Annotated in this window: 46 protein-coding genes (1 of these 46 running past the window's edge); 21 read left to right on the top strand and 25 right to left on the bottom strand. The window is 73.5% G+C overall.

Going from position 1 to position 57,671, the window contains the following annotated elements; translation table 11 throughout:
* The 3 genes from ACWGJO_RS16445 to proB form a co-directional block, all read right to left on the bottom strand.
* Positions 1-112, bottom strand: the 5' portion of a protein-coding gene (locus ACWGJO_RS16445) for a glutamate-5-semialdehyde dehydrogenase (RefSeq protein ID WP_452184355.1). Its footprint begins 1,211 nt before the window's first position; 112 of the gene's 1,323 nt are visible here — the first part of the coding sequence; its start codon is at positions 110-112; its stop codon lies beyond the left edge, outside the window.
* Between the two features lie 193 nt (positions 113-305).
* Positions 306-830 carry a hypothetical protein gene (locus ACWGJO_RS16440; protein ID WP_359910956.1) on the bottom strand — a complete coding sequence of 175 codons (525 nt, stop codon included), beginning with the start codon at positions 828-830 and terminating at the stop codon, positions 306-308.
* Positions 831-1,004: 174 nt separating this feature from the next.
* On the bottom strand, positions 1,005-2,141 hold the full coding sequence (gene proB / locus ACWGJO_RS16435; protein ID WP_380543256.1) for a glutamate 5-kinase: 1,137 nt from the start codon (positions 2,139-2,141) through the stop codon (positions 1,005-1,007).
* A 315-nt stretch (positions 2,142-2,456) separates the two neighbouring features.
* Here proB and ACWGJO_RS16430 point away from each other — a divergent pair, with 315 nt between their 5' ends.
* Positions 2,457-3,209, top strand: coding sequence for a hypothetical protein (locus ACWGJO_RS16430; RefSeq protein ID WP_452184353.1), 753 nt, complete (start codon positions 2,457-2,459; stop codon positions 3,207-3,209).
* Positions 3,210-3,311: 102 nt separating this feature from the next.
* Here the strand turns inward: ACWGJO_RS16430 and obgE are convergent, their stop codons facing one another.
* From obgE to ACWGJO_RS16400, 6 genes are all read right to left on the bottom strand, one after another.
* Positions 3,312-4,793, bottom strand: a complete 1,482-nt coding sequence (gene obgE, locus ACWGJO_RS16425; protein WP_452184351.1) for a GTPase ObgE — start codon at positions 4,791-4,793, stop codon at positions 3,312-3,314.
* A gap of 139 nt (positions 4,794-4,932) precedes the next feature.
* A complete protein-coding gene (gene rpmA, locus ACWGJO_RS16420) occupies positions 4,933-5,190 on the bottom strand; it encodes a 50S ribosomal protein L27 (RefSeq protein WP_030309712.1) in 258 nt (85 codons plus the stop codon).
* Positions 5,191-5,204: 14 nt separating this feature from the next.
* Entirely contained in the window at positions 5,205-5,522 is a 318-nt protein-coding gene (rplU, locus tag ACWGJO_RS16415; RefSeq protein ID WP_045696828.1) for a 50S ribosomal protein L21, read from the bottom strand.
* A 227-nt stretch (positions 5,523-5,749) separates the two neighbouring features.
* A complete protein-coding gene (locus ACWGJO_RS16410; protein ID WP_452184349.1) occupies positions 5,750-9,415 on the bottom strand; it encodes an Rne/Rng family ribonuclease in 3,666 nt (1,221 codons plus the stop codon).
* A 398-nt stretch (positions 9,416-9,813) separates the two neighbouring features.
* On the bottom strand, positions 9,814-10,614 hold the full coding sequence (locus tag ACWGJO_RS16405) for a TIGR03936 family radical SAM-associated protein (protein WP_452184347.1): 801 nt from the start codon (positions 10,612-10,614) through the stop codon (positions 9,814-9,816).
* 232 nt (positions 10,615-10,846) lie between these two features.
* Positions 10,847-12,775, bottom strand: coding sequence for a TIGR03960 family B12-binding radical SAM protein (locus tag ACWGJO_RS16400; protein ID WP_452184346.1), 1,929 nt, complete (start codon positions 12,773-12,775; stop codon positions 10,847-10,849).
* A gap of 549 nt (positions 12,776-13,324) precedes the next feature.
* Between ACWGJO_RS16400 and ACWGJO_RS16395 the strand changes: the two genes are divergently transcribed.
* From ACWGJO_RS16395 to ACWGJO_RS16370, 6 genes are all read left to right on the top strand, one after another.
* Complete coding sequence (locus ACWGJO_RS16395) at positions 13,325-14,941, top strand: M14 family zinc carboxypeptidase (protein ID WP_452184344.1); 1,617 nt, start codon at positions 13,325-13,327, stop codon at positions 14,939-14,941.
* A complete protein-coding gene (locus tag ACWGJO_RS16390; RefSeq protein WP_452184342.1) occupies positions 14,841-15,587 on the top strand; it encodes an IclR family transcriptional regulator in 747 nt (248 codons plus the stop codon). Before ACWGJO_RS16395 ends, ACWGJO_RS16390 begins: the two co-directional genes overlap by 101 nt.
* A 456-nt stretch (positions 15,588-16,043) precedes the next feature.
* A complete protein-coding gene (locus ACWGJO_RS16385) occupies positions 16,044-17,729 on the top strand; it encodes an ABC transporter substrate-binding protein (protein ID WP_452184340.1) in 1,686 nt (561 codons plus the stop codon).
* A complete protein-coding gene (locus ACWGJO_RS16380; protein ID WP_359908091.1) occupies positions 17,726-18,685 on the top strand; it encodes an ABC transporter permease in 960 nt (319 codons plus the stop codon). Before ACWGJO_RS16385 ends, ACWGJO_RS16380 begins: the two co-directional genes overlap by 4 nt.
* Complete coding sequence (locus ACWGJO_RS16375) at positions 18,682-19,587, top strand: ABC transporter permease (protein ID WP_452184338.1); 906 nt, start codon at positions 18,682-18,684, stop codon at positions 19,585-19,587. The genes ACWGJO_RS16380 and ACWGJO_RS16375 overlap by 4 nt, the downstream gene beginning before the upstream one ends.
* On the top strand, positions 19,584-21,251 hold the full coding sequence (locus ACWGJO_RS16370; RefSeq protein ID WP_452184336.1) for a dipeptide ABC transporter ATP-binding protein: 1,668 nt from the start codon (positions 19,584-19,586) through the stop codon (positions 21,249-21,251). The genes ACWGJO_RS16375 and ACWGJO_RS16370 overlap by 4 nt, the downstream gene beginning before the upstream one ends.
* Positions 21,252-21,320: 69 nt before the next feature.
* Here the strand turns inward: ACWGJO_RS16370 and ACWGJO_RS16365 are convergent, their stop codons facing one another.
* Entirely contained in the window at positions 21,321-22,358 is a 1,038-nt protein-coding gene (locus tag ACWGJO_RS16365) for an SGNH/GDSL hydrolase family protein (protein ID WP_452184334.1), read from the bottom strand.
* Positions 22,355-23,827, bottom strand: a complete 1,473-nt coding sequence (locus ACWGJO_RS16360; protein ID WP_452184332.1) for an MFS transporter — start codon at positions 23,825-23,827, stop codon at positions 22,355-22,357. The genes ACWGJO_RS16365 and ACWGJO_RS16360 overlap by 4 nt, the downstream gene beginning before the upstream one ends.
* Positions 23,828-24,033: 206 nt before the next feature.
* Between ACWGJO_RS16360 and ACWGJO_RS16355 the strand changes: the two genes are divergently transcribed.
* The 5 genes from ACWGJO_RS16355 (at position 24,034) to asnB (ending at position 31,692) form a co-directional block, all read left to right on the top strand.
* Positions 24,034-25,242 (top strand): acyltransferase family protein, encoded by a 1,209-nt coding sequence (locus tag ACWGJO_RS16355; RefSeq protein ID WP_452184330.1) that lies wholly within the window; start codon positions 24,034-24,036, stop codon positions 25,240-25,242.
* 83 nt (positions 25,243-25,325) lie between these two features.
* On the top strand, positions 25,326-26,528 hold the full coding sequence (locus ACWGJO_RS16350; RefSeq protein WP_359908108.1) for a cytochrome P450: 1,203 nt from the start codon (positions 25,326-25,328) through the stop codon (positions 26,526-26,528).
* A 203-nt stretch (positions 26,529-26,731) separates the two neighbouring features.
* On the top strand, positions 26,732-28,351 hold the full coding sequence (locus ACWGJO_RS16345; protein ID WP_452184328.1) for an aromatic amino acid lyase: 1,620 nt from the start codon (positions 26,732-26,734) through the stop codon (positions 28,349-28,351).
* Between the two features lie 75 nt (positions 28,352-28,426).
* Positions 28,427-29,878 carry a phenylacetate--CoA ligase family protein gene (locus tag ACWGJO_RS16340; RefSeq protein ID WP_452184326.1) on the top strand — a complete coding sequence of 484 codons (1,452 nt, stop codon included), beginning with the start codon at positions 28,427-28,429 and terminating at the stop codon, positions 29,876-29,878.
* Entirely contained in the window at positions 29,875-31,692 is a 1,818-nt protein-coding gene (gene asnB, locus ACWGJO_RS16335) for an asparagine synthase (glutamine-hydrolyzing) (RefSeq protein ID WP_452184324.1), read from the top strand. The genes ACWGJO_RS16340 and asnB overlap by 4 nt, the downstream gene beginning before the upstream one ends.
* Before the next feature lie 184 nt (positions 31,693-31,876).
* Here the strand turns inward: asnB and ACWGJO_RS16330 are convergent, their stop codons facing one another.
* A complete protein-coding gene (locus tag ACWGJO_RS16330) occupies positions 31,877-32,716 on the bottom strand; it encodes a class I SAM-dependent methyltransferase (protein WP_387695386.1) in 840 nt (279 codons plus the stop codon).
* A 76-nt stretch (positions 32,717-32,792) separates the two neighbouring features.
* A complete protein-coding gene (locus tag ACWGJO_RS16325; protein ID WP_452184322.1) occupies positions 32,793-33,605 on the bottom strand; it encodes a cyclase family protein in 813 nt (270 codons plus the stop codon).
* An 86-nt stretch (positions 33,606-33,691) separates the two neighbouring features.
* Here ACWGJO_RS16325 and ACWGJO_RS16320 point away from each other — a divergent pair, with 86 nt between their 5' ends.
* Positions 33,692-34,198 carry a MarR family winged helix-turn-helix transcriptional regulator gene (locus tag ACWGJO_RS16320; protein WP_452184320.1) on the top strand — a complete coding sequence of 169 codons (507 nt, stop codon included), beginning with the start codon at positions 33,692-33,694 and terminating at the stop codon, positions 34,196-34,198.
* 26 nt (positions 34,199-34,224) lie between these two features.
* Here ACWGJO_RS16320 and ACWGJO_RS16315 read toward each other — a convergent pair whose 3' ends face one another.
* Positions 34,225-35,460, bottom strand: a complete 1,236-nt coding sequence (locus ACWGJO_RS16315) for a serine hydrolase domain-containing protein (RefSeq protein WP_452184318.1) — start codon at positions 35,458-35,460, stop codon at positions 34,225-34,227.
* A 212-nt stretch (positions 35,461-35,672) separates the two neighbouring features.
* Here ACWGJO_RS16315 and ACWGJO_RS16310 point away from each other — a divergent pair, with 212 nt between their 5' ends.
* Together ACWGJO_RS16310 and ACWGJO_RS16305 are read left to right on the top strand one after the other, a co-directional pair.
* Positions 35,673-36,326: a nitroreductase family protein gene (locus tag ACWGJO_RS16310; protein ID WP_387695390.1), complete on the top strand. Its 654-nt coding sequence runs from the start codon at positions 35,673-35,675 to the stop codon at positions 36,324-36,326.
* 314 nt (positions 36,327-36,640) lie between these two features.
* The gene (locus ACWGJO_RS16305) at positions 36,641-37,348 is read left to right on the top strand and encodes a LuxR C-terminal-related transcriptional regulator (protein ID WP_452184315.1); all 708 of its coding nucleotides are present in this window, start codon (positions 36,641-36,643) and stop codon (positions 37,346-37,348) included.
* 13 nt (positions 37,349-37,361) lie between these two features.
* On the opposite strand, the gene ACWGJO_RS16300 is transcribed toward ACWGJO_RS16305, so the two are convergent.
* Complete coding sequence (locus ACWGJO_RS16300; RefSeq protein ID WP_452184314.1) at positions 37,362-38,342, bottom strand: LLM class F420-dependent oxidoreductase; 981 nt, start codon at positions 38,340-38,342, stop codon at positions 37,362-37,364.
* A gap of 150 nt (positions 38,343-38,492) precedes the next feature.
* Between ACWGJO_RS16300 and ACWGJO_RS16295 the strand changes: the two genes are divergently transcribed.
* A complete protein-coding gene (locus tag ACWGJO_RS16295; protein WP_380348070.1) occupies positions 38,493-38,816 on the top strand; it encodes an ArsR/SmtB family transcription factor in 324 nt (107 codons plus the stop codon).
* A gap of 154 nt (positions 38,817-38,970) precedes the next feature.
* Entirely contained in the window at positions 38,971-39,417 is a 447-nt protein-coding gene (locus ACWGJO_RS16290) for a hypothetical protein (protein ID WP_452184312.1), read from the top strand.
* An 88-nt stretch (positions 39,418-39,505) separates the two neighbouring features.
* Here ACWGJO_RS16290 and rodA read toward each other — a convergent pair whose 3' ends face one another.
* The 8 genes from rodA to folC all read right to left on the bottom strand — a co-directional run bounded on the left by rodA (position 39,506) and on the right by folC (position 48,424).
* The gene (gene rodA, locus ACWGJO_RS16285) at positions 39,506-40,705 is read right to left on the bottom strand and encodes a rod shape-determining protein RodA (RefSeq protein WP_452184310.1); all 1,200 of its coding nucleotides are present in this window, start codon (positions 40,703-40,705) and stop codon (positions 39,506-39,508) included.
* Positions 40,702-42,987: a penicillin-binding protein 2 gene (mrdA, locus tag ACWGJO_RS16280; protein ID WP_452184308.1), complete on the bottom strand. Its 2,286-nt coding sequence runs from the start codon at positions 42,985-42,987 to the stop codon at positions 40,702-40,704. The genes rodA and mrdA overlap by 4 nt, the downstream gene beginning before the upstream one ends.
* A 51-nt stretch (positions 42,988-43,038) precedes the next feature.
* Positions 43,039-43,677: a rod shape-determining protein MreD gene (gene mreD, locus ACWGJO_RS16275; protein WP_359908147.1), complete on the bottom strand. Its 639-nt coding sequence runs from the start codon at positions 43,675-43,677 to the stop codon at positions 43,039-43,041.
* 3 nt (positions 43,678-43,680) lie between these two features.
* Positions 43,681-44,652, bottom strand: a complete 972-nt coding sequence (gene mreC, locus ACWGJO_RS16270) for a rod shape-determining protein MreC (RefSeq protein WP_359908150.1) — start codon at positions 44,650-44,652, stop codon at positions 43,681-43,683.
* A 115-nt stretch (positions 44,653-44,767) separates the two neighbouring features.
* Positions 44,768-45,793 (bottom strand): rod shape-determining protein, encoded by a 1,026-nt coding sequence (locus tag ACWGJO_RS16265; protein WP_049648984.1) that lies wholly within the window; start codon positions 45,791-45,793, stop codon positions 44,768-44,770.
* A gap of 365 nt (positions 45,794-46,158) precedes the next feature.
* Positions 46,159-46,572 carry a nucleoside-diphosphate kinase gene (ndk, locus tag ACWGJO_RS16260; RefSeq protein ID WP_359908153.1) on the bottom strand — a complete coding sequence of 138 codons (414 nt, stop codon included), beginning with the start codon at positions 46,570-46,572 and terminating at the stop codon, positions 46,159-46,161.
* A 108-nt stretch (positions 46,573-46,680) separates the two neighbouring features.
* Positions 46,681-47,031, bottom strand: a complete 351-nt coding sequence (locus tag ACWGJO_RS16255) for a DUF4233 domain-containing protein (RefSeq protein WP_452184305.1) — start codon at positions 47,029-47,031, stop codon at positions 46,681-46,683.
* Between the two features lies 1 nt (position 47,032).
* On the bottom strand, positions 47,033-48,424 hold the full coding sequence (gene folC, locus ACWGJO_RS16250; RefSeq protein WP_401051400.1) for a bifunctional tetrahydrofolate synthase/dihydrofolate synthase: 1,392 nt from the start codon (positions 48,422-48,424) through the stop codon (positions 47,033-47,035).
* A gap of 184 nt (positions 48,425-48,608) precedes the next feature.
* Here folC and ACWGJO_RS16245 point away from each other — a divergent pair, with 184 nt between their 5' ends.
* The 3 genes from ACWGJO_RS16245 (at position 48,609) to ACWGJO_RS16235 (ending at position 52,962) form a co-directional block, all read left to right on the top strand.
* On the top strand, positions 48,609-50,042 hold the full coding sequence (locus ACWGJO_RS16245) for a glycosyltransferase family 2 protein (protein ID WP_452184303.1): 1,434 nt from the start codon (positions 48,609-48,611) through the stop codon (positions 50,040-50,042).
* A 70-nt stretch (positions 50,043-50,112) separates the two neighbouring features.
* Positions 50,113-51,252: a non-hydrolyzing UDP-N-acetylglucosamine 2-epimerase gene (gene wecB, locus ACWGJO_RS16240; protein ID WP_452184364.1), complete on the top strand. Its 1,140-nt coding sequence runs from the start codon at positions 50,113-50,115 to the stop codon at positions 51,250-51,252.
* A gap of 165 nt (positions 51,253-51,417) precedes the next feature.
* Positions 51,418-52,962: a chitinase gene (locus tag ACWGJO_RS16235; protein WP_452184301.1), complete on the top strand. Its 1,545-nt coding sequence runs from the start codon at positions 51,418-51,420 to the stop codon at positions 52,960-52,962.
* Positions 52,963-52,993: 31 nt separating this feature from the next.
* On the opposite strand, the gene ACWGJO_RS16230 is transcribed toward ACWGJO_RS16235, so the two are convergent.
* Complete coding sequence (locus ACWGJO_RS16230) at positions 52,994-53,518, bottom strand: hypothetical protein (protein ID WP_452184299.1); 525 nt, start codon at positions 53,516-53,518, stop codon at positions 52,994-52,996.
* 312 nt (positions 53,519-53,830) lie between these two features.
* Positions 53,831-56,470 (bottom strand): valine--tRNA ligase, encoded by a 2,640-nt coding sequence (locus tag ACWGJO_RS16225; protein WP_359908171.1) that lies wholly within the window; start codon positions 56,468-56,470, stop codon positions 53,831-53,833.
* Between the two features lie 190 nt (positions 56,471-56,660).
* On the opposite strand from ACWGJO_RS16225, the gene ACWGJO_RS16220 reads away from it, so the two are divergent.
* Positions 56,661-57,530, top strand: a complete 870-nt coding sequence (locus ACWGJO_RS16220; RefSeq protein WP_452184297.1) for a hypothetical protein — start codon at positions 56,661-56,663, stop codon at positions 57,528-57,530.
* The last annotated feature ends 141 nt before the right edge of the window (positions 57,531-57,671 follow it).

Here is a 57,671-nt window from a genome sequence, read left to right as displayed (position 1 = left end):
GCGCGGCGTCCTTCGCGCCGCGCGGCAGCGGGGCGAGCACGGCGGCGGCCTCCCGGGCTCGGCGCGCTACGGCGAGGACGGGGCTGTCGGCGGTGGCGAGGTCGCTGGTCATGCCGCCAAGGGTAGCGACTGCACCCGCCCCGCCCGGGCGGTATTTCGCCCGGTGAGACGCCGCTCCGCCGGACCCGGCCCGACGATCCCCGGTCCGGCGGCCCGATGTCCCCGGCCCGACGGGGCCGCCCGGCCGACGGGGACGGCCCGGCACGGGGCGGCTCAGTACGGGTGCGGCTCAGTACGGGTGCGGCTCAGTACGGGTGCACGCCGCCCAGGTGCGGCGGCGGGTCGCCGAAGCCCTCCGCCACCCGTTTGTGGTACGTCGCCCGGTCGACCACCTCCAGCCCGACGATCTCCCAGGGCGGCAGGTTCGCGGTGACCTTGTGCTCGCCCCACAGCCGCAGCGCGATGGCCGCCGCGTCGTGGAGGTCCCGGGCCTGCTCCCAGTAGCGGATCTCCGCGTGGTCGGCCGCGTAGCGGGCGGTCAGGAAGAACGAGTGGTCGTGCGCCAGCTGCTCCAGTGAGGCGCGCAGCGAGGGCAGCGGGGTGACCTGCCCGGCCACGCTCAGCACCACGTGCCACAGCCGCGCCTGCTCGGGCACGGTGGGCGGCTGGGCCGCCCGGTCGCGTTCGGGCCGCATCCTGCGCACCCCGCCGGGCCTCTGCGGCGGCGGACCGGCCGGCTCGGCGGGGCCGTCGCCGCGCCCGCCGTCGATGCTGGTCAGCCGCCGGCCCGCCGTCCCTGCGGTCAGCGCTGCCTCGCGCCTGCGTTCCACCGGCGGCCTCCTGTTCGGCGATGTCCTGTCGTCCCCACCGGCCCCGTCGACCCTCGGCCGACCGGTACGGCTGCGCCCCTCCTCGCCCGTGGCCGGGCCGCTCCCGGTACGGAGCGGCCCGCCGTGCGCGCTGCGCCGATCGGCCGGGCGGCCGGTGCCGGCCCGCCGGGCCGGTCAGCCGCGCAGAACGACCAGGTCGTCGCGGTGGACGACCTCGCGCTCGTACGCGGCGCCGAACTCCTGGGCCAGGTCGCGGGTGGACCGGCCGAGCAGGCGGGGCAACTCCCTCGCATCAAAGTTGACCAGTCCGCGAGCCACGATGTGGCCGTTTTCGGCAAGAAGGTCCACCGGATCACCCGCGGCGAACTCCCCGTCGACCTTGGTGACCCCGGCCGGCAGCAGCGACGCCCCGCCGGAGACGACCGCCCGGACGGCACCCTCGTCCAGGTGCAGCGCCCCGCGCGGGCTGCTCGCGTGGGCCAGCCAGAGCATCCGGTCGGAGGTCCGGCTTCCGGTGCGCAGGAAGAGCGTGCCGGTGGGCCGGCCGGCCAGCGCGTCGGCGGCCTGGCTGGCGGCGGTGAGCACCACCGGGATGCCGGCGCCGGTGGCGATCCGGGCCGCCTCGACCTTGGTGACCATGCCGCCGGTGCCGACCCCGGCCTTGCCGGCGCTGCCGATCTCGATGCCGTCGAGGTCCTGCGGGCCGCGCACCTCGGCGATCCGGCTGGTGCCGGGGCGGGACGGGTCGCCGTCGTACAGGCCGTCCACGTCGGAGAGCAGCACCAGCAGGTCGGCGCGGACCAGGTGGGCGACCAGGGCGGCGAGCCGGTCGTTGTCGCCGAACTTGATTTCGGCGGTGGCGACGGTGTCGTTCTCGTTGACGATCGGCATCGCGCCCATCGCCAGCAGCTGGTCCAGGGTGCGGTAGGCGTTGCGGTAGTGGGCGCGCCGGCTGGCGTCCTCGGCGGTGAGCAGCACCTGGCCGACCCTGATCCCGTACCGGGCGAAGGAGGCGGTGTAGCGGGCGACCAGCAGGCCCTGGCCGACGCTGGCGGCGGCCTGCTGGCGGGCCAGGTCCTTGGGCCGCCCGTCCAGACCGAGCGGGGCCAGGCCGGCGGCGATCGCGCCGGAGGAGACCAGCACGACCTCCGGCGCCCCGGGGCGGCCGCGCAGCTTGGCGAGCGCGTCCACCAGGGCGTCGACGCGGTCGGCGTCCAGGCCGCCGGCCGCCGTGGTCAGGGAGGAGGAGCCGACCTTGACGACGATCCGCCGCGCGGTCAGCACCTCGTCCCGCAGAGAGTCCTCGCTCATCTCGCTGTACGCCCTTCCGGTGTGGTGCGGGTACGGCGGGGCCCGGGCCCGGCCGTCACCCCCGCAATCTACGCGATCGGCGCAGGTCACCCGCCGGGTGTTTCACCGGCTGGACCCGGCCTGGTCACGGGCCCGCCACAGCCCGTCCGGCAATCCGGATGACTGGTATGGTCCCTGACCGCAAGCCAGATCGGGGGACGGCTTCTTGCCCGCTGGACCCATGTCGTCATCGACCCTTCCTGTCACGACGGGCGGCGCCGCACTGGGCAAAGGCCGGCAACGGTCGCGGCCGTGCGCCCAGGAGAAATGCGCACCATGCGTTCGTACACAACCAAGCTGACCTTCGCCGCGCTCGCGGCGGCTACCGCCCTGTCGCTCGCGGCCTGCGGGCCGGACAACGCCGACCCGGCCGCCCCGGCGGGCGGCTCGACCGGCGCCGCTCCGGCCCCGACCAGCGGCGCTCCGGGCGCCGCCACCGGGGGTGCCGCCACCGGGGGCACCCCGACCGGCGGCGCGGCCGGCGGTTCGACCGCGGCCCCGTCGGGTGCGGCGTCCGGCGGCGCGGGCACCGCCGGTGCGGCGGGCGGCGGCGCCGCCGGCGGAGCCGTCCCGGCGGCCGCCAGCAGCGTGAAGGTCGGCCAGAGCGCCACCGTGGACTTCGCCGACAAGACCTCCAAGGTCGCCACCAAGCTGGAGATCACCGTCACCGGCGTCGAGGTCGGCTCGGTGCAGGACTTCACCGCCGCCAAGATCAGCATCGTCGGCCTGGAAGGCCGCACCCCGGTGTACGTGAGCTACACCATCAAGAACGTCGGGGACGCCAGCCTCTCCTTCACCGCCCCGGACTCGAAGTTCGTCGTCTTCGACACCGCGGGCAAGAAGGGGCTCAACGTCATGACCGCCGCCACCCCGCTGCCCAAGTGCACCGGCGCGAAGTTCCAGGGCGTGACCAAGGGCGCCGAGGCCAAGGGCTGCACCATCATCTCCATCCCCGGGAACACCCCGGCCGCGGTCGGCTACACCGACCTGGCCGACCCGCTGAAGCTCCAGGCCTCCTGGGCCAAGTGACGCCCGGTCACCGCTGAACACGCGGACGGCCCCCGCCACCTTCGACAGGTGACGGGGGCCGTCCGACAGGGGCCCTGGAGACAGGCCTCAGGACTCCGAGGCTCAGTTGTCCTCGTCGTCGTCGCCCTCGATGGCGGCCTGGCGGCCGCTGGAGAGCGCCTCGAAGGCGAGGAACTCGGACTCGGCCGCGTCCCGGCCCTTCTGCTTCTCGCGGCGGCGGTCGACCGCCGGGCGCGGGTTCTCGAAGCGGTGGTCCTCACCGCGACGGCCGAGCATCTCGGCACCGGCGGCCATGGTCGGCTCCCAGTCGAAGACGACGGCGTTCTCCTCGGGGCCGATGACGACGGTGTCGCCCTCGTGCGCCCCGATCTTCCACAGCTCCTGCTCGATCCCGAGGCGGGCCAGCCGGTCGGCGAGGTAGCCGACGGCCTCGTCGTTGCTGAAGTCGGTCTGGCGGACCCAGCGCTCCGGCTTGACGCCGCGGATGTGGTACGCGCCGTCCTCCTCGGTGATGGTGAAGCCGGCGTCGTCGACGGCCTTGGGCCGCAGCACGATCCGGGTCGACTCCTCGGCCGGCTTGGCGGCACGCGCCTCGGCGACGATCCCGGCCACGGCGAAGCTCAGCTCGCGCAGGCCCTTGCGGGAGGCGGCGGAGACCTCGAACACCCGGTAGCCGCGCTCCTCCAGGGAGGCGCGGGTCAGGTCGGCGATGTCCTGGCCGTCCGGGACGTCCACCTTGTTGAGCGCGACCAGGCGCGGGCGGTCGTCCAGGCCGCCGTACTCGGCGAGCTCGGCCTCGATGGTCTCCAGGTCGGTCAGCGGGTCGCGGCCGGGCTCCAGGGTGGCGCAGTCCAGCACGTGCACCAGCACCGAACAGCGCTCCACGTGGCGCAGGAACTCCAGGCCCAGGCCGCGGCCCTGGCTGGCGCCCGGGATCAGGCCGGGCACGTCGGCGATGGTGTAGACGGTGTCGCCCGCGGTGACCACCCCGAGGTTGGGGATCAGGGTGGTGAACGGGTAGTCCGCGATCTTCGGCTTGGCGGCGGAGAGCACCGAGATCAGCGAGGACTTGCCCGCGCTCGGGTAGCCGACCAGGGCCACGTCGGCGACGGACTTGAGCTCCATGACGATGTCACGGGCCTCACCGGGCTCGCCGAGCAGCGCGAAGCCGGGCGCCTTGCGGCGGGCCGAGGCCAGCGCGGCGTTGCCGAGGCCGCCGCGGCCGCCCTGGGCGGCGACGAAGCTGGTGCCGTGCCCGACCAGGTCGGCCAGCACGTTGCCGTTGCGGTCCAGCACCACGGTGCCGTCCGGCACCAGCAGGACGAGGTCCTCGCCGAGCGCGCCGGTGCGGTTGCCGCCCGCGCCCGGCTTGCCGTTGGTGGCCTTGCGCTTGGGCGAGTGGTGGTACTCCAGCAGGGTGGTGACCTGCGAGTCCACGGTGAGGATGACGCTGCCGCCCTCACCGCCGTTGCCGCCGTCCGGGCCGCCGAGCGGCTTGAACTTCTCGCGGTGCACGGAGGCGCAGCCGTGGCCCCCGTTACCCGCGGCGACATGAAGTTCGACGCGGTCCACGAAGGTGGTCATGGGTGTGCCTCCAGTGCGCGAGAGTCTGCTTACTACCTGCGTAAAGCGTGAAGGGTGGACCGGAGAATTCCGGCCCACCCTTCACTGTGAGTCTTGTCCGACCCGGTGGGTCTTCTCAGACTCGGGAGTCCGCGGGGACTCAGGCCTCGACGGCCACGATGTTGACGACCTTGCGGCCACGACGGGTGCCGAACTGCACCGCACCGGCGGTCAGCGCGAACAGGGTGTCGTCGCCACCGCGACCGACACCGGCACCCGGGTGGAAGTGGGTGCCGCGCTGGCGGACGAGGATCTCGCCGGCGGAGACGACCTGGCCACCGAAGCGCTTCACGCCGAGGCGCTGGGCGTTCGAGTCACGGCCGTTACGAGTAGAGCTTGCGCCCTTCTTGTGTGCCATTTTTCGCTATCCCCTTACTTGCTGACCGAGTCGATGCTCGTGATGCGCACCGCGGTGTGCTGCTGACGGTGACCCTGGCGACGGCGGTAGCCGGTCTTGTTCTTGTAACGCAGGATGACGATCTTGTCACCCTTGGTCTGGTCGACCACCTCGGCGTGAGCCTTCACGCCGGCCAGGACCCACGGGTCGGAGGTGACAGCGTCACCGTCGACGACGAGGATGGTCGAGAGCTCGACCGAGTCACCCGGCTTGGCCTCGATACGGTCGATCTCCAGCACGTCGCCCACGGCGACCTTGTGCTGGCGGCCGCCTGCGCGAACGATCGCGTACATGCGGTACCTGCTTTCCTTGCTCGGTCGGAACCCCCGACGCCAGCCACCTGGGTACGGACACAGGAGCCTCTCCCCGGCCCTCCGCGCGAACGCGGCGACCCGGGAAGGTGATGTGCTCGGGAGCATGGCGTAGACACGCCGATGGTCAAGAATACGGACCGGCCGCCCGGGGGGCAAACCGGCCCGTACGACCCGGGGCGGGATCACTCCCGCCCCGGGCGTGGGCACTACTCGGACGCCGTATCACCCTCGGCGGCCGCGGCCTTCTTGGCCGCCGCGCTCGTCCGCTTGGTGGCGGTCTTGCGGGCGGTGGTCTTCTTGGCCGCCGTGGTGGTCTTCTTGGCGGCGGTCTTCTTCGCGGCGGTCTTGCGGGCGGCCCGCTTCTTCGGCGCCGGCGCCTCCTCGGCCGGAGCCTCGTCGGCCTCGCCGGCCTCGCCGGCCTCGGCGGTCTCCGTGGCCTCCGCGGCCTCCGTGGCCTCGGGAGCCTCGGCGACGACCGCGGCCTCCGCGACCACGACCGGCTCACCCGGCGCCTCGGCGACGGCCTCGGCGGCGGCCTCCGCGACCGCCGGGGCGGCGGCCTCCAGGGCCGCCTCCAGCGCCGCCTCGGCCTTGGCCTGGAGCACCACGATCTCGGCGGTGTCCGGGGAACCCGCCGGAGCGGTCGCCTTGCGCACCGCGCGGCGACGCGGACGGCCCGCCGGAGCGGCGGCCGGGGCCTCGGCCACGGGGGCCTCGACGCCCGGCGCGGCCACCTCGGCCGGAGCCTCGACGCCCGGGACCTCCAGGGCCAGCTGGCCCTCGATCTCCTCGCGCACCGGCTCGGCGAACTCCTCCGCCGACTCGGACAGGATGGTCACCACGGGCTCGACGGCCTGCGGCTCCTCGTGGCCCGCGCCGCCCTTGCCGCGGCGACGGCGCTTGCCGCCGCCCGCACCGGCCTCGCCCGCCGCCACGGGGGCGTGGACGTGGGCACTCGGCTGCTCCATGTGGACGATCACGCCGCGGCCGTTGCAGTGCACGCACGGCTCGGAGAAGGACTCCAGCAGGCCCTGGCCGACCCGCTTGCGGGTCATCTGGACCAGGCCCAGCGAGGTGACCTCGGCCACCTGGTGCTTGGTCCGGTCCCGGCCCAGGCACTCCAGCAGGCGGCGCAGCACCAGGTCGCGGTTGGACTCCAGCACCATGTCGATGAAGTCGATCACGATGATGCCGCCGAGGTCGCGCAGCCGCAGCTGGCGCACGATCTCCTCGGCCGCCTCGATGTTGTTCCGGGTGACCGTCTCCTCCAGGTTGCCGCCCTGGCCGACGAACTTCCCGGTGTTGACGTCGATGACGACCATCGCCTCGGTGCGGTCGATCACCAGCGAACCGCCGCTCGGCAGCCAGACCTTGCGGTCCAGCGCCTTCATCAGCTGCTCGTCGATCCGGTAGGTGGCGAACACGTCCACCTCGGAGGTCCAGCGCTGGAGCCGCTCGGCGAGGTCCGGGGCCACGTTGGAGACGTACTCGTGGATGGTCTTCCACGCCTCGTCGCCGGAGACGATGACCTTGCTGAAGTCCTCGTTGAAGATGTCGCGGACGACCCGGACGGTCATGTCCGGCTCGCCGTACAGCAGCGCCGGGGCGTTGCCGGTCGCGGCCTTCTTCTGGATGTCCTCCCACTGCTGCTGGAGGCGCTGGACGTCGCGGGTCAGCTCCTCCTCGGAGGCGCCCTCGGCGGCGGTGCGCACGATGACGCCCGCGTCGTCCGGGACGATCTTCTTGAGGATCTGCTTCAGCCGGGCTCGCTCGTTCTCCGGGAGCTTGCGCGAGATGCCCGTCATCGAGCCCTCGGGCACGTACACCAGGTAGCGGCCGGGCAGCGAGATCTGGCTGGTCAGGCGGGCGCCCTTGTGGCCGATCGGGTCCTTGGAGACCTGCACCAGCACGGACTGGCCGGACTTCAGCACCGACTCGATCCGGCGCGGGCCGCCGTGGCCGCCCAGCGCGCCGAAGTTGACCTCACCGGCGTACAGCACCGCGTTGCGGCCCTTGCCGATGTCGACGAAGGCGGCCTCCATCGACGGCAGCACGTTCTGGACCTTGCCCAGGTAGACGTTGCCGACGTACGAGGTGGCCTGCTCCTTGTTGACGTAGTGCTCGACCAGCACGCCGTCCTCGAGGACGCCGATCTGGGTGCGCTGGCCGCTCTGGCGCACCACCATGACGCGCTCGACCGACTCGCGGCGGGCCAGGAACTCGGCCTCGGTGATGATCGGCACCCGGCGGCGGCCCAGCTCGCGGCCCTCGCGGCGGCGCTGCTTCTTGGCCTCCAGACGGGTCGAGCCCTTGATGGACTGCACCTCGTCCGGGTCGAAGGACGGCTCGGTGGAGCGGCGGCGCGGCTCGCGCACCTTCACCACCGTGCGGACGCCGTCCTCGGTGGTCTCGGCGGCCTCGACGGCGCCGGCCTCACCGCTGCGGCGACGGCGGCGACGGCGGCGGCGCGACGAGGACAGGCCGGCGGCCAGGTCGTCGTCCTCGTCGCCCTCGTCCTCGGCGACGGCCTCGGCCGACTCCTCGGCGACGGGCTGCTCGGCCTCGACGGCCTCGGCGGCCTCGAACTCCTCGGCCTCGCCACGACGGCGGCGGCGGCCACCCCGGCGGCGACGGCGCGACGGACGGCCGTCCTCCTCCCACTCGCCCTCGGTCTCCGGACCGGCGACGGGGGCCTCCACGGCGGGCGCCTCGGCGACCGGGGCCTCGACGACCGGCGCGGCCTCGACCGGGGCCTTCACGGGGGCCTTCGCCGGCGCCTTCGCCTGGGCCTTCGCCTGGGCGGCCGACTTGCGACGGGTCGGCTCGACCCGGGTACGGACCCGGCGGCGACGGCCGACACCGCTGTACTCGAACTCCTCGTCCTCCTCCGTGCGCTCGGCCACGGCCGGGGCCTCGGCCTGCACCGGGGCGGCGACGGGCTGCTGCGGCGCGGCCGCGGTGGCCGGCGCGGACGGCGCGACGAAGGGGGCCGGCTCCTGGAACACCGGCGCCTGGAAGACCGCGGTGGCCGGGCGCACAGCGCGGCGGCGCACCCGGTGGTGCGGCTCGGCGGGGGCCTCGGGGGCGGCGGCCTCGACGGCCTCCTCCTCGGGCTCCTCCGCGACGGCGGGCTCCTCGGCCTGCGGCGCCTCGGCGACGGGCTCCGCCACCGGGGCCTCGACGACCGGCGCGGCCTCGACCACGCGACGGCGGCGGGGGCGGCGGGCCGGAGCGGCCGGGGCCTCCTCGGCCACCGGCTCGGCGGCGGGGGCCTCGGGGGCGGCAGCCTCGACGACCGGCGTCTCGACGACCGGCGTCTCGGCCTCGGTCGTGGGAGCACCGGCGGGCGCCTCGGCGCGCTTGCGGGTGCGCCGGGCCCGGGCGGGCTTCTCGGCGACGGGCTCGGCAACGGGCTCGGCGACCTCGGCGACCTCGGTCTTCTCCGCCTTCTCGGTCTTGCCCGCCTTGGTGGCCCTGGTGGCCCTGGTGGCCTTCGCGGGCTTCTCGGCGGCGGGCTCGGCCGCCGGGGCCTGCGCCGCCTCCGGTGCGGTCACCACGATCGGGGTGGCCTCCGGCGCCCCGGCCGGGGCCTCGGCGCGCTTGCGGGTCCGGCGGGCCCGGACCGGCTTCTCGGCGGCGGGCTCGGCCGCCGGCTCGACGGCCGGAGCCGGGGTGGCAGCGGCGGTCGGCGCCTCGGCCGGCAGTACCGTCTCGGCCGCCTCGGCGGCCGCGCCCTGCGGGGTGCCCGCCGGGCGGGACACCGCGCGGCGACGACGGCGCGGCGGCGCGGCGGACGCGCCCTCGCCACCGGTCGCGGCGGTTTCGTTCTGGTCCGTGGCCGCAGTCTGCTGCGGATCGGTGTTATCGAGCATGCGGGTGGATCTCCCGTCAGGCCCCCGGGCTCCACATCCGGGCACGGCACGGCACCGCTGGGCGGCCGGCATCGCGACGATGCCCGGACCGGACCCTTTTGACGGTGCCGCCGCGCGGACGCGACGCCGCACAGGGGCTCGTAGTCTCGCTCGGCGCCCCGCGCTCGGCGGGGTGTCGAAAGTCTTCTGGTTCTGACCAGTCTTCTGAGGTTTTCCCAAGCTGCGCCGTCCCCCAACCCCGGGTGGCTCCCGGACGGGGTCCCGGGCCGGCCGACCTTCCTGGCCGGCAGGCCCCGGGTGGCAGGCCTGTGCTGCGACGACGCTCGCTCCCCTGGGGAGCCGCGGGAACCCTGGAGGACCGTCGGGCCCAGTGAGGCACTGGGCCCGGCCTCCCCCCGCTAGGCGGACGCGGTAGCGTGCGGCCCCACGGCCGGCTCCGAGCCGGCCGGGGCCGCCGCGCGGTCGAGCGCCAGCGGGTCGGTCACCGTGCCGGTCTCCTCGTCGAGCGGCCCCTGCGCCAGCCTGGTCACCTCTGCGGGGACCGGCGGCGCCAGGTCGGCCGTCGCACGGAGACCGGACAATACGTCGTCGGGTCGTACGGCGGGTGTGGCGTGTCGTACTACCAGGCGCAGTATCGCACAGGGACGGCCGGTCCGAACATCGCGGTCCGTTCCGGGCCCGGCGTCCGCACCGGCCTCGACCTGGGCCGGGACGGCTTCCAGCGCCGCCACCGCGCCCCGCGCGTCGAAGACCCGCAGGCCGTTCTTGGTGCGGCGCTCGACCTCGACCCGCTCGGCGGCGAGGAAGCGCGCGACCGCCTCGGCGGCCACGTCGGGCTCCACGCCGTCCAGTCGGAGCAGCCACTCGGAGGCCTCCAGGCGCTCCACGAAGTTCGGCGTCCGGACCTCGACCGCGTCGATCACGTCCAGGCCGGCCGGCAGCGACTCGTCCAGCTGCGCCCGCAGCTGCTCGGGGTCGCGGACCGCGGCCAGGCCGATCTCCAGGTACTCCGCCTCGCTCGCCACCCCGGTCGGGGCCGCGTTGGCGTAGGAGACCTTCGGGTGCGGGGTGAAGCCGGCCGAGTAGGCCATCGGAACGGCGGACCGGCGCAGGGCGCGCTCGAAGGCGCGCTGGAAGTCGCGGTGGCTGGTGAAGCGGAGCCGGCCGCGCTTGGTGTAGCGGAGACGAATCCGCTGCACCGTCGGCGCGGGCGGCGGACCGTCGGGCGTACGGCGTGCCAGGGTCGCTCAGTCCTTAGTCAGTTGTCCCCGTCCGGTGCGGCGTCTTCCCGCCACTGTCCGGACTCTGTCACCTCAAAGGGTACGCGCCCCGCGCTCCCCCTCGCTCCGCCCCTGGTCAGCCTCCGCTCCACCGCACGCCGCGACCCCCGGCCGGAACGTTCCGGCCGGGGGTCGCGGGAGGGGGGACGCGCTACTTGTTGACCACCGTCAGGGGGAGCATCTTCTTGCCGGTGGGGCCGATCTGGATATCGAGGCCGAGCTGGGGGCACACGCCGCAGTCGAAGCACGGGGTCCAGCGGCAGTCGTCGACCTCGACCTCCTCCAGGGCGTCCTGCCAGTCCTCCCAGAGCCAGTCCTTGTCGAGGCCGCTGTCCAGGTGGTCCCAGGGCAGCACCTCCTCGTAGGTGCGCTCGCGGGTGGTGTACCAGTCGACGTCGACGCCGGTGCCGGACAGGCCCTTGTCGGCGCAGGCCATCCAGCGGTCGTACGAGAAGTACTCGCGCCAGCCGTCGAAGCGGCCGCCGTCCTCGTAGACCGCGCGGATGATCGCGCCGACCCGGCGGTCGCCGCGGGAGAGCAGGCCCTCGACGATGCCCGGCTTGCCGTCGTGGTAGCGGTAGCCGATGTTCTTGCCGTACTTGCGGTCGCCGCGGATCGAGTCGCGCAGCTTGGCCAGGCGGGCGTCGGTGTCCTCGGCGGACAGCTGCGGGGCCCACTGGAACGGGGTGTGCGGCTTGGGCACGAACCCGCCGATGGAGACGGTGCAGCGGATGTCGTTCTGGCCGGTGACCTCGCGGCCCTTCTGGATGACGTTCTTCGCCATCTCGCCGATCTGGAGCACGTCCTCGTCGGTCTCGGTCGGCAGGCCGCACATGAAGTACAGCTTCACCTGGCGCCAGCCGTTGCCGTACGCGGTGGCGACGGTGCGGATCAGGTCCTCCTCCGACACCATCTTGTTGATCACCTTGCGCATGCGCTCGCTGCCGCCCTCGGGGGCGAAGGTGAGGCCCGAGCGGCGCCCGTTGCGGGACAGCTCGTTGGCGAGGTCGATGTTGAAGGCGTCGACGCGGGTGGACGGCAGCGACAGGCCGATCTTGTCCTCGGTGTAGCGGTCCGCCAGGCCCTTGGCGATGTCGCCGATCTCGGTGTGGTCGGCGCTGGACAGCGACAGCAGGCCGACCTCCTCGAAGCCGGTCGCCTTCAGCCCGCGCTCCACCATCTCGCCGATGCCGGTGATGCTTCGCTCCCGCACGGGGCGCGTGATCATGCCGGCCTGGCAGAAGCGGCAGCCGCGGGTGCAGCCGCGGAAGATCTCCACGGACATCCGCTCGTGCACCGTCTCCGCGAGCGGGACGAGCGGCTGCTTCGGGTACGGCCACTCGTCGAGGTCCATCACGGTGTGCTTGGACACCCGCCACGGCACGCCCGGGGCGTTCGGCACGACGCGGCCGATCCGGCCGTCGGCCAGGTACTCCACGTCGTAGAACTTCGGGACGTACACCCCGCCGGTGCGGGCCAGGCGCAGCAGCAGCTCGTCCCGGCCGCCCGGGCGGCCCTCGGCCTTCCAGGCGCGGATGATCTCCGTGATGTCGAGGACGGCCTGCTCGCCGTCGCCGACCACGGCGCAGTCGATGAAGTCGGCGATCGGCTCCGGGTTGAAGGCCGCGTGGCCGCCGGCCAGGACGATCGGGTCCTCGTCGGTGCGGGCCGCGGCCTCCAGCGGGATACCGGCCAGGTCGAGCGCCGTGAGCATGTTGGTGTAGCCGAGCTCGGTGGAGAACGACAGCCCGAACACGTCGAAGGCCTTCACCGGGCGGTGGGCGTCCACGGTGAACTGGGGGACGTCGTGCTCGCGCATCAGCGCCTCGAGGTCCGGCCAGACGCTGTAGGTGCGCTCGGCGAGCACGCCCTCGCGCTCGTTCAGCACCTCGTAGAGGATCATGACGCCCTGGTTGGGCAGGCCGACCTCGTAGGCGTCGGGGTACATCAGTGCCCAACGGACGTCGCAGGCGTCCCAGTCCTTGACGGTCGAGTTGAGCTCGCCGCCGACGTACTGGATCGGCTTCTGGACGTGCGGGAGGAGGGCCTCCAGGCGTGGGAAGACCGATTCGACAGTCATGTACTAGGAACCCTTACGACGTGATTCGGTGCCGCTGGCCGGCACGGGAGGGGTGACCCTCAAGGGTAGCCCAATCCGGGGAACGGGCCGTCTGCCCCGGATCACGGGCCCCGCGCGCTCCGGCGCCTCCCGGACGGCCGGTGTCCGCCCGTGCCCGCCGCCGCCCGCCGGCACCCGCCGGTGCCCGCCCCGGCACGCGCAGTGCGCGCCCGCCGGCCGGTGCCGTCCGCCGTTGACACGCCCGGAAGGGCCGTGCGGTACTGACAGGGCTCCGCCAAAGAGATCTGCCCCCCTTCCGGACAAGGAAGTTGAGTCGTACGCTCGGCCCTCTCGGTTTTCCGGCCGACGCGGCCCTCCCTCACCACGGGCCGCTCCGGCACGGCCCTGTCCGCCCCCGCCAGGCCCCGCCCCGGCTCCGCTCGGCCCCCGTCCCGGCCCGCGCGGTGCCCCCGCCCCGTTCCCGCCCCCGTCCCCCGCCCGCACGCCGTGCCCGGCGGCGCATCCGCACGCCCGCGCCCCGGCGGCCGTACGACCGGCGCTAGGAGAACCATGACCGACACCGGTCGGCGGATCCGCCCCCTCCGGCCCCTCGACAACCGGCCGGCCCGCTACCCCACGCCCGCCCAGGCCGAGTCCGCCGCCCGCCGGCTCGCCCTGCGGCACCCGGACCGCTGCCGGCTGCGCGAGGTGGGCCGCTCCCGGGCCGGACGCCCGCTGATGCTGCTCTCCGTGGACCGCGGGCCGCGCGCGGTGCTGGTGGTCGGCGGCCCGCACCCCAACGAGCCGATCGGCACCGCCGGGACCGTCCGGCTCGCCGAGGTGCTGCTGGACCGGCCCGCCTGCCCCGGCGTCTCCTGGCACCTGCTGCTCTGCCTCGACCCGGACGGTGCCGCGCTCAACGCCGGCTGGCTGGACGGCCCGCTCACCATGCGGCGCCACTACGAGCACTTCTTCCGCCCCTCCTTCGAGGAGCAGCCCGAACTGCTGCCCGCCCCCGGCTCCGGCCGCCCGCCGATGCCGGAGAGCCTGGCGCTGACCGGCCTGATCGACGAGCTGCGCCCCTTCCTCCAGTGCTCGCTGCACGGGGTGGACTTCGGCGGCGCGTTCGTCCAGCTCACCCGCCCGGTCCGGGGCCTGGCCCGGCGCTTCGCCCGCTCCGCGGAACGGGCCGGCGTCCCGCTCGACGTGGACTCCTACGACGCGATCGGCTGGGCCAGCCCGGACCCGGGCACCTATCTGATGCCGGCCCCGGGCACCGGGGGTTCCCGGGCCCTGCCGGACGAGCCCGAGCTGTCCACCTGGTCGTACGCGGCCCGGTACGGCGCGGTCAGCGCGGTGCTGGAGGTCCCGATGTGGGCCGTCGACGCGGTCGGCGACGCCCGTCCCCACCCGGCCGGGGCGCAGAACCTCGCCGCGGCCGCCCGCGACCTCACCGCGCGCGCCGAGGAGCTCGCCGCCCTGCTCCCGGGCGTCGCCGCGCACCAGTACGAGGCTTACGGCCACGAGGCGTTCGGCCCGCTGCTGCGCACCGTCGAGCTCAGCCTGGCGGCCGCCCCGCGGGTGGCCGAGGAGTGGCTGGAGCGCTGGGGCTCCGAGCCGCTCACCGCCTCCCGGGTGACCACCGCCGGCCTGGTCGCGGCCCGGGTGCCGCTGCGGGTCGCGTCGGTCCTGCTGCGGCTGCTCGCCGACGCCCGGGACCCCGCCGCCGAGGCCGCCCGGGACCGTGCCCGCGCCGTCGTCACCGACAGCCTCGACCGGCTGCGCCACCGCTTCGGCGCCCGCTGGGTCCCCGTCCAGGAGCAACTCGCCCACCAGACGCGGGCCGTCCTCACCACCGCCGACTGCCTGCTCCAGGACGCCCGGCCCGGTTGCGCCGGCCCGGTTCCGCCGGGCGGCCTCGCGCAGGGCGGCGGTACGCGGAACCCGCACCGCGGAATCCGCGTGCCCGGCGCGGGTGTTGGGGCGGGTGACGGGATGTGGGCGGCGGTGGCGGTGGAGGGTGGGGCGGGTGGCGGGGAATTCGGGGGAGGCCGGGGGACGCTCGGTGGCCGGGCGGGTGTTCTCGGTGCTGGAGGCGTTCGACGGGGAGCGGGAGTCGCTGCGGCTGGCCGAGATCGCGCGGCAGACCGGGCTGCCGGCGCCGACGGCGCTGCGGATGGTGCGTGAGCTGGTCGCCTGGGGCGCGCTGGAGCGGCAGCGGGACGGCGGGTACCGGCTGGGGCGGCGGCTGTGGGCGCTGGGGGCGTTGGCGCCGTGCCTGCGCCGCATCCGGGAGCTGGCGCAGCCGGCCCTGCGGGAGCTGCACGAGCGGACCGGGCAGACCGCGCTGGTGGCGGCGCTGGACGGCCGTTCGGCGCTGCTGCTGGACCGGCTGCCGAGTGCGGCGGCGCAGTCCTCGCCGTTCCAGGTGCGGGTGGGCGGGCGGATGGACCTGCACGCCACGGCGGTGGGCCGGGTGCTGCTGGCGCACGCGCCGGAGGCGCTGGTGCGGGAGGTGGCGGCGGGTCTGTCGGCGGCGGGCGCGCGGCACACCCGGTACACGGTGGTGGCGCCGGGCCGGCTGGGCCGGGAGCTGGCGGCGGTGCGGCGCGGGGGTGTGGGGTACGCGCGCCGGGAGATGCAGCCGGCGTACGGGGCGGTGGCGGTGCCGGTGTTCCATCCGGACGGTTCACTGCTGGCCGCGCTGGGACTGGTGGTGGCCTCGCCGGTGGATCCGGCCCGGTACGAGGGGCGGTTGCGCGAGGCGGGGGGGCTGATGGCGGCCGAGGTCGCGCGTTCGGTGGCCGCGGAGGGGGCGCACCCCGCCGGGTGACACGCCCCCGGAGGGGGTCTTCCCCCGGGTGACGCGCCCCGTCGGACGGCGTCTTCCACTGGGTGGAACGCCGCGGTGGCCAGGAACCGCCGGTAGCGGGCACCCTGGTGCGCGAAACGGGCGAACGCGCAGGCATCGGAGGCCGCAGTGCACAGCAGCGGTGGCAGGACACCGGCCGCGCGGGGCCTCGCCCCGTCGGCGGGTGGTCCGGGCAGCCGTGGCCGATGTCGCGCCCTCGACCGCGCCCGTGGCACCGGTGTGCCCGGCGCCCCCTGCCGCTCCTCGGCCCGCCGCACCTCGGCCTGACGCCCGGGCGAGGCCCGGCAGCGGATCCGACGCGGGATCCGATGCAGGATCCGCCCCTCCTCTCTCTCCTCTCCCCCTTCCCCCGCCGTGCGCGCCCGCGCCCGGCGGCGGTCCCGTACGCCCTCCACCGGCACCACCAAGGAGTCACCCATGCCCAGCAGACCCGTGCCCGCCGCCCGGCGCGTCCGCCGTCCGTTCACCGTCCCCTCGTCCGTGCCCGCCGCCGGTCTGGCGGCCGTCCTGCTCGCCGGCTGCTCCTCGGCGGGCCCGGCCGGGCCGGGGGCGGGCGCCGAGGGGGCCCCGGTGCGCGGCGGCACCCTGAAGTACGCGGTGGCGGTCGGCACGTCCTGCCTGGACCCGCACGTCAGCCCCGGCGACGTGACGGCGGTGATCCAGCGCAACGTCTTCGACTCGCTGGTGTACCTGGACGACAAGGGCGCCTTCCACCCGTGGCTGGCGAAGTCCTGGCAGATCTCGCCGGACGCCCGGACGTACACCTTCCAGCTGCGCGAGGGCGTCACCTTCCACGACGGCACGGTCTTCGACGCGGCCGCGGTGAAGGCCAACCTGGACCACGTCAAGGACCCGAGGACCAAGTCGCTGTACGCGGCCAGCCTGCTCGGCCCGTACACCGGGACGGAGGTGGTGGACCCGCACACCGTCCGGGTGTCCTTCGCCGAGCCGTACGTGCCGTTCCTGCAGGCGGTCGCCACCCCCTACCTGGGCATCGCCTCGCCGAAGTCGCTGGCGGAGAAGGCGGACCAGCTGTGCGCGGGCGGCGAGAACTCGGTGGGCACCGGGCCGTTCAAGGAGACCGAGTACGTCAAGAACGACCACGTCGAGTTCAAGCGCAACGACGCCTACGCCTGGGCCCCGGAGGGCGCCGCGAACCAGGGCGCGCCGTACCTGGACGGGCTGACGATCCGCTTCCTGCCCGAGGACTCGGTCCGCAGCGGCGCGCTGACCAGCCGCCAGGTGGACGCGGCCACGCTGCCGGTCACGGCGGTGCGCACGGTGCGGGCGGCCACCGGCATCGAGGTGAACCGCACGCAGAACCCCGGCGTGGTCTACTCGCTGTTCCTGAACACCACCCGGGGGGCGCTGCAGGACGAGCGGGTGCGCCGGGCCGTCCAGCGGTCGGTGGACGTGGACGCGCTGGTCAAGAGCATCTACTTCGGCGAGTACGAGCGCGCCTGGAGCCCGCTGAGCCCGACCACCCCGGCGGCGTACGAGGCCGGGCTGAAGGACGCGCTGCCGCACGACCCGGCGGCGGCGGGCCGGCTGCTGGACGAGGCCGGCTGGAGCGCCAGGGACGCGGACGGCTACCGGGTGAAGGACGGCAAGCGGCTGACCCTGCACTGGCCGTACATCGCCTCGCTGGTGCGCGACCAGCGCGACACCCTGGCGGCGGGCATCCAGGCGGACCTGAAGAAGGCCGGGGTCGAGCTGGTCCGCGACTCGATCGACAACGGCACCTACTTCAAGATCTACGCGAGCGGCGACTACGACCTGTGGGACAACTCCTGGGTGCGGGCCGACCCGGCGATCCTGGCGGGCTTCTACCTCTCCTCCAACACCCCGGCGGCCGGCGGCCAGAACGTGTCGCTCAGCAAGGACCCGGAGCTCGACGGCTGGCTGACGGCGGGCGCGGCGACCACCGATCCGGCCGCCCGCAAGGCCGACTACACCAAGGCCGAGCGGTGGGCGGTGGAGCACGGCACGGTGCTGCCGCTGTACGTGACCACCAATCTGATCGGGCACACCCAGCTCGTCCGGGGCCTGGCGTTCGACGCGAACGCGTGGCCGCAGTTCGCCGGTGTCTGGAAGAGCAAGTGACACGGGTCGCGCGCGCGGTGCTGCACCGGCTGGGCGGTGCGGTCCTGGTGCTCTGGGGCGCGGCCACCCTGGGGTTCCTGGCGCTGCACCTGGTGCCCGGCGACCCGGTGTCGACCCTGCTCGGCGGCTCGGTGACCACCGGTTCGGCGGCCGTCCGGGCCGAGATCACCCGGGAGTTCGGGCTGGACCGCCCGCTGTTCGAGCAGTACCTGACCTTCCTGGGCCGGCTGCTGGGCGGCGACCTCGGCCGCTCCTACCAGCAGCAGCAGCCGGTGAGCCGGATCATCGGCGAGCAGCTCGGCCCGACCGCGGGGCTCGCGCTGACGGCGTTCGGGCTGATCCTGGTGTTCGCCCTGGTGTCCGCGGTGACCACGGCCGGGCGGCGGCGGGCGGTGCGCGGCGCGGCCTCCGGGGCGGAGCTGCTGGCGATCTCCACCCCGCCGTTCTGGCTGGGGGTCCTGCTGCTCACGCTGTTCTCCTTCCACCTGCGGCTGTTCCCGGTCGCCGGGGCGGAGGGCTGGCAGTCGCTGGTGCTGCCGGCGGTGACCCTGGCGGTGCCGTTCGGCTCACTGCTCTCGCAGGTGCTGCGGGAGGGGCTGGAGTCGGCGCTGCACGAGCCGTTCGCACTGACCGCCCGTTCACGCGGGATCGGCCCACTGGCGCTGCGCGGCCGGCACGCGCTGCGGCACGCGCTGGTGCCGGCGGTCACGCTGGGCGGCTGGCTGGTGGGCGGGCTGCTGGGCGGGACGGTCCTGGTGGAGACGGTGTTCGCCCGGCCGGGTCTGGGCCGGGTCGCGCTGGACGCGGTCACCGGGCACGACCTGCCGGTGGTGATCGGGCTGATCCTGCTGTCCGCCGCGGTCTACCTGGTGGTGAACACCGCGGTGGACGCGCTCTACCTGCTGATCGACCCCCGGCTGCGCGGCGCCGGCCGGGTGCGGGAGGTGGCGGCATGACCGGCTCCGTCGCCCCCGGCCCCGTCGCCGACGCCGACGCCGCGCCGGCCGCCGGGCCCGCCGCCCGGGCGGTCCGCTCGGGCGGCGGGCGGGCGGCCCGGGTGCGGCCCGGGGTGCTGCTCGCCGCGCTGGTCCTGGCGGCGGCGGTGGTGGCCTGCGCCTGGCCCGCCCTGCTCGCGCACGCCGACCCGACGGCGGCCGACCCGGTCGCCGCGCTCACCCCGCCGGGGGCAGAACACTGGCTGGGCACCGACCAGTTGGGCCGGGACGTGTACGCCCGGGTGGTGCACGGCGCCCGGTACTCGCTGCTGATCGGGCTCGGCGCGACGGCGCTGTCGGTCCTGGCGGGTCTGCTGGTCGGCCTGCCGGCCGCGCTGTCCGGCCGGATCGGCGACCAGGTGGCGATGCGCGCGGTGGACATCCTCCTGGCACTGCCCGAACTGCTGCTCGCGCTGCTGGTGATCGCGGTGGTGGGTCCGGGCACCGGCAACGCGCTGCTGGCCATCGCGATCGCGGCCACTCCCGGGTTCGCCCGGCTGGTGCGCGGGCAGGCGATGGTGGTACGCGGCTCGGAGTACGTGCGTGCCGCGACGGCCCTGGGAGTACCCCGGGCGGCCGTGGTGCTGCGGCACGTGCTGCCGAACACCCTGGGGCCGCTGACGGTGCCCGCCACGCTGGCCGTCGGCACCGCCGTGGTCTCGGGTTCGGCGCTCAGCTTCCTCGGGCTCGGGCCCAAGGCGCCCGCCCCGGAGTGGGGGGCGATGCTCTCCCAGGGGCGCGACTTCCTGTCCACCGCCTGGTGGATCGCGGTGTTCCCGGGGGCCGCCATCACCGCGGTGGTGGTCGCGATCACCGTGCTCGGCCGTCAGTTGCACCGCCGCCTGGAAGGACGGACGTCATGAGCCCGATCGTCGAACTGGAGGGCCTGAGCGTCGAGTTCGGCCATGGCAGGCAGCGGACCGCGGCGGTGGCCGGGGTGTCGCTGTCGCTGTCGGCGGGCGAGTGCCTGGCGCTGGTCGGGGAGTCCGGCTCGGGCAAGAGCGTCACGGCCCGGACGCTGGTCGGACTGACCGCGCCCGGTGCCGCCGTCCGGGCCGAGCGCTTCCTGGTCGAGGGCCGGGACGCCGCCGCCTTCGGCGAGCGGGAGTGGCGCCGGGTGCGCGGGCGCACCGTCGCACTGGTGCTCCAGGACGCGCTGTCCGCGCTGGACCCGCTGCGCCGGGTGGGCACCGAGGTGGGCGAGCCCCTGCTCGCCCACCGGGTACTGCCGAAGGCCGAGGTGCCGGGCCGGGTCGAGGAGCTGCTGCGCGACGTCGGGGTTCCGGAGCCGGCCGAACGGGCCCGGCAGTACCCCCACCAGCTCTCCGGCGGGCTGCGCCAGCGGGCGCTGATCGCCTCCGCGCTGGCGGCGGGGCCGCGGGTGCTGGTCGCGGACGAGCCGACCACCGCGCTGGACGTCACGGTGCAGGCTCAAGTGCTCGATCTGCTCGGCGAGTTGAAGGCCGAGGGGACGGCCCTGCTGCTGATCAGCCACGACCTGGCGGTGGTGGCCCGGCTGGCGGACCGGATCGCGGTGATGAAGGACGGCCGGATCGTGGAGAGCGGACCGGCCGACCGGGTGCTGGGTGCGCCCGAGCACCCGTACACCCGGATGCTGCTGGCGGCCGCGCCCGATCCGGACCGACCGGGGCCGGCCCCGGCGGCCGGCGAGCAGGAACAGGGGCAGGCGCAGAAGCAGGAACAGGACCAGGACCAGGGGCGGGGGCGGGGGCGGGGGCAGGACCGGCTCCTCACCGCCAGGGGCCTGGTGAAGCGCTACCGCACCCCGGACGGCGGCCTGCGGGAGGCGGTCGCCGACGTGTCGTTCGCGCTCGCGCCCGGCGAGACCCTGGGCATCGTCGGCGAGTCCGGCTCCGGCAAGAGCACCACCGCCCAGCTGGTGATGGGCATGCTGACCCCGGACGCCGGAGAGGTGCTGCTGGACGGCCGCCCGTGGAGCGCGCTGCCCGAGCGCGAACGCCGTCCGGCCCGGGCCGCCGTGCAACTGGTCCACCAGGACCCGCTGGCCTCCTTCGATCCGCGCTTCACCGTCCGGCGGATCCTGGCCGAGGCGCTGGCGGTCGCCGGGGTGGCCCGCGGAGCGGCCCGGCGGGAGCGGGCGGTCGGGCTGCTGACCCAGGTGGGCCTCGGCGAGCAGCACCTGGAGCGGCGGCCGCGCTCACTGTCCGGCGGGCAGCGCCAGCGGGTGGCGATCGCCCGGGCGCTGGCCACCGGGCCGCGGCTGCTGGTCTGCGACGAGCCGGTGTCGGCGCTGGACGTCTCGGTGCAGGCGCAGGTGCTGGAGCTGCTGGCCCGGCTGCGGGCCGAGCTGGGCCTGGCGATGCTGTTCATCTCGCACGACCTCGCGGTGGTGCGCCGGGTGAGCGACCGGGTGCTGGTGATGAAGGACGGCCGGGCGGTCGAGTACGGCCCGGCCGAGCGGGTGTTCCGCTCCCCCGAGCACCCGTACACCCGGCAGCTGCTGGCGGCTGTGCCCCGGCTGCCCGCACGGACCGCGGCGGTCTGACGGGCCCCGGCACACGGCGGTGCCCCGGCGGGAACGTCCCGTCGGGGCACCGTCGTTCGGAGCCGGCCGTCAGCCCGGCAGGAACCGCCGGAGGATCGGCGCGGCCCGGTCGGCGAGGTCGTGCTCGCCGTCCGGGGTCGGGTGCAGCCCGTCCGCGTAGACCCGGTCGGCCTCGGCGACGGGCAGCACCTCGCGGCCGTCGACCAGGTGCAGCCGCCGGTCGCCGAGCCGCTGAAGCACCCGGACCGCCTCGCCGGTCAGCTCCCGGATGCCCTCCAGGGTGAGCCCGGCGGCGTTGACCGCCTTCTCCCGCTCCACCGAGGGCAGCGCGGCGATCACCGCGATCGGGGTGTCGGGGTGACCGTCGCGGACGGTCTCGACGAAGCCGCACACCGCCGAGCCCCAGCTGCGCGCGGTGAACACGCTGCGGATGTAGACGTTGGTGCCGATCTCCAGGGTGATCAGCTCGGCCGGGGTGTCCCGCAGGACGCGGGCGACCAGCGGGTCCAGGTACGCCTCCCCGGCGAAGCCGAGGTTGCGCAGCCGCCAGCCGTGCCGGACGGCCACCAGGGAGACCCAGCTCTCTGACGGACCGTGCGGGAACATCGCGTGGGTGAGCGAGCTGCCGTACGCGATCCAGCGCGGGCCGGTGCGTTCGAGCGGCTCCAGCACCCGGTGGCCGTGCAGCGAGAGCCGGCCGATCCAGGTGCGGCTGAGGTGCGGCAGCCAGATCTCCACCTCTGCCGGGCCGTTCGCGCCGGCGGGCAGCGGCAGGGTGAGCCGGTGGCGGCCGGGCACCGGGTGCCACCGGTGGGCGACGACGCCGTCCACCACCACGTCCAGCGGCGCGCTGCCGGGTTCGGCGTCCAGTTCCAGGACCAGTTCGACGGCGTCGGTGCGCAGGCCGAAGCGGGCGCCGGCCGGGAGCCGGGCGAGGCGGGCGAAGTCGGCGGAGAGGGTGGTCGCCACCCGGTCCAGCGGCAGGCGCAGCGGGATCCAGCGGTCCTCGTGCCGGGCCAGGCCGCTGATGCCGTCCCAGGAGAGCCGGGGGTCGTCCGGGGTGAGGTGTTCGACGGCGGTGGCGGCGGCGGGCCGGGTGGCGGTCACGCCCGGCCCTCCTGGAGGTCGGCGGCCAGGGCCTGCGCCTCGGCGGGCGCGGCCTCGGCGGGCGGCGCCTGCGCGGCGTCCCCGCCCTTCGGCGCGCCCAGCCCGAGGGCGGCGGCGACCAGCCCGACGGCCGAGAAGAGCGCGGCGACCAGGAAGGCCCAGTGGTACGCGGAGAGCGAGGGCGAGGCGCCGCCGACGCCGGTGAGCACCGCCGCGCCGACGGCGACGCCGATGCCGCCGCCGAGTTGGAGGGCGGCGGTGACCAGCGCGGTGGCCAGCCCCTGGTCCTCGTTCTTCACGCCGCCGACCGCGGCGATGTTGAAGGCGAGGAAGCTGGTGCCGTTGCCGAGCCCGTGCACGATCAGCGCGGGCAGCAGGACGCTCAGGTAGTTGCTGTCGGTGCCGGTGCGCAGGAACAGCAGGATGCCGCCGCCCTGGAGGAGCAGGCCGAGAACGGCCGCCGGGCGCAGCCCGGAGCGGTTGATCAACTTGGGCGCGAGGTTGACGGCGAGCAGGATCGCGGCGGCCATCGGGACGATCGCCAGGCCCGCCTGGAGGGCGCTGTAGCCGAGCACCTGCTGGAGGTAGAGCAGGGCGATGAACTGCCAGCCGATGGTGGCGCAGGCCCAGACCAGGCCGACGGTGTTGGCGGTGGACAGGGTGCGCGAGCGGAAGATCCGCAGCGGCAGCAGCGGGTCGGTGCGGCGCTGCTGGATGACCACAAAGACGACCAGCAGCACGACGGCGGCGATCAGCGAGCCGAGGGTGGCGGCGGAGCCCCAGCCGGCTTCGGGGGCGCGGACGAGTCCGAGGACGAGCAGCAGGACGCCGGCGGTGGCGGTGAGCGCGCCGGCCGCGTCGAAGCCGGGCCGTTCGCCGGTGCGCGCCTGGTCGGGGGCGACGGCGTAGTTGGTGACGGCGAGGACGAGCGAGGCGACGACGAAGGGGACGAAGAAGATGAGCCGCCAGTGCACTTCGGTCAGGACGCCGGAGAACACCAGGCCGGCCGCGTAGCCGCTGGCGCCGGTGAGGGAGAAGATGCCCATCGCGCGGGTGCGCTCGGGGCCCTCCTTGAACGTGGTGGTGATGATCGACATCGCCGCGGGGGCGATGAAGGCGGCGGCCACGCCCTTGATGACGCGGCTGACGACCAGCAGGGTGCCGTCGGAGACGAGCCCGCCGGCGAGGCTGACGAGGGCGAACACGGCGGTGGCCCAGAAGAAGAGCCGGCGCCGGCCGAAGAGGTCGGCGGCTCGGCCGCCGAGCAGCAGGAAGCCGCCGTAGGCGACGGCGTAGCCGGAGATGATCCACTGCAGCGTCTCCGGCCCGAGGCCGAGGTCCTGCTTGATCTCCGGCAGGGCGACGCCCATCAGGGAGACGTCCATCGAGTCGAGGAAGAGCTGGGCGCAGAGCACCAGGAGTGCCAACCCCTTGTGCGCGCCGAGGGTGCGGGGCGCCGTGTCCGGCATCGGCCCTCTCCCAATCCATCTGGCAGACAATCGTCTGCATCTCAATCAAGTGGGCTGAACGTAGCAGTCAAATCATCTAGCGTCAAACAATCTCTGCGCCACGCGACCCCCAACACCCCTTGCATCTGCGCGAGTTGACTTCCTATTGTTTGATAATTGCCGAACCTTAGAAATATCGGCCCTACCCACGGGGGAGTTGCCCACCCATGCCCGAATCCGTCAGACGTCCCCGCCTGCCCTCGCTCACCGGCGTCAGATTCCTGATCGTGGTCCCGGTCTTCGCCTTCCACGCGGACATGGAGAAGCCGTTCGGCGACGCGGGGGTCGCCGACGCCTACGCCTGGCTCGTCGCCAACGGCGCCTGGACCGCGATCAGCTGCTTCTTCGTCCTCAGCGGCTTCGTGATCACCTGGGGCTCGCGCCCCGACCACAGTGCCCGCGGCTTCTGGCGCCGCCGGGCCGCCAAGATCTACCCGCTGCACGTGCTCACCTGGGCCGCCGCGCTGGTGCTGCTCGCCGTGGCCGGCCACGCCGCGACCGCCCGCCAGGCCGTTCCCAACCTGTTCCTGGTGCACACCTGGAACCCGGACCGCGAGGTCTTCTCCAGCCTCAACGACGTCAGCTGGTCGATCTCCTGCGAGATCTTCTTCTACGCCGCCTTCCCGCTGCTGGTGCACTGGATCCGGAAGATCCGCCCCGAGCGGCTCTGGGCCTGGACCGCCGGGGTGATCGCCGCGGTCCTGCTCGTCCCGGCCGCCTCCGCCCTGCTGCCGGACCGTCCGCCGCTGCCCTTCGGCTCCGGCTCGGTGTGGCAGTTCTGGTTCGTCTATGTGTTCCCGCCGGTGCGGCTGCTGGAGTTCGTGCTGGGCATCCTGCTCGCCCGGATCGTCCTCACCGGCCGCCGGCTGCCGATCGGCGCCCTGCCCGCCGCCCTGCTCCTGATCCCGGCCCAGCTCCTGGCCAAGCAGCTGCCGTTCCTGTGGGGGCTGACCACCCCCGCGATCGTCCCGATCGCTCTGCTGCTGCCCGCGCTCGCCGCCCGGGACGTGGCCGGCCGGCGCTCCTTCCTCACCTCCCGGCCGCTGGTCACCCTCGGCAGCTGGACCTTCGCCTTCTACCTGGTCCACCGGCTGATCCTGGACCACGGCCACCGCGCCCTCGGCGCCGGACGGACCTTCGCCACCCCGGTCGCCGCCGCGCTGCTGCTCGGCGCGTTCGCCGCCGCCTGGCTGCTCGCCGGACTCCTGCACCGGTACGTCGAGCTCCCGGCCGTACGGCTGCTCGCCGCACCCCGCCGGCGCCGCACCGACGCCACGCCTCCGAGCCCCCCGAGCCCGTCGGCCGGTCCCCCGGCCGGCCCGGCACCCGCCCCCGACCCGGACACCGGCCGCCTGACCGAAGCCCCGACCACCTGATCCCGCACCCGCACCCGCACCACCACGACCGGAACCACGACCGCCCGACCACGACCCCAGCGATCCCACCGAGAGGCAGACCGATGACCGACCAGGACCTCACCGCCTACCCCCTTCCGCTCTCCCCCTACGGCGAGCCGCCCGCCGAGTTCGCCGAACTGCGCGCCAAGTGCCCGGTCAGCCGGGTCCGGCTGCCCAGCGGCGACCAGGCCTGGCTGGTCACCGGCTACGACGAGGTCGTCTCCGCGCTCTCCGACCAGCGGCTGTCCCGGGCCGCGCTGCGCGAGCCGGGCGCCGTGCGCACCGTCTCCGGCGAGGACTTCTCCGACAACCCGTACAACCTGCTCAACCAGGAGGGCCCCGACCACGCCCGGCTGCGCCGGCTGATCTCCCCCGCCTTCACCCCGCGCAAGGCCGAGCGCTGGCGCTCCCGGGTGGTCGAGATCGCCGACGAGCTCATCGACCGCCTGGTCGAAGGTCCCCGGCCGGCCGACCTGCACCACGACTTCGCCGCCGTGCTGCCGGTCTGGGTGATCTGCGAGATGGTCGGCGCCCCGGTCGAGGACCGCCCGCTGCTCCAGCAGTGGACCGACCGGCTGGTCTCCATCACCGCCCACACCCCCGAGGAGCGGCTCGCCGCCCGCCAGGAGTCCGCCGCGTACGTCGCCGGGCTGGTCGCCGAACGCCGCGCGAACCCCGGCGAGGACCTGCTCTCCACCCTCATCTCGGCCCGCGACGACGAGGACCGCCTCGACGAGCGCGAGCTGGTCTGGCTCGGCATCAACCTGCTGGTCGCCGGCCACGACACCACCGTCAGCGCGGTCTCCCGGGCGCTGTACCAGCTGCTGCGCCACCCTGACCAGTGGCGGCTGCTCACCGAGCGCCCCGACCTGCTGGACAACGCGACCGAGGAACTGCTGCGCTACGCCCCGCCGTCCGAGATCGGCTTCATGCGGGTCGCCACCGAGGACCTGGAGCTGGCCGGCACCCCGGTCGCCAAGGGCGAGGGCGTCATCCCGGTGATGCACGCGGCCGGCCGCGACATCCGCCGGGTGGACGACCCCGAGCGGCTCGACCTCACCCGCGCCGACCCCAAGCACGTCGCCTTCGGCCACGGCGCCCACTACTGCCCCGGCGCGGGCGTCGCCCGGATGGAGCTCCAGGTCGCCTTCGGCACCCTGGCCCGCCGGCTGCCCTCGCTGCGGCTCGCGGTGCCCGCCGAGGAGGTCGAGTGGCTCGGAGGCCTGCTGACACTGCGTCCGAAGGCGCTGCCCGTCGAGTGGTGACGGGGCTCGGCGGACGCCCCGGCGACCCGGTCCGACGGCCCGTCCGTTGGGCCGGGTCGCCGCCCGCCGCCCGGCCGTTGGGACGGGATCCGGTCCGTACCGACGCCCGAAGACGGAACACCTGTCCGATCCCGAGACTTGGGGCCAGCCGGTACCCCGCCCCCTCCGACCGGACCGCCCGCTCCGCCCAGGAACGAGGACCCATGCCCACCACGCCTCCCCTGGCCCTGACCGGCCACGACCTGACCCTCGCCGACATCGTCTCCGTCGCCCGGGCCCGCCCCGGCACCGCCGGACCGGTCCTCGCACCCGCCGCCACCGGGAGGATGGCCGCCTCCGTCGCCCTCAAGGAGGACTGGCTGGCACGCGGCATCCCGCTGTACGGCATCACCACCGGCTTCGGCGACTCCGTCGCGCGGCAGATCTCCGCCGACCGCGCCGCCGCGCTCCAGCGGAACCTGATCACCTACCACCTCAACGGCACCGGCCCGACCGCCGCGCCCGAGGTCGCCCGCGCCGTCCAGCTGATCCGCGCCAACTGCCTGGGGCGCGGCCCTTCCGCGATCCGGCCCGTCGTGGTCGACACCCTGCTGCGCCACCTGGCCGCCGACATCCTGCCGCTCATCCCCGAACGGGGATCGCTCGGCGCCAGCGGCGACCTGGTCCCGCTCTGCTACCTGGCGCACGCCCTGCTCGGCGAGGGCGAAGTGCTGCACCGCGGCCGGATCCGCCCGGCCGCCGAGGCGCTCGCCGAGGAGGGCATCGAACCGGTGGTGCTCGCCGCCAAGGAGGGCCTGGCGCTGATCAACGGCACCTCCTTCACCTCCGCCTTCGCCGTCCTCGCCGCCCACGACGCGGCCGAACTCGCCGCCGCCGCCGACATCGCCACCGCCCTCGCCGTGGAGGCGCTGCACGGCAACGCCTCGCACTTCCACCCGTTCCTGCACCACCAGAAGCCGCACCCCGGCCAGCGAGCCTCCGCCGCCGCGATCCGCGCCCTGCTCGACGGCTCCGAACTCGCCACCGACTACCGGGGCATCCTCGACCGCCAGGAACGCCTGGGCGACCGCGGATTCCTCACCCACGAGCACCGCATCCAGGACCCGTACTCGCTGCGCTGCGCCCCGCACGTCACCGGCGTGCTGCGGGACACCCTGGACTGGGTGCGGCCCTGGCTGGAGACCGAGGTCAACTCCTCCACCGACAACCCGCTGTTCGACACCGAGGAGGGCCTGCTGCACCACGGCGGCAACTTCTACGCCGGCCACGTCGGCCAGGCCATGGACGGCCTCAAGACCGCCGTCGCCAACACCGCCGACCTGCTCGACCGCCAGCTCGCCCTGCTGGTCGACCCCAAGTTCAGCCGCGGCCTGCCGCCCAACCTGATCGCCCCAGCCGCCGACACCGACGCCCACGCCGGGCTCCACCACGGCTTCAAGGGCATGCAGATCGCCGCCTCCGCGATCACCGCCGAGGCGCTCAAGACCGCCGTACCCGCCTCGCTGTTCTCCCGCTCCACCGAGGCGCACAACCAGGACAAGGTGAGCATGGGCACGATCGCCGCCCGCGACGCCCGTACGGTCGTCGAGCTCGCCCGCGAGGTCACCGCGATCCACCTGCTCGCCGTCGCCCAGGCGGTCGAGCTGCGCGGCCTGCGCAAGGCCTCGCCCACCCTCCAGAAGGTGCACGGACTGATCCGCGAGCAGGCCCCGTTCACCGACCGCGACCGGCGGATGGACGGCGACATCGCCGCCGTGGCCGGCCTGGTCCGGGACGGTTCGCTGCGCCGCGCCGCCGGGCTCCCGGAGCCCTTCGCCGCCTGAACCCCCGCCGTTCGCCGTCTCCCCCGCACGGCACGTCCCCGACCGTGACTCCCACAGCCCGAGGAGCTATCGAAGATGCTGCTACTGCGCGACCCCGCCCAACGCCAGGACGCCGCCGAGCGCCTGGACTCCCACACCGCCCTGATCCACCGCACCTGGCAGGGCCAGGACCCGGCCGAACGCTACGGCGCCGAGCTGGCCACCACGCTGGCCGCCGCCGTGCGCTCCCCGATGTACGCCGGCACCCTCGCCGGGGAACTCGCCGAGCGGCTGCGCTCGGACACCCCGCTGACCCCGGCCGAGGCCCTGGACGCCTTCGCCGCGCTGCCCTTCCTCGGCAAGAAGGAACTCGGCGGCCACGGCGCCGGCGCGTTCACCCGCCCGCTGTCGGAGTTCCTGCACTACTACGAGTCCTCCGGCACCACCGGCGACCCGGCCCCCGCCCCCAAGGCGGTGGACGACCTGCTGGTCAACACCCTCAACATCGGCGAGATGTGGGGCCGGCTGCTGCGGCCCGCCGACGTCGCCCTGATCCTCATCAACGCCCCCTTCGCGCCCGCCGCCTACCAGTTCGAGAAGGTGCTGGAGTACCTCGGGGTGATGTCCTTCCGCCCCTGGGTGGACAACATCACCGGCGACTACACCCGGGTGCTGCGACTGGTCTCCGAACTGAACGCCAACGTCTACGTCGGACCGCCGTCCCGGCTGCTGGAACTGGCCCAGTTCTCCCAACGGAACGGCCTGCCACTGCCCCGCTTCGACCGGCTGCTGCTGATGGCCGAACAGACCGGCCCCAGCTTCGTGCGCCACCTCGAACGGCTGACCGGCGGCACCGCCTACGTCGGCTCGTACGGCTCCTCCGAGACCGGCACCCTCGCCGTCACCTGCGAACACCGCCGGCTGCACCTGCAGTTGCAGAGCTACCTGCTGGAGATCGACGACGGCGACCGCACCACCGTGCTCGGCCCGGACACCGACCCGGTGCAGGGCGAGCTGATCGTCACCACCCTGGACATCCCCTCCCGCCCGCTGCTGCGCTACCGCACCGGCGACCTGGTCCGGATCGAGACCGACCCCTGCGGGTGCGGCATCCGGCTGCCCGTCCTGCGCACCCTCGGCCGGGCCCAGGACGTCCTGCTGCTCGCCGAGAACAACATCCGCCAGGACGACCTGGAGGAGGCGCTGTGGGCCGAGGCCCTGCCCGGCGCCTCGGTGTTCAACTACATGCTGGTGCTGCGCGGAAAGTCCCTCGTCTGCCTGGTCACCACCGACGGCACCCCGGACGGCTCCTGGTCGAAGGTGCTGGAGCAGCGCCTCGCCCCGCTGTTCGAGGAGTACACGGTGACCGTCCACCCGGTGGAGAAGCTGCCCCCGCTGGCCTCGCTCGGCCAGTACCTGGGCTGGAAGCTCTCCCGGGTCCTGGACCTCAACGAGGAGGCCAACTGGGGCCGGCTGCCCGCGCCGCTCACCTCACTGGTGCGCGAGTCGCTGGCCCAGGTCGCCCAGGCCACGGGGGTAGGGGCATGAGCGGAATCGCGGGGCTGGTGTCGCGCAGCGGGGATGTGCGCGAACAGGCCCGACTCGTCCAGGAGTTCACCGACACCCTGACCCACCGCGGCCCGCGCCGCGGCGGCACCTGGCTGGCCCGGCACGCCGGCCTCGGCCACCGCCAGTTCCACACCGGGCCCCGCAACGATGTGCCCCAGCCCTGGTTCCCGCCCGAGCTGGACCCGGCCCCGGCCGTCATCGCCTTCTCCGGCGAACTGCTCAACCCCGGACCGCTGCACACCGCGCTGACCGCCCGCGGCCACCGCATCCGCAACGGCTCGGACGCCGAACTCGTCCTGCGCGCCTACCTGGAGTGGGGCGCCGACGCCGCCGACCGACTGGTCGGCGGCTACGCGGCGGCGATCTGGGACGCCCGCACCGAGGAGCTGGTGCTGATCCGCGACCGGCTCGGCGTCGAGCCGCTCTACTGGGCCGAACTCCCGGACGGTTCACTGGCGTTCGGCTCCGAACCGAAGGCCCTGCTGGCCGCCGGGCTGCCCGCCGAGGTGGACGCGAACGGTCTGGTGGACGTCCTCACCGTCGCGCTCAAGCGCCCCGGCGACGCCGTCTACCGCGGCCTGCACGAGGTCCGTCCCGGGTGGCTGCTGGTCGCCGGTCCGAACGGCGTGCGCCACCGGCGCTACTGGGCCCCGGAGGCCGCCGAGCACACCGACGACGAGGCGACCACCGTCCGGCGGGTGCGCGCCCTGCTCGCCGACACGGTGCGCCGGCAGTCCGCCGACACCGGGGTCAAGCCCGGCGCCCTGCTCTCCGGCGGCCTGGACTCCAGCGCCATCGTCGGCCTGGCCGCGGCCGGCGGCGACAAGGTCGCCACCTACTCGGTCGACTTCGCGGGCAGCGAGACCGACTTCAGGGCGGACGCCCTGCACGTCAGCCGGGACGCCCCGTACGTCCGGGCGGTGGTCGACCACGTGGGCACCAGGCACACCGAGATCCTGCTGGACGCCCCCTCGCTGCTCGACCACCTGGGCGCCACCCTGCGCGCCCGCGACCTGCCCGGCGTCGGCGACCTCGACGTCTCGCTGCACCTGCTCTTCCGCGAGGTGCGCGGCCACGCCGAGGTGGTGCTCTCCGGCGAGGGCGCGGACGACGTCTTCGGCGGCTTCCCCTGGTTCACCGCCGAGGCCGACCGCCCGACCGCCAACTTCCCGTGGTCGGCCGGGATCACCGACCGCAGCGGGATGCTCTCCGCCGAGCTGCGCCGCCACCTGGACGTGGACGCCGAGGTGGCCGCCCGCTACGGCGAGGCGCTCGCCGAGGTCCCGCGGCTGGCGGGCGAGTCGGGCGCGGACCGCCGACTGCGCGAGGCCTTCCACCTCCAGCTCACCCGCTTCCTGCCCTTCCTCCTGGACCGCAAGGACCGGATGAGCTTCGCGGCGGGCCTGCTGGTCCGGCTGCCGTTCACCGACCACCGGCTGGTCGAGTACGTGTGGAACACCCCGTGGGCGCTCAAGCGGCTCGGCGGCCAGGAGAAGGGCCTGCTGCGGGAGGCGGTCGCCGATCTGCTGCCCACCGAGGTGGTGCGGCGGCAGAAGAGCGGTTTCCCGTTCGGGCAGAGTCCGGAGTACCTGGAGGCGGTCCGCGAGGCCGTCCGCGCCCTGCTCGCCGACCGCGACTCGCCCGCCCTTCCGCTGCTGAACACCGACGCGCTGCGCGCCCAGGTGGACGGCGGCGGCTGGCACACCGGCACCTTCACCCCGCCGCCCTGGCTGCCGCGCGCGCTGCTGCTGGACGCCTGGCTGCGGACGTACGGCGTCCGCGTGGTGCTCTGACCCTCCGACCGCACCGCACGCGCCGCCCGTACCCCCGATCCACCGGGGTACGGGCGGCGCCGCGTTCGCCCCGGACGCGCCCCCGGACGCGCCCCCGGACAGGACCCTGGACACGCCCCGGCGGAACGCCGACGGGCCGGCCGCCCCCGCAGGGGTGACCGGCCCGTCGGCGTGCGCGGGTGCGTCAGGCCCGCTTCCCCCAGGCGGTGAAGACCGCGAGGGAGAGGTCCCGGAACTGCGGGTCGGCGAGCTCCCGGTACGCCGCCTCGAAGTCCTCCTCGGTGGCGAGCCCGGCGGCCACCACGGCCGGCCGGGTCTGCTCCAGGGTGAGCCGCCACCACTCGGCCTCGTCGTCCCCGCCGGCGATCAGCTGGAAGCGCGCGTCGTGGCCGAGGCCGCTCAGCCCCTTGCCCTCCAGCGGCACCGGCAGGCTGCGCGCCCATTCGGTGTCGGTGCCCACCGCGGTCTCCAGGTGGCGGCGGAAGGCCCGCAGCACGGTCCGGTAGCCGGGGTGCGGCGAGTCCTTGATCGGGAAGAAGGCCGGCTCCTCCAGCACCAGCGTCCCGCCCGGGGCCAGCCACTGGACCAGCCGCTCCACCGCCTTCTCCGGGTCGGGCAGGTGGATCACCACGTACCGGGCGTGGATGAAGTCGAAGGAGGCGGGCGGGAAGTCGTCGGTGTAGACGTCGTGGCGCAGCACCCGCACGCCGTCGGCGGCGAGTTCGTCCAGGAAGGTGGTGTCGAGGTCGGTCACGGTGACCTCGGCGCCCTGCTCGGCCAGCCAGCGGGCGACCGAGCCGCCGCCCCCGCCGACCTCCAGCACCCGATGCCCGGCCCGCAGGCCGAGCCCCCGGAAGCGGCTGCGGGTGTGCTCGTCCAGGACGGACTCCAGCAGCCGCAGCCGGTGCAGTTCGGTGTCCACGGCGTGGCTGAACACCCCGTCGCGGTAGCGCTCCTCCTTCCACTCCCAGCGTTCGCCGGTGGCCCCGGCGAAGACGGACTCCGAGTCGGTCTGTACGGTCATGGGCTTCTCCTGTGATCGCGGTCGAGCGTGCGGACGGACGTGCGGACGGACGTGCGGACGGACGTGCGGACGGGGGTCAGAGGAAGGCGAGGACGCGGACCGGGCCGCCGGTCCCGCCGAGGTGCTTGGGCGCGCCGACCACGGCGACCGCACCGAGGTCGGGCACGGTGTCGAGCCCGGCGAGGCACTCGATGGCGTACTTGCCGGCCGGCAGCAGCACCCGGTGGGTGTCCGGGTCGGCCGGGCGGGTGCCGGGGTCGAGGCTGATCGAGTCGGTGCCGACGCCCACCACCGTGCGCTCGGCGACCAGGAAGTGCGCGGCCTCCACCGAGATCCCGGGGAAGCGGTAGAGCCCTTCCGCGGGGTCGAGGTTGAGGAAGGCGCCGGGGGTGTCGATCCGGTGCGCCCAGTCGTTGTCGACGGCGAGCAGCGCGCCGTCGGGGATGCGGCCGTTGCGGCTCTCCCACGCCAGCAGGTCGTCGACGGTCAGTTCGGTGACGTGGTCGCGGGCGGCGCGCTCGCCGATCCGGACCACGGCCAGCGGTGCGACCAGGGTGTCGGCCGGGATCTGGTGGGTGGCCAGGCCGTCGTCGTCGAAGTGCGAGGGCGCGTCGAGGTGGGTGCCGATGTGCTCGTTGTAGGTGAGCTCGAAGGCGTTGTACTCGTGCTCGGCGAGGTTGGCGAGCCGCTTGATCTCCATCGGCTTGACGTACAGCTCGAACACCGGCCAGTCCGGGCCGACCACGTGGGTGAGGTCCCGGACGGCCCCGCGCGGCAGGCTGATCGGGGCTCTGGCCCGGAGCGGTGCCGAGACCTCGGCGGGCCCGGCGGCGACGGGCCCGGTGGCGGTGTGGCCGGTGGCGCCGGCCACCGTTTCCGGTGAGCACATGGAATTCCCCTTCCTTGAGAACGTCTACGGAAAAACAATCTCCTGAACGCGTTATGCTGATGACCCCGCCCGCAGAAGGAGTTCCGATGGCCACCGCCCCGCGGACGCCCCGCCTCGCCTCGCCCAGCCGGACGGACGACGGGGGCGAGCGCCGGCAGTACTTCGCGACGCTCACCCGGGAGCGCCCGGACATCGCGCTCTGCCGGGCCACCACCGTGGTCGCCCGGGCCATCGACGAGGAGCTGACCGGCGCCCGGCTGACGGTGGCCCAGCACCTGGTACTGAAGATGCTGGACGCGGTCGGGGCCTGCTCCCAGCAGGAGTTGAGCGAGCAGCTGCGGATCGACCGCAGCGTGATGGTCGGCTGCATCGACGGCCTGGAGAGCTCCGGACTGGTCGTCCGTGAACGCCACCCGCGCGACCGCCGCGCCTACGCCGTCACCATGACCGAGGTCGGTTCGCGGGCCCTGGCCGAGGCGGAGGCGGACATCGCCCCGATGATGGACCGGGTGTTCGCCGCACTCACCGCGGAGGAGCGGGACACGCTGATCCGGCTGACCCGCAAGCTCCTCGCCGTCCAGCCGGGCGGGTGAGCCCCGGAGCGGGGCGGGCGGACCCGTTATCCGACCAGCGCCTGGTTGACCAACTGCCGCAGGCGTCCGTGCAGTTGGTGCGCACTGGAGGGCATCAGCTGGGTCAGGAACAGCACCGTCAGCCGCTCCGCCGGGTCCACCCAGAAGATGGTGGACGCGGCGCTGTGCCAGCCGTACTCCCCGGCGCTGGCCGGCACCCCGGCGACGGCCGGGTCCTGCACCACCGCGAAGCCGAGCCCGAAGCCGACCCCGGCGGTGGGCATCTCGGAGAACACCGGCCGCCCGACGCTCTTCAGGTCTCCGCCGCCGGGCAGGTGGTTGCGCAGCGCGTGCCGCAGGGTGTGCCGGCCGAGCACCCGTACGCCCTGGTACTCGCCCTCGCCGAGCAGCATCTGGCTGAACCGGTGGTAGTCGGCGAGCGTGGTGACCAGTCCGGAACTGCCGGAGAGGCAGTGCGGCTCGCGCAGCACGTCACCGCCGAAGGCGTCGTTGCGGACGGCCTTCCCGCTCGCCGGGTCGACGACGTAGAAGCCGGCCAGCCGGTCGGCCTTGTCGGCGGGGACGTGGAAGCCGGTGTCCGCCATGCCGAGCGGGCCGAGCACCCGCTCGGCCAGGAACTCGTCCAGCCGCCTGCCGGAGGCGACCTCGATCACCCGCCCGAGCACGTCGCTGGAGGCGCCGTAGTTCCAGGCGGTGCCGGGCTCGAAGAGCAGCGGGAAGGAGGCCCACTTGGTGACGCACTGGGCGAGGTCGAGGCCGGGCGCGGTGGTCCACTCGAAGCCGTTGGCGGTGTAGATCTCGTCCACCGGGTGCGCCCGGTGGAAGCCGTAGGTCAGGCCGGAGGTGTGGGTGAGCAGGTGCACGATCCGGATCGGCTCGGCGGCGGGGACGGTGACCGGCCGGGAGGCCGGCCCGCGCTGGTAGACCCGGACGTCGGCGAACTCCGGCAGGTAGCGGGAGACCGGGTCCTGGAGGCCGATCGCGCCCTCCTCCAGCAGCACCAGCGCGGCCACCGAGGTGACCGGCTTGGTCATCGACCAGGACCGGTAGATGGTGTCCGGGGTCTGCGGCAGGCCCTTCTCGACGTCGCGGTGCCCGTATCCGGCAAGGTGGGCGACCTTCCCGCCGCGGGTCACGGCGAGCTGCCAGCCGGGCAGCCGGCCGTCGTCCACGTAGGCCCGGAGGTAGGAGTCGATCCGGCGCAGCCGCTCGGGGTCCAGCCCGACCTCGGCCGGTTCGACTTCGACTTTGATCTGCGACATGGCGTCCTCTCGCGGTCGAGCGCTCTCGTCATGTTTCGAATGTTCGAAGATAGTGGAAGCATAGAAAGAATCAACTCGGCACACAAGAGCGGAACTTGAGATCCTGTCCGGTCCACCCACTGGACTTCGAATGTTGCGCAAGCTTCGAACCATTAATAGGATCCCGAAGGATCCGCACCCCTTCCGACCCGACCGGAGCTGGAGCCCCGCCCATGCCGCCCCTCACGCTTTCCATCGACGAACTCCTCACCACCACCCGGGCGGTGCGCAAGCGGCTCGACCTCACCCGCCCGGTCGAACGCGAGCTGATCGAGGAGTGCCTGGCCCTGGCCACCCAGGCCCCTACCGGCCGCAACCGCCAACGGTGGGACTTCATGATCGTCACCGATCCCGCCAAGCGCTCCGCGATCGCCGACCTCTACCGGCTCGGCCTGGTCCGCCCCCGCCAGCAGGTGGTCGGCACCGGCGTGGACCGCACCGTCGGCGACCAGCTGCGCCGGCTCCGGCTCGCCGAGAGCGCCCAGCACCTCTTCGACCACCTGCACGAGGTCCCGGTCCTGGTGATCCCCTGCGTCCGGATCGAGGGCCGGCACGAGGTCGACTCCTTCGTCGGCCAGGCCAACACCTGGGGCTCGATCATCCCGGCCACCTGGCAGTTCATGCTCGCCGCCCGCTCCCGCGGCCTCGGCACCGCCTGGACCACCCCGCACCTGCACTACGAGCGCGAGGCCGCCGAGATCCTCGGCATCCCCTACGAGACCGTCCTGCAGGCCGCGCTGATCCCGCTGGCCCACACCATCGGCACCGACTTCCGCCCCGGCCCCCGGGTCGGCACCGAGCAGATCGCCCACTGGGACGCCTGGTAGTCCCCCTGGTGGCACCGCACCCACCAGGAAGTTCTTGACCATCGATCAGGCCGATCTTTAGGATGGCTTCCATGTTCCGGGAACGTCGAGTCAACGGCCTTGCTGCCGCAGCGACTTCCGACTGCGCGACGCACCGCTGCCGCTGTCGCCCCTGAACTCTCCTCCCGCGTCCGCGCACCGACCGCGCACCGACTCGACGCCGGAAAGAAATCTCCTCTCATCATCACGATTCCGCCCCCGCGGTGGTGCCCCCACGCACCCCGCCGATTCCGGCTGCCCGGAGTCCCGGAATCTCGACGGCAAGGAGAACGAACATGAGCCTGTCCCTCTACCGCCCCGCCGACCCCGCCGATCCCACCGGCCCCACCGTCCGCGTGCTCATCTGCGCCGCCTCACCGCTGCTGCGCACCGGGCTGCGCACCATCCTGCAGCGCTCACCCGGGCTGCAGCCCCTGACCGAGCTCTCCAGCACCGCCAGGATCGCCCAGGCCTGCGCCGCCAAACGCCCGGACGTGGTCGTCATCGACGCCGACATGCCCGGCATGGAGGCCTGCGAGGTCAAGAAGCTCACCTCCGACCGGGAGACCGGGCAGCCCGGCGTCATCCTGCTGGTCCGCCCCGGCGACCCGGACCGGATGCTCGACTACCTCAGAGCCGGCGCCCGCGGCCTGGTCCTGCGCGACGGGCCCGAGTCCGACATGGTGCACGCGGTCCGCGCGGTCGCCGCCGGGAACGCGCTGATCTCCCCGCCGATCACCGCCGAGGTGGTCACCGAGATGGCCCGCCGGCTGCCCGGGCCTCCGCTGCACACCCCACCGCTGCTCCATCTGCTCACCCCGCGCGAACAGGAGGTGCTCACCCTGATCGCGGGCGGGCTGTCCAACGCCGAGATGGCCACCGAGCTCCACCTCAGCGAGAAGACCGTCAAGTTCCACGTCTCCAACGTGCTCGGCAAGCTGCGCGTGCGCAGCCGGGCCCAGGCCATGGTCTACGCCCGGTCGGGACACCGGGCGGCCGGATAGGGGTCGCGCGGCGTCACGTCTGCGGGGCCAGGGCCCGCAGCGTGTCGCGCATCCCCTCCGGCCCGGGGCCGAACTCCGGCACCGGCAGCACCGCCAGCAGCGGCGTGTCCACCCCCGCCGCCGCGAACTGCGCGACCCGCTCCCGGCACTCCCCCGGGGAGCCGTGGATCAGCAGCGCGTCGATCAGGTGCTCGGGCACCGCCTCGCACGCGCCGTGGAAGTCGCCCGCCGCCCACGCGGCGTGCGAGGCGGCCAGCTCCTCGCCGCGCCCCAGCCAGTCGTGGAAGCCGCCGTACGTCCGGGCGTTGAGGATCGGCCCGAGCAACTGCCGCCCCTGCCACCGGGCGTGGTCGCGGTCCTTGGTCGGGCAGACGAACAGCCGGGCCACCACCTCCTTGGCGCGGCCCTCCTCACCCATCGCCTCCCGCACCCGCGGTACGTCCGCGACCGCCAGGAAGTTGGTCACCAGCCCGTCCGCCTCCCGGCCGGCCAGCCGCAGCATCTGCGGGCCGAGCGCGCCCATCATCACCGGCGGCACCGGGTCGGGCCGCAGCGCCGGGGTGTACCCCTCGATGGTGAAGGACTCGAACGCGCCCCGTACCGTCCGGCCGGCCAGCGCGTGCTTCAGGAACCGCACGGTGTCCCGGACCTGACGGTACGGATGCTCGAACGGGATGCCGTTGATCCGGGTGACGAACGGCGGGCCGGAGGAGCCGACGCCCACCACCACCCGGCCGGGAGCGGCCTCGGCCAGCGAGGCGACCGTCATGGCGAGCAGCGCCGGCCCTCGGGTCTGCACCGGCACCACCCCCGTGCCCAGCCGCAGCGCGGGCGCCCAGGCCGCGGCGAGCGCCAGCGGGGTGAAGCCGTCGTAGCCCGCCGCCTCCCCGGTCCACACGTCGGTGTAGCCCAGGTCGGGCAGTTCCTCGACCAGTGCGCGGTGGCGGTGCAGCGGGACGCCGCGCAACGGGAGCGTCAGACCGTAGCGGCCCACGGGCACCTCCCGGCGGTTCGCTCGCGGCGTTCACTCATCGGGTGTCCTTCCGCGGGAACGGCGGTGCGGGCCGGCCCCATTGCCTAAGATTGGATAGTACGCCAAAGTTCGAACAATCCATCGCACGACCAGGACGACCAAGGAGCCGCCATGCGGACCCCGAGCCACCCGGCCACCGACTCCATCCAGCTCGCCGGCATCTTCCACGCCCTCAGCGACCCGGCCCGACTCTCCATCGTGACGGGCCTGTCCGAGGTCGACGAGCAATGTTGCAGCGACCTGGACGTTCCCCTGTCCAAGTCGACCCTCTCGCACCACCTCAAGGTGCTGCGCGAGGCCGGCGTCACCACCACCCGGGTCGAGGGCACCCGCCGGCTGATGTCGCTGCGCCGGGACGACCTCGATCTGCGCTTCCCCGGCCTGCTGGACGCCGTCCTGGACGCCGCGACCCGTGAGCCCGCCGGCGCCCACTGATTCTCCCCGACACTCCCGGGGCGGCTCTTCGGCCGTACGACCGGTCTGTGCCCCGGCCTTTGGACCTGAATCGGCCCCGCCCGGCCCCACCGGGCGCGCCGGTGCACCAGGCTTGCCGCGTCCCTGCCGTCCGCAGCCCGCCCTGGAGGCCGCCGTGCCCGCCGACACCCGCGCCCACGAGACCGCCGCCCACGCCGCCCACGCTCACGACACCCCCGCTCACGAGGCCGCCGCCCGCGCCGCCCTCGACGCCTTCCTCGACGCCCTCAACAGCCGCGACCTGACGGCCTGGGCGCGGACCCTGCACTACCCGCACGTCCGGGTGCACGAGGGCGAGGTGACGGTCTGGGAGGACGAGGCCGGCTACGTCGAGCGGTCCGCCCCCGAGCTGGACCTGCTGGTCGCCTCCGGCTGGGCCCGCAGCGGCTGGGAGAGCGTCGAGCTGAGCCAGTCCTCCCCCGACCAGGTGCACGCCCTGGTCCGCTTCGCCCGCTACGACGCGGCCGGGGAGCGCACCGGCTCCTTCGACTCGGTCTACGTGCTCACCCGGCGCTCCGAGCGCTGGGGCGTGCTCGCCCGGATCGGCTTCCCGGCCGCCTGACCGCGGCGCCCCCGGCCGCGGGAACGCCCCGGACACGACGGCGGGGCCGGCCCGGGAAGTCCCCGGCCGGCCCCGCCGCGACGCGCGCTCAGGCCGCTATCGGCCGCTGGCTGCGCACCGCCTGGAGCAGCCCGATGGCCGTCCAGTTCGCGAACATCGAGGAGCCGCCGTACGAGACGAACGGCAGCGGGATGCCCGCGACCGGCATGATGCCCAGGCACATCCCTATGTTCTCGAAGGCCTGGAAGGACAGCCAGGCGATGACCCCGGCCGCCACGATCGTCCCGTACAGGTCGGTCGCCTGCCGGGCGATCCGGCAGGCCCGCCAGAGGATCACGCCGACCAGCGCGATGATCGCCAGCGCCCCGACGAAGCCCAGCTCCTCGCCGGCCACGGTGAACACGAAGTCGGTCTGCTGCTCCGGCACGAACTGCCCGACGGTCTGGGTGCCGTGGAACAGCCCCTTGCCGGTCAGCCCGCCCGAGCCGATCGCGATCCGGGCCTGCGCGGTGTTGTAGCCGACGCCGTTCGGGTCCAGCTGCGGGTTCGCGAAGGCGGCGAAGCGGTCGATCTGGTACTGGCTCAGCAGTCCGAACTTCCAGATCGCCACGCACCCGGCGGTGCCCGCCACCAGCAGGCCGAGCACCCAGCGGTTCGCCGCGCCCGAGCCGAGCAGGATGCCCAGCACGATCGCGGCCATCACCATCACCGAGCCGGCGTCCGGCATCAGCAGCACTATGCCCATCGGCAGCCCGGCCCAGAGCAGTCCCCGGAACACCGCCCGGTGCGAGGGGAACTCCCGCTCCCCCGCGTCCACCTGGTCCGACAGCACGACCGCCATCGCCAGCACGATCGCGAGCTTCGCGAACTCGGCCGGCTGGATCGAGAAGCCGCCGCCGAGCTGGATCCACGAGTGCGCGCCGTTGATGGTCGAGCCCAGTGGGCTGAGCGTCGCCAGCAGCATCAGGAGTACGCCGACGTACAGGAACGGCACGATCGTGCGGAAGCGCCGGCTCCCTATCGCTATCACCACGGAGCACAGCACCAGCCCGACCACGAAGTTGGTCAGGTGCCGGTACAGGAAGTACTGCGGGTCCCCGTGGGTGAGCGAGTCGCGCCCGCGGGTGGCCGACCAGACCAGCAGCGAACTGCCGGCCGAGAGGGCCAGCGCGGCCAGCAGCAGTATCCAGTCCAGCCGCCAGAGCGGGGAGTCCTTGGCCAGGGCCTTGGAGACCCCGCTGCGCTGCGGCGCCAGCCGCAGCTGCCGGTACGAGCCGTAGGAGGTCATGCCCGTCCCCTTCCCGGTCCGCGCGTGGGTTCGAGCGCGGCGTAGGCCGCGGTGTACGACGCCGGACGGTCGGCCGGAGGCGCCTGGTCGAGGAAGGCCGTCGCCGGGGCCGGCTGCGCGGCGGCCTCGGCGAGCAGCGCCGGAGCCGGTGCGGCGGCCGGCGCCGCATCGGCGCCGTAGGAGACCGGCTTGATGATCGCGGTGCCGTCCGGGTTGAACTTCGGCAGCTCGGCCTGCGGCGCGGGCAGCAGCGCCTTGCCGGTGTCGATGCCGCCCTTGTCGTCCACGCCGTACAGCGCCTGGTAGATCCGGCGGATGGCGTCGCCGGAACCGCCGGAGCCGGTGCCGCCCTGGCTTATCGTCATGACGACGGCGTAGTCCTTGCTGTACGTGGTCAGCCAGGAGGTGGTCTGCTTGCCCTCGACCTCGGCGGTGCCGGTCTTGGCGTGCAGCGTGATCTTGTCCTGCGGCCAGCCGTTGAACTTCCAGGCGGCGGTGCCGCTCTTGATGACGCTCTCGGTGGCCTGGTTGATGTAGCTGAGCAGCTTCTCGTCGCCGGGGAACCTGGCGTCCTCGTGCGGGGCGATCTCGCGGACGAGGTCCCCGCCCGGGCTTATCACCGCCTTGGCGATGGTCGGCCGGTAGAAGGTGCCGCCGTTGGCCAGCGCCGAGTAGATCCGGGCCATCTGGACCGGGGTGACGAGGGTGTCGCCCTGGCCGATCGCGAAGTTGACGGCGTCACCGGCGCGCATCTGGTAGCCGTCGACGCAGTTCTCCCGGGCGATCTGGTCGGAGTAGCTGTTGCCGCCCTTCTGCCCCTGGGCGCACCAGGCGTCCTTGTTGTTGTCGTAGAAGGACTGCTTCCACTGCCGGTCCGGCACCCGGCCGGTGACCTCGGACGGCAGGTCGATGCCGGTCTTGGCGCCGAGGCCGAACTCGTGGGCGGTCTTGAAGAACCAGTCGCCCGGATCCTTCTTGGGCTTGATGCCGCCGTCCTTCAGCCACTGGTCGTACGCCAGGCCGTAGAAGACGGTGTCGCAGGAGACCTCCAGCGCCTTCTCCAGGGAGATCTGGCCGAAGTTCTCGCTCTCGAAGTTCTTGAACTCGCGGCCGCCGATGGTCATGCTCTTCGGGCAGTCGTAGTGGCCGTCCAGCGAGTAGCCGGCCTGCACGGCGGCGGTGGTGGAGATGACCTTGAAGGTCGAGCCGGGGGCGGACTGACCCTGTATGGCCCGGTTCAGCAGCGGGAAGTTGGAGTCCTTGCTGGTCAGCGACTGGTAGTCCTTGCCGCTGATGCCGCCCACCCAGAGGTTCGGGTCGTAGGTCGGGGCGCTCGCCATCGCGACGATCCGCCCGGTGTGCACGTCCATCACCACGGCGGCGCCGGAGTCGGCCTCGTAGTTGCGGTTGGTGACCTTGTCGAAGGTGTTCCGGGCGTCGTTCATGGCCTGCGCCAGGTTGTCCTCGACGACCTTCTGCACCCGGGCGTCGATGCTGGTGACCAGGTTGTCGCCGGTCTGCGGGGCGACGGTGCCGGCGTTGCCGATCACCCGGCCGAGGTTGTCCACCTCCAGCTTGGTGATGCCCGCGGTGCCGCGCAGGTCGCGGTCGTACACCGACTCCAGGCCGGCCCGCCCGATCTGGTCGGCCGGCAGGTAGCGGTCCAGGCCGCTCCTGCCGGCGGTCTTGCTGACCTCCTCGTCGGTGACCGGCGAGAGGTAGCCGAGCACCTGGGCCATGTTGGCGCCCTCGGCGCCGGTGTAGCGGCGCACGGCGGTGGGCTGCGCGGTGACCCCGGGGAAGTCCTCGCGGCGCTCCATTATCTGCATCGCCTGCTGGGTGGTCGCCTCCTTGGTGACCGGGATCGGCTGGTACGGCGAACCGTTCCAGCACGGCTGCGGGGTCTTGGCGTCGCAGAGCCGGACCTTCTCCTGCACGTCCTTGGCGGGCATCCCCAGCACCTCGGCCAGCCGGGACAGCACCGCCTTGCCGCCGTCCTTCTGCTGGAGCAGCGAGGTGCGGCTGACCGAGACCACCAGCCGGGTCTCGTTGCCGGCCAGCACCCGCCCGGAGGCGTCCAGGATCTCGCCGCGGACGGCCGGCTCGACCACCTCGCGGATGTGGTTGCCGGTCGCCTTCGCGGTGTATTCCTTGGCGTTGCGGATCTGCAGGTACCACAGCCGCCCACCGAGGGTGGCGAGCAGCGACAGCACCAGGATCTGCAGCACCACCAGACGGATCGTCACCCGTCGGGTGCGGCCGGTCTCGGGGATGTTGCTCACGTCTCGTGCGCTCCAGGGTGCGGGGAGGTCGGGTGGTCGGGGCCGGGCCGGTTACGGGCGGCGGACGAAGCCGGGCACGCGCCGCTTCTTGTACGACGGGCCCGTCGAGGCCTCGCGGGTGGTGCGGTAGCGGGCCAGGGTGCCGAGGCCGGAGCTGCCCTCGTCGTCGTCCGCCGCGGCCACCGGGTCGCGCCCGAAGCGGCGGCCGAGGTACATCACCAGCGGCACCACGAAGGGCGCCAGCAGCAGGTCGTAGAGCAGGGCGCTGATCACCAGTCCGCCGAGGCCGACGTGCCGGGCCGCGGTGTCGCCGACCAAGGCGCCGACCATCGCGTAGAGCAGGGTGGAGGCGACCGCCGCGGCACCGACCACCAGCAGCGAGCCGGCTACGGAGCGCTGGCGGCCGTGGTCCGGGCGCAGCAGTCCGGCGGCGTAGCCCATCAGGCAGAGCACCAGCGCGTAGCGGCCGATCGCGTGGTCGGAGGGCGGTGCGAGGTCGGCCAGCAGGCCGCCCGCGAAGCCGACCAGGCAGCCGCCGGTGGGCCCGTAGACCATGGCCAGGCCGACCACGACGAGCAGCAGTATGTCCGGGGTGGCTCCCGGGAGCTGGAGCCGGCCGAAGACGCTGACCTGGAGGATCAGGCCGAACAGCACGAGGCCGGCGGAGACGGGGATGCGGGCGAGGCGCATGGCTCAGTTCCCCCCAGTGGGCTTGGCGGGCGGGGCGGCGGGCGCGGAGGCCGGGACCTGTCCGGGCACGGAGGCCGGGACCTGGCCCGGCGCGGCGGCCGGCTGGCCCGCGGCGGGCGCCGGCGGCAGGACGGCGTCGCGCGGGTCGGCGCGCGGCGGCACGACCACCACGCCGACCAGGTCCAGCCGGGTGAACTGGACGAAGGGCTCGACCATGACGGTCTTGGTCAGCTGGCCGGCGTTGGCCTGGACCTCGACGACCTTGCCGACCGGGACGCCGGGCACGAACGGGCGGCCGCTCTGCGAGCCGAAGGTGACCAGCCGGTCGCCGGCCTTGACCTGGGCCTTGCCGTTGAGCAGCGAGACCTTCATCGGGCTGTCGCCGCCGCCCGAGGCGAAGCCGATCTCGCCGGTGCCCTCCAGCCGGGTGCCGGCCGAGAAGCCGGGGTCGGAGGCGAGCAGCACGGTGGCGGTGGTCGGGGCGACGGTGGTGATCCGGCCGACCAGGCCCTGACCGTTGATCACCGTCATGTCGCGGGTGAGGCCGTCGTCGCTGCCGGCGTCGATGGTGATGGTCCAGGAGAAGCCCTGGGCCGGGCCGATCGCGATGACCTGGGCCGCCTTGACGGTGTAGCCGCCGGCGCCGGCGGTGCGCAGCAGGTCGTCCAGCTGCTTGGTGCGCCCGGTGGCCATGTCGGAGGAGGCGAGCTTCTGCCGCAGTTCGGTGTTCTCGCGGGCGAGCTGGTCGGTGCGGCCGCTGTCGGTGGCCGCGTCCCGGAAGGCGCGGACGGTGTCGGCGACCGGGTCCACGACGGTGGCGGCTCCGCGCTCGACCGGTCCGAGGACACTGGCGGCGGCGTGCCGGGCCGGGCCGAGCGGGGAGTCCTCACCGCCCTTGATGTCCACGGTGATCAGCGCGAAGGCGACGGCCACCAGCAGGATGAGCAGCAGCCGGCTCTCTCGTGTGTCCCTCACGGTGCTGGTACTGCCCCTTCGTACCTGGCCGCCGCCCGGGGCTGTGGGGCCCGGGCGGCGACCCGTTCAGTCGAGTGTCGGATGTGACGCGTGGTACCGGTGGTGCGGCGACGTGTCAACGACGCGGCGAGGCGTCGAGTACCTGCTGGAGGGCCTCGAACTCCTCGACGCACTTGCCGGAGCCGAGCGCGACGGAGTCGAGCGGGTTCTCCGCGATGTGGATCGGCATGCCGGTCTCGCGGCGCAGCCGCTCGTCCAGGCCGCGCAGCAGGGCGCCGCCGCCGGTGAGCACGATGCCCCGGTCCATGACGTCGCCGGCCAGCTCGGGCGGGCACTGGTCGAGGGTGGTCTTGACCGCGTCGATGATCGCGTTGACCGGCTCGTCGATGGCCTCGCGGACCTCGGCGGCGGAGATCACCACGGTCTTGGGCAGACCGCTGACCAGGTCGCGGCCGCGGATCTCGGCGTGCTCGTCCTTCTCGCCCTCCAGGCCGAAGGCGCTGCCGATGCTCATCTTGATCTGCTCGGCGCTGCGCTCGCCCAGGAGCAGCGAGTACTCCTTCTTGATGTGCTGGACGATCGCGTTGTCCAGCTCGTCGCCGGCCACCCGGATGGACTGGGCGGTGACGATGCCGCCGAGCGAGATCACGGCGACCTCGGTGGTGCCGCCGCCGATGTCGACGACCATGTTGCCGGTGGCCTCGTGGACGGGCAGGCCGGCGCCGATCGCGGCGGCCATCGGCTCCTCGATGATGTGCACCTGGCGGGCGCCGGCCTGCGAGGAGGCCTCGATGACGGCGCGGCGCTCGACGCCGGTGATGCCGGAGGGCACGCAGACCACGACGCGGGGGCGGGCGAGGTAGCGACGGCGGTGGATCTTGAGGATGAAGTACCGCAACATCCGCTCGGTGATCTCGAAGTCGGCGATCACGCCGTCCTTGAGCGGGCGGATGGCGACGATGTTGCCCGGGGTGCGGCCGATCATCTTCTTGGCCTCGGCGCCGACCGCGAGGATCCCACCGGTGTTGGTGTTCACCGCGACGACGGACGGCTCGTTCAGGACGATGCCCTTGCCCCTGACGTACACCAGCGTATTGGCTGTTCCGAGGTCGATCGCCAAGTCGCGGCCGATGAACGACAGGTTGCTCGCCATGGGGTGTGGGTGCCTTCCCGGGCTCGGAGTTCATGGGGGGGTGGACGAATGCGCGCCCACGCTTGGGCGGAGACCAGCTGAGCTGCCTTACCGGGCCCTTGAGTCGCGTCCATCGTAGTCACGCCGCGCGGCACGGACGTAGACGTGGGGCATACCGTCCATTGTCCGGGGCGTGATCGCATCTCCGAGGATTGGGACGCCGTGTCGGCGCCTCCAGTTCCCTATTTCACGATAAGAATGCCCCGGCCGGGCCAATGGTCCCGACCGGGGCGGACGAAGGTCCTGCGGGTGCGTCACCCGCTTCCCCGAGGTGTGTCACCCCCGCTCCCGCCGGGCGTGTCGCCCGGTCCGGGTCAGGCGTGCGCGGGGAAGAAGATCTTGATCTCGCGCTCGGCGGACTCCGGGGAGTCGGAGGCGTGGATCAGGTTCTCGCGGGTGATCGTCGCGTAGTCGCCGCGGATGGTGCCGGCACCGGCCTCCAGCGGGTTGGTTGCGCCGGCCAGCATGCGGATGCCCTTGACGACCTCCTCGCCCTCGACGATCAGCGCGATCGACGGGCCGGAGGTCATGAACTCCAGCAGCGGCTCGTAGAACGGGCGGCCCACGTGCTCCGCGTAGTGCTGCTCCAGCGTCGCCCGCTCGAAGGTGCGCAGCTCGACGGCGGCGAACCGCCAGCCGGCCTTGCGCTCGATGCGGCTGATGATCTCGCCGGCCAGGCCGCGGCGGACGGCGTCGGGCTTGAGCAGGACGAGAGTGCGCTGGGACACGGTGCGTCTCCTGGGGATTCGGTTCGGCGGACAGTCGGGTCGACAAGAGGCGCCGACAGGGCAGAGATTACCTTGCGTACACGGCGTGTCGGTCCGCCGGTCCGGGCCTCAGACCTGTACTGCGGCAGCCTCCGCGGCGGCCCGGGCGGCCTTGAACGCGTCGACCTTGCGGCCGTAGTGCACCGAGCACCACCACAGGCCGGCGAAGACCACGCCGAGACCGAACATGGTCGGCAGGATGAACCCGCCGGCGATCAGCCCGATCTGCAGCGCCCAGCCGATCTGCACCGCGCCGGGGCGGTCGATCATGCCGCAGAGCAGGACGCACAGCGCCATCGCGATGCCGCTGACCGTCCACACCTCCGCGCCGGAGACGTCGGTGAGCCGCACCGCGACCAGCGCCGCGAAGAGGATCAGCAGCGCTTCGCCGATCAAGGTCGAGGAGCAGAGCGTCCTCATGTCACTTCCTCCCGAGCAGCAGGCGGGCCTCGCCCACCGTGATGACCGAACCGGTGACCAGCACCCCGGAGCCGCCGAGGTCGCCCTCCTCCTCGGCGAGGGTGACGGCGGCGGCGATGGCGTCGTCGAGCCGGGGCTCGACCTGGACGCGGTCCGGGCCGAAGACCTCCACGGCCAGCGCCGCGAGCGCGTCGACGTCCATCGCGCGGTGGGTGGAGTTCTGGGTGATGACGACCTCGGCCAGGATCGGCTCGAAGGCCTCCAGCACGCCGGCCACGTCCTTGTCCCCGGAGGTGCCGATCACGCCGACGAGCCGGGTGAAGCCGAAGGACTCGGTGAGCGCGGCCACGGTGGCGCGGGCGCCGTGCGGGTTGTGGGCGGCGTCCAGGACGATCGTGGGACTGCGACGGACGACCTCCAGGCGGCCCGGCGAGGAGACGCCGGAGAAGGCCTGGCGGATCTTGTCCACGTCCAGCTGCCCGCCGCGCGCGCCACCGACGCCGAAGAAGGCCTCGACCGCGGCCAGGGCGAGGGCCGCGTTGTGCGCCTGGTACTCGCCGTGCAGCGGGATGAAGACGTCCTCGTACTCCTCGCCGCCGAGTCCGCGCAGCGTCACCAGCTGTCCGCCGACGGCGAGTTCGCGGCGGATCACGCCGAACTCCATGCCCTCGCGGGCGACCGTGGCGTCCACCTCGACGGCGCGGCGCAGGATGGTCTCGGCGGCGTCCAGCTGCTGCTGGGCGACGACGGCGACGGCACCGGACTTGATGATCCCGGACTTCTCGACCGCGATCTCGCCGGTGGTCCCGCCGAGCTTGTCGGTGTGGTCCAGCCCGATCGGGGTGATCACCGCGACGGCGGCGTCGATGACGTTGGTGGCGTCCCAGGAGCCGCCCATGCCGACCTCGACCACGGCGACGTCCACCGGGGCGTCGGCGAAGGCCGCGTAGGCCATGCCGGTCAGCACCTCGAAGAAGGACATCGGCACCGGCTGCGCCGCGTCGACCATCCGCACGTACGGCTCGATGTCGCGGTAGACCTCGACGAAGCGCTCGGGGCTGATCGGGGCGCCGTCCAGGCTGATCCGCTCGGTGACGGACTCCACGTGCGGGCTGGTGTAGCGGCCGGTGCGCAGCTCGAAGGCGTTGAGCAGCTGCTCGACCATCCGGGCGGTGGAGGTCTTGCCGTTGGTGCCGGTGATGTGGATGGAGGGGAAGGACCGCTGGGGCTGGCCCAGGATGTCCATCAGCGCCTCGATCCGGTCGAGCGAGGGCTCCAGCTTGTTCTCCGGCCAGCGTTCGGAGAGCTCCACCTCGACGTCGCGCAGGGCGTCGCCGGTGCCGCCGTCGGCGGGGCGGATGGTGTACGGGTTCGGGTCGGCCTTGTCGCTCACGACCACAGTCTACGGAGCGCCGACGGGTCCTCCTCACGGGGTGAGAACCGCCACTTTGCCCGCCCTTTGCCGTGATCGCCCATTTTTCTCCCTTTACTATCGATTTGGCGATTTGAACCGCAATGAAGCATCGATTCGCAACCAATGGGAGCCATCGGCCTTTGATCACCAGGAGCAGTTCGCCATGCCCGACGCCCTGCACGCATGGATCGTGCTTCGCCAGGACTCCGTCGTCCGGATCGCCGGACTGATCTCCCTGGCCCTCCTCGGCTACATGCTCCTGGTCTTCGGCCGCTTCCTCGTGTACTGGGCGGGCTCCCGGCACGCCTTCCGGCACAGCCGCCCCGCCGAGCCCGGCGACCCCGCCGCCTTCCAGTGGCACCTGGTGATCCCCTGCCGCGACGAGGAGGCCGTGGTCACCCAGACCCTGGACGGCCTGCGGGCCGGCGCGCCCGAGGCCCACCTGTGGGTGATCGACGACGACAGTGAGGACGCCACCCGCGAACTGGTGCTCGCCGCCGCGGCCCGCGACCCGCGGGTCCACCTCGTCCAGCGCCGCCGCCCGCACGCCCGGATCGGCAAGGGCGCCGCCCTCAACGCCGCCTACCGGGAGATCTCCGCCTGGCTGCCCGAGGGCACCGACCGCTCCCGGGTGGTGATCGGTGTGGTCGACGCCGACGGGCAGCTCGGCCCGGACACCCTCGCCCGGGTCTGCAACGCCAAGGCGCTCGGCCGCCCCGACACCGGCGCCGTCCAGATCGGCGTCCGGATGCGCAACGCCGACGACGAGCTCCCGCTGCCCGGCCGCGGCCGGGCCGCCAACGCCCTGGCCCGCGCACTGGTGCGGATGCAGGACGTCGAGTTCCAGGCCACCAACACCGGCATGCAGCTGCTGCGCCGCCGCACCGGCAGCGTCGGCCTCGGCGGCAACGGCCAGTTCGTCCGGCTCACCGCCCTCGACTCGCTGACCGCCGAGGAGGGCCGGGCCGGCCGCCCCTGGCCGGAGCGCGCCCTGCTGGAGGACTACGAGTCCGGCCTCGACCTGCGGCTGGCCGGTTGGCGGCTCACCCACGTCACCGAGGCCCAGGTCTCCCAGGAGGGCCTGATCTCGCTGCGCCGCTTCCTCACCCAGCGCACCCGCTGGGCCCAGGGCAACATGCAGTGCCTGCGCTACACCGGCCGGGTGCTGCGCTCCCCGCACTACACCCCGTCCGGCAAGGCCGAGGTGCTGTACACCTTCCTCCAGCCGGTGGTCTGCGTCCTGCTGGTACTGCTCTTCCCGCTCTCGCTCGGGATCACCGGCGCCGGGATGGTGCTCTTCCCGGAGGAGACCGCCGAGTTCCAGCTCAGGTTCGGCCCGTGGATGCTGCTCGCCTTCGTGCTCGCCGCCCTGCCGATGGTGTTCTGGGGCTTCGCCTACCGCACGGCCGTCCACCCCGACCGGAGCCGGCTCACGGCCCTGCTCTGGGGCGTCCTGGTCTGGCTCTACGCCTACCACCTGTTCGTGGTCGCCACCCGGGCCGCGGTCCGGATGCTGCTCGGCCGCAACGGCTGGGCCAAGACCCGCCGCAACGCCGAGAAGGTCGCCGTCGGCGCCCCCACCGCGCTCGAGTCCTGACCCGCGTCCCGAGCCGCCCACCCCCACGTCTCCTCCCCGCACCACGTTCCGACCGGAGTCCCGCATGAGCATGTGCCTGCCCCCGTCCAGCGTCGCCGTCGTCCTCGGCACCCGCCCCGAGCTGGTCAAGCTCGCCCCGCTGATCCACGAGCTCGGTGACGCCACCCGGCTGGTGCACACCGGCCAGCACTGGGACGAGGCGATGTCCGGCCGCTTCCTGCGCGACCTCGACCTGCCCGAGCCCGAGCTGCTCACCGGTGTCGGCGGCCGCCCCCGGGCCGGCCAGATCGCCCGGTCGCTCGGCCAGCTGGACACCGCCTTCGCCGAGGACCGCCCGGCGGCCGTGGTCGTTCAGGGCGACACCAACGCCACCCTGGCCGGGGCGCTGGCCGCCAACGCCCGGGGGATCCCGCTGGTCCACGTCGAGGCCGGGCTGCGCAGCTTCGACCGGGCGATGCCCGAGGAGCACAACCGGGTGATGGTCGACCACGTCTCCGACCTGCTCTGCGCCGCCACCGGGGAGAACGTCGCCAACCTGCGCGCCGAGTCGCTGGCCGAGGAGCGGATCGAGCTCACCGGCAACACCGTCGTCGAGGTGGTCCGCCGTCAGCTGCCGGACGGGGCCGCCCGCGCCGCCCTGCTCGCCGCGCACGGGCTGCGCCCGGACGGGTACGTGCTGGCCACCGTGCACCGCCCGGAGAACACCGACACCGCCGAGGCGCTCGGCGCGGTGCTCGCCGAGCTGGACCGGATCGCCCGGGCCGGCACCCCGGTGCTGTTCCCGATGCACCCGCGCACCCGGGCCGCCGTCGAGCGCTTCGGTCTGGACGGCCTGCTGGAGCGGCTGGCCGTCACCGGCCCGGTCGGCTACGGCGACTTCCTGGGCCTGGCGGGCCACGCGGCCCTGCTGGTCTCCGACTCCGGCGGGGTGCAGGAGGAGTGCACGGTGCTCGGCCGCCCGCTGCTGGTGGTGCGCCGCTCCACCGAGCGTCCGGAGGCGGTGGCGGCCGGCTTCGCCGCGCTGGTGCCGCCCGGCGAGGAGCTGGGCGCCCTGGCCCGCGCGTGGCTCTCCGACACCCCCGAGCGGCTCGCCCGGCTGGCGGCCACCCCGAGCCCGTACGGCGACGGCCTGGCCTCGGCCCGGATCGCCGCGCTGACCGCGGCGATCGCCGGGCCGGCCGGGGCCGGGTCCGCATCACTGGCCGCGTAACGCCCCCTTGACAGCAGAATTGGTCTACTCCACCTTGTGAGGCAAGTCTCCGTTCCCGACCGGGACTTGAGTTGTCGGTAGCTCCCGCACGCGCACCATCGACACCCCGGACGGCGTTCCTCCCCCACGAGGCGCCGCCGGGCCTCCCCCACTGGAGACGGAGTCATGCCACCTGCCCGACACCGGCGCCCGCGCGCCGTCCGTTCGCTGCTCGCCGGAGCGAGCGCCCTGGTCATCGGCCTGGGCGCACTCGCCCTGGCCGACGGCACCGGCGCCCACGCCGCCGACACCGATCTGATCACCAACGGCGGCTTCGAGACCGGGAACCTGTCCGGCTGGACCTGTTCGAGCGCCACGGTCCGGAGCACCGCCGCGCACTCCGGCACGTACGCCCTGCAGTCCACCCCGAGCGGGAGCGACACCGGCGAGTGCACCCAGACCGTCGCGGTGAAGCCCTCCTCCTCGTACACCCTGAGCTCCTGGGTCCAGGGCTCGTACGTCTACCTGGGCGCCCGCGGCACCGGCGGCACCGATCCGAGCACCTGGACCCCCGGCGGCACCGGCTGGACCCAGCTGAGCACGGGCTTCAGCACCGGCCCGAACACCACCAGCGTCACCGTCTACCTGCACGGCTGGTACGGGCAGCCGGCCTTCGCCGCCGACGACGTCTCGCTGCTCGGGCCCGGCGGACCGCAGCCGTCCCCGAGCCCGACCGCCACCGCCACCGCCACCGCCTCGCCGAGCCCGACGGCCACCGCCACGGGCACCGGCAGCCCCACCCCCACCGGGACGTCGACCCCGACCAGGCCCCCGGGCCTGCCCAAGCACATCCTCACCGGCTACTGGCAGAACTTCGACAACGGCGCCACCGTCCAGCGGATCAGCGACGTCCCGGCCGCCTACGACATCATCGCGGTCTCCTTCGCGGACGCCACCGCCACCCGCGGCGGCCTGGGCTTCACCCTCGACCCCGCCCTCTCCTCCCGCCTCGGCGGCTACACCGACGCCCAGTTCAAGGCCGACATCGCGGCCAAACGGGCGGCCGGAAAACGGGTGGTGCTCTCCATCGGCGGACAGAACGGCACGGTCTGGGTGGGCGATTCCGCCTCCGCCGCGAACTTCACCGACTCCGCCTGGGCCCTGATGCAGGGTTACGGCTTCGACGGGATCGACATCGACCTGGAGAACGGCATCAGCTCCACCTACATGGGCCAAGCGCTGCACGCCCTGGCGGCGAAGGCCGGGAGCGGATTCGTCCTCACCATGGCGCCGCAGACGATCGACATGCAGTCGACCGGCATGGAGTACTTCAAACTGGCGCTGAACGTGAAGGACATCCTCACCATCGTCAACATGCAGTACTACAACTCCGGCGCGATGAACGGCTGCGACGGGAACGTCTACTCGCAGGGCACCGAGAACTTCCTCACCGCGCTGGCCTGCATCCAGCTCAAGGGCGGGCTGCGCCCCGACCAGGTGGGGCTCGGGGTGCCGGCCTCCACCAGCGCCGCCGGCGGCGGGTACCTCGCCGCCGGCACGGTCAACAACGCGTTGGACTGCCTGGCCTCCGGAACCAACTGCGGCAGCTACAAGCCGGACACCAAGTGGCCGGGCATCGGCGGCGCGATGACCTGGTCGACCAACTGGGACGCCAAGGCGGGCAACCCGGTCGCGAGCACCATCGGTTCGCATCTGCACGCCATGCCGTAGCCGGACCGGCCGGCCTGCCGGCGGCCCGGGTTCAGACCCCGGCCCGGGCCTCCGGCACGTGCGCGGCGCCGCCGTACCGACGGCGCAACTCGGCCGTGATCTCGGCCAGTTCACCGTCGGGCAGCAGCGGCAGCATCATCGCGACGCCCTGCAGCAGGCCGCCGAGCAGGAAGGTGGTGTCCGGCGTCGCCGCCACCAGGCCGCGGACCTCGGCCACCTCGCCGGCCGCCACCGCCTCGATCAGCCCGGCGGCGCTCGCGGTCTCCTCGTCCACGTCGACCGCGCCGGTGTCCTCCGGGGCCCGCCGGGCCATCGCCCGCAGCACCCTGTCGCCGACCTCGGGGGCGTACGCCTTGCGGACGGCCTCGGCGGCGATCCAGGCGAGCAGGGTGGTCACCTCGCGCTCGGCGTGCTCGGCGAACAGCAGGTCCAGCTCGTGGTCGAACGCGATCTGGTTGCCGTGCCGGAACGCGAGCAGCAGGGTCGCCGCCCTGGCCTTGGCCTCCTCGACCGCCTCCACAGGCAGTTCGTCGGCCAACTCCTCGGTCACCACCACGCCATGCCCTCCCGTCCGTCGCTCAGCAGGAACGCTCAGCGGAAACGCCCATTCGGAAACTCCGTGCACACGGTACACAGCGGGCCTGCAAACTTCCGCGAACCCGCGCGGGCAAGACCGGAATCAATTCGCTCGGAATAGGACCTCACCCGGTCGCAGGATGATAATTCGCCGGAAGGGAGCAATGTTTCTGGGCTATTTGGTGTAGTGAAAGCACCCGGGTAGCCGTTCCGGAAGCGAACGCCGGAAAAACGCCCGAGGGGCCGCACCCCGCGTGTCGCGGTGTGCGGCCCCTCGGGGACCGGTCCGGGCTCAGCCCTGCGGCAACGCCGCGAGCTGGGCGGTGATCCGGGCGATGTCGGCCTCGGCGGCCTCCTGGCGGCCCCGGATCTTGGCGACCACCTCGTCCGGCGCCTTGGCGAGGAACGCCTCGTTGCCGAGCTTGGCGGTGGTCTGGGCCTTCTCCTTCTCGGCGGCCGCGAGGTCCTTGGCCAGGCGCTTGCGCTCGGCCGCGACGTCGATGGTGCCGGAGAGGTCCAGCGCGACGGTGGCACCGGCGACCGGCAGCGAGGCGGTGGCCGCGAAGCCCTCCTCGGGAACGGTCAGCCGCAGCAGCGAGCGGATCGCGTCCTCGTGGACGGACAGCACGGTGCCGGCCAGCTCCAGCTGGGCCGGGACGCGCTGCGCGGGCTGGAGGCCCTGGTCCGAACGGAACCGGCGGACCTCGGTGACCACCTGCTGGAGGGTGGCGATCTCCGACTCGGCGGCCGCGTCACGGTAGCCGCTGTCCTTCGGCCACGCGGCCACGACCAGCGACTCGGCGCCGGTGAGCGTCGTCCACAGCGCCTCGGTGACGAACGGGACGACCGGGTGCAGCAGCCGCAGCGTGACGTCCAGGACCTCGCCGAGCACCCGGCGCGAGGCGTCCGCCTGCGGGCCGCCCTTGGCCAGGGTGGTCTTGGAGAGCTCGACGTACCAGTCGAAGACCTCGTCCCAGGCGAAGTGGTACAGCGCGTCCGTCGCCTTGGCGAACTGGAAGTCGTCGTACAGCGCGTCCACCTTGGCGACGGTGGCGTTCAGCCGCGACAGGATCCAGCGGTCGACTGCGGTCATGTCCTCGGGCGCGGGCAGCGCGCCCTCGGTGGTGGCGCCGTTCATCAGCGCGAAGCGGGTCGCGTTCCAGATCTTGTTGCAGAAGTTGCGCGAGCCCTTGACCCAGTCCTCGCCGATCGGCACGTCGGCGCCCGGGTTGGCGCCGCCGGCCAGGGTGAAGCGGACGGCGTCGGCGCCGTAGGCGTCCATCCAGTCCAGCGGGTCCACGGCCGTGCCGGAGGACTTCGACATCTTCTTGCCGAACTCGTCGCGCACCAGACCGGTCAGGGCGACGGTCTTGAACGGCGCCTCGCCGTCCATCGCGTACAGGCCGAACATCATCATCCGGGCGACCCAGAAGAAGATGATGTCGTGGCCCGTCACCAGGACATCGGTCGGGTAGAACTTCTCCAGGTCCGCGGTCCGCTCCGGCCAGCCGAGCGTGGAGAACGGCCACAGGCCGGAGGAGAACCAGGTGTCCAGGACGTCCGGGTCCTGGACCCAGCCCTCGCCGGTCGGCGGCTGCTCGTCCGGACCGACGCAGACGACCTCGCCCTCGGGGCCGTACCAGACCGGGATCCGGTGGCCCCACCAGAGCTGGCGCGAGATGCACCAGTCGTACATGTTGTCGACCCAGTCGAAGTAGCGGCGCTCCAGCTCCTTCGGGTGGATCTCCACCTTGCCGTCGCGGACGGCGTCGCCGGCGGCCTTGGCCAGCGGCTCGACCTTGACCCACCACTGCAGCGACAGCCGCGGCTCGACCACGGTGTGGCAGCGCGAGCAGTGGCCCACGGCGTGCATGTACGGGCGCTTCTCGGCGACGATCCGGCCCTGCTCGCGCAGCGCGCCGACGACGGCCGAGCGGGCCTCCAGCCGGTCCATGCCGAGGAAGGGGCCGTGCACGGTGATCGCACCGCGATCGTCCATGACCGTCAGGTTGGGCAGGCCGTGGCGCTGGCCGATGGCGAAGTCGTTCGGGTCGTGCGCGGGCGTCACCTTGACGGCGCCGGTGCCGAACTCCGGGTCGACGTGCTCGTCCGCGACGACCGGGATCTCACGGTCGGTCAGCGGCAGCTTGATGGTCCGGCCGACCAGGTGCCGGTAGCGCTCGTCCTCGGGGTGGACGGCCACCGCGGTGTCGCCCAGCATCGTCTCGGCCCGGGTGGTGGCGACGACGATCGAGTCCTCGCCCTCGCCGTAGCGGATCGAGACCAGCTCGCCCGGCGTGTCCTCGTGCTCCACCTCGATGTCGGACAGCGCGGTGAGGCAGCGCGGGCACCAGTTGATGATGCGCTCTGCGCGGTAGATCAGGCCGTCGTCGAAGAGCCTCTTGAAGATGGTCTGGACGGACTGGGACAGGCCCTCGTCCATGGTGAAGCGCTCGCGCGACCAGTCCACGCCGTCGCCGAGGCGGCGCATCTGGCCGAGGATGCGGCCGCCGTAGCTCTTCTTCCACTCCCAGACCTTCTCGACGAAGGCCTCCCGGCCCAGGTCGTGGCGGGAGAGGCCGGACTCGGCGAGCTGCTGCTCGACCTTGTTCTGGGTGGCGATGCCGGCGTGGTCCATGCCCGGCAGCCAGAGCGTCTCGTAGCCCTGCATGCGCTTGCGGCGGGTCAGCGCGTCCATCAGCGTGTGCTGGAAGGCGTGGCCCAGGTGCAGGGCGCCGGTGACGTTCGGCGGCGGGATGACGATGGTGTAGGCGGGCTTGTCACTCTTCGCGTCCGCGGTGAAGTAGCCACGCTCCACCCAGCGCTCGTACAGCTCGCCCTCTACGTCCGCGGGGGTGTAGGTCGTCGGGAGGGTCGCTGCTTCGTCCCCGGCAAAGGTGCTCACGGGGCGCTGGTTCGTCGTGTCGGTCACGACGCACAGTTTACGTAACCGGGGGGAGGGTCACGAACCGCTTTCGGTGCCCGGACCCGCCGCGCCCGGGCGGGCCCCGGTCCGCCACCGTGCGGTAGCGTGCCCGGGCACTCGTCCGGCGGACCGGACGGGCACGGAACGACTGGACACCACGACAGGCCGCGGGTGCGGCGGGGGAGCACGAACGCAGATGTACGGCCAGGGACAGCAGTACCCGCAGGGACAGCCGCAGCCCTACGGCGGCCAGCCGCCGCAGTACGGGGGGCAGCCGCCGCAGTACGGCCAGCCGCCGCAGCAGCCCTACGGCGCACCCCAGCCCCCGTACGGTCAGCCCCCGTACGGGCAGCCGCCGCAGCAGCCCTACGGCACTCCCCCGCAGCCGTACGGCGCGCCGCCGCAGGCGCCGTACGGCCAGCCGGGCTACCCGCCGCCCCAGCAGCCCAAGGGCAAGGGCGGCCTGGTGATCGGGCTGGTGGTCGGCGCGCTGGTGCTGGGCGGCGGCGGCTACGCCGCCTGGTCGTTCCTCGGCGGCAAGGACGCGGGCGGCCAGTACAAGCTCACCGCCCCGCAGACGCTGCTGGACGGCTACGTCCAGAAGTCGGCGAAGGAGGAGGCCGCCGACATGAGCAAGCCCGAGGTCTCCAAGGTCGGCAAGGACCTGCACGCGGTGGTGGCCGGCTACGGCAAGGGCACCGACGTCAAGAACGTGGACTCGCTCTCGGTGATCGGGATCTACGGAGACCTCAACGACCCGGACCAGATCATCGCGGACTCGAAGAAGGACGGCGGCGGGGTCAGCTGGACCACGCCGATGACCGACTACCCCGCGAAGGACAGCCACGCCTCCGCCGGCAAGCTCAGCTGCGGCGTGATCAGCGTGATCGCCGGCAAGGCCGGGCCGACGGTCTGCGTGTGGGCGGACAAGTCCACCTACGGCCGGGTCACCTTCACGAAGATGAGCCTGGGCGGCACCGGCGGCGACAGCGGCCAGGGCGTCACCCCGGACCAGGCCGCGGAGAAGACCCGGGCGATCCGCGACGCCATGAAGGTCGCCAAGTAGCGCGCACGTGACATGGGAGGGGCCCCGCCCCCGAACACGGTCGGGGGCCCCGCCGAGTGGGGGGGGGCCACGGTGCAGGGCTCATGAGACCGCGGGCGCCCGATTGACTGTAACGCGGCACCACGGTGGGGCAAGAGGTGG

It is taken from the genome of Kitasatospora sp. NPDC054795, assembly GCF_053611565.1.
The sequence above is the reverse complement of the archived record's forward strand: the minus strand, read 5'-3'. Positions and strand labels throughout refer to the sequence as shown.

Coding starts and splice junctions, on each gene's coding strand:
- proB (WP_380543256.1), bottom strand. CDS start 2,141: ATGAGCGAGGACTCTCTGCGGGACGAGGTGCTGACCGCGCGGCGGATC.
- ACWGJO_RS16430 (WP_452184353.1), top strand. CDS start 2,457: ATGCGTTCGTACACAACCAAGCTGACCTTCGCCGCGCTCGCGGCGGCT.
- obgE (WP_452184351.1), bottom strand. CDS start 4,793: ATGACCACCTTCGTGGACCGCGTCGAACTTCATGTCGCCGCGGGTAAC.
- rpmA (WP_030309712.1), bottom strand. CDS start 5,190: ATGGCACACAAGAAGGGCGCAAGCTCTACTCGTAACGGCCGTGACTCG.
- rplU (WP_045696828.1), bottom strand. CDS start 5,522: ATGTACGCGATCGTTCGCGCAGGCGGCCGCCAGCACAAGGTCGCCGTG.
- ACWGJO_RS16410 (WP_452184349.1), bottom strand. CDS start 9,415: ATGCTCGATAACACCGATCCGCAGCAGACTGCGGCCACGGACCAGAAC.
- ACWGJO_RS16400 (WP_452184346.1), bottom strand. CDS start 12,775: ATGACTGTCGAATCGGTCTTCCCACGCCTGGAGGCCCTCCTCCCGCAC.
- ACWGJO_RS16395 (WP_452184344.1), top strand. CDS start 13,325: ATGACCGACACCGGTCGGCGGATCCGCCCCCTCCGGCCCCTCGACAAC.
- ACWGJO_RS16385 (WP_452184340.1), top strand. CDS start 16,044: ATGCCCAGCAGACCCGTGCCCGCCGCCCGGCGCGTCCGCCGTCCGTTC.
- ACWGJO_RS16375 (WP_452184338.1), top strand. CDS start 18,682: ATGACCGGCTCCGTCGCCCCCGGCCCCGTCGCCGACGCCGACGCCGCG.
- ACWGJO_RS16370 (WP_452184336.1), top strand. CDS start 19,584: ATGAGCCCGATCGTCGAACTGGAGGGCCTGAGCGTCGAGTTCGGCCAT.
- ACWGJO_RS16360 (WP_452184332.1), bottom strand. CDS start 23,827: ATGCCGGACACGGCGCCCCGCACCCTCGGCGCGCACAAGGGGTTGGCA.
- ACWGJO_RS16355 (WP_452184330.1), top strand. CDS start 24,034: ATGCCCGAATCCGTCAGACGTCCCCGCCTGCCCTCGCTCACCGGCGTC.
- ACWGJO_RS16350 (WP_359908108.1), top strand. CDS start 25,326: ATGACCGACCAGGACCTCACCGCCTACCCCCTTCCGCTCTCCCCCTAC.
- ACWGJO_RS16345 (WP_452184328.1), top strand. CDS start 26,732: ATGCCCACCACGCCTCCCCTGGCCCTGACCGGCCACGACCTGACCCTC.
- ACWGJO_RS16340 (WP_452184326.1), top strand. CDS start 28,427: ATGCTGCTACTGCGCGACCCCGCCCAACGCCAGGACGCCGCCGAGCGC.
- asnB (WP_452184324.1), top strand. CDS start 29,875: ATGAGCGGAATCGCGGGGCTGGTGTCGCGCAGCGGGGATGTGCGCGAA.
- ACWGJO_RS16330 (WP_387695386.1), bottom strand. CDS start 32,716: ATGACCGTACAGACCGACTCGGAGTCCGTCTTCGCCGGGGCCACCGGC.
- ACWGJO_RS16325 (WP_452184322.1), bottom strand. CDS start 33,605: ATGTGCTCACCGGAAACGGTGGCCGGCGCCACCGGCCACACCGCCACC.
- ACWGJO_RS16320 (WP_452184320.1), top strand. CDS start 33,692: ATGGCCACCGCCCCGCGGACGCCCCGCCTCGCCTCGCCCAGCCGGACG.
- ACWGJO_RS16315 (WP_452184318.1), bottom strand. CDS start 35,460: ATGTCGCAGATCAAAGTCGAAGTCGAACCGGCCGAGGTCGGGCTGGAC.
- ACWGJO_RS16310 (WP_387695390.1), top strand. CDS start 35,673: ATGCCGCCCCTCACGCTTTCCATCGACGAACTCCTCACCACCACCCGG.
- ACWGJO_RS16305 (WP_452184315.1), top strand. CDS start 36,641: ATGAGCCTGTCCCTCTACCGCCCCGCCGACCCCGCCGATCCCACCGGC.
- ACWGJO_RS16295 (WP_380348070.1), top strand. CDS start 38,493: ATGCGGACCCCGAGCCACCCGGCCACCGACTCCATCCAGCTCGCCGGC.
- rodA (WP_452184310.1), bottom strand. CDS start 40,705: ATGACCTCCTACGGCTCGTACCGGCAGCTGCGGCTGGCGCCGCAGCGC.
- mreD (WP_359908147.1), bottom strand. CDS start 43,677: ATGCGCCTCGCCCGCATCCCCGTCTCCGCCGGCCTCGTGCTGTTCGGC.
- ACWGJO_RS16255 (WP_452184305.1), bottom strand. CDS start 47,031: ATGAGGACGCTCTGCTCCTCGACCTTGATCGGCGAAGCGCTGCTGATC.
- ACWGJO_RS16245 (WP_452184303.1), top strand. CDS start 48,609: ATGCCCGACGCCCTGCACGCATGGATCGTGCTTCGCCAGGACTCCGTC.
- wecB (WP_452184364.1), top strand. CDS start 50,113: ATGTGCCTGCCCCCGTCCAGCGTCGCCGTCGTCCTCGGCACCCGCCCC.
- ACWGJO_RS16235 (WP_452184301.1), top strand. CDS start 51,418: ATGCCACCTGCCCGACACCGGCGCCCGCGCGCCGTCCGTTCGCTGCTC.
- ACWGJO_RS16220 (WP_452184297.1), top strand. CDS start 56,661: ATGTACGGCCAGGGACAGCAGTACCCGCAGGGACAGCCGCAGCCCTAC.